General features: G+C 52.2%; 67 protein-coding genes, 2 tRNA genes, 1 rRNA gene and 3 other annotated features. Of the genes, 14 read left to right on the top strand and 56 right to left on the bottom strand.

Features of this window, described 5'->3' with window-relative positions:
* Positions 1-77: 77 nt before the first annotated feature.
* Positions 78-449 (bottom strand) — a sequence feature (23S ribosomal RNA rRNA prediction is too short).
* A 14-nt stretch (positions 450-463) separates the two neighbouring features.
* Positions 464-1,190 (bottom strand) — a sequence feature (23S ribosomal RNA rRNA prediction is too short).
* A gap of 7 nt (positions 1,191-1,197) precedes the next feature.
* Positions 1,198-1,708 (bottom strand) — a sequence feature (23S ribosomal RNA rRNA prediction is too short).
* Between the two features lie 195 nt (positions 1,709-1,903).
* From JTI98_RS02825 to JTI98_RS02835, 3 genes are all read right to left on the bottom strand, one after another.
* Positions 1,904-1,979, bottom strand: a tRNA-Ala gene (locus tag JTI98_RS02825).
* A gap of 114 nt (positions 1,980-2,093) precedes the next feature.
* Positions 2,094-2,170, bottom strand: a tRNA-Ile gene (locus JTI98_RS02830).
* A 69-nt stretch (positions 2,171-2,239) separates the two neighbouring features.
* Positions 2,240-3,781 (bottom strand): 16S ribosomal RNA (locus tag JTI98_RS02835).
* Positions 3,782-4,252: 471 nt separating this feature from the next.
* Between JTI98_RS02835 and JTI98_RS02840 the strand changes: the two genes are divergently transcribed.
* Positions 4,253-4,807: a gamma carbonic anhydrase family protein gene (locus JTI98_RS02840; RefSeq protein ID WP_042998365.1), complete on the top strand. Its 555-nt coding sequence runs from the start codon at positions 4,253-4,255 to the stop codon at positions 4,805-4,807.
* Here JTI98_RS02840 and JTI98_RS02845 read toward each other — a convergent pair.
* The 6 genes from JTI98_RS02845 to dprA are packed head-to-tail and all read right to left on the bottom strand — an operon-like array spanning position 4,783 to position 8,575.
* Positions 4,783-5,040, bottom strand: a complete 258-nt coding sequence (locus tag JTI98_RS02845) for a DUF1488 domain-containing protein (protein WP_042998366.1) — start codon at positions 5,038-5,040, stop codon at positions 4,783-4,785. The two genes, JTI98_RS02840 and JTI98_RS02845, sit on opposite strands and share 25 nt — an antisense overlap.
* Positions 5,037-5,855 (bottom strand): shikimate dehydrogenase, encoded by an 819-nt coding sequence (gene aroE, locus JTI98_RS02850; protein ID WP_080343322.1) that lies wholly within the window; start codon positions 5,853-5,855, stop codon positions 5,037-5,039. The genes JTI98_RS02845 and aroE overlap by 4 nt, the downstream gene beginning before the upstream one ends.
* Before the next feature lie 4 nt (positions 5,856-5,859).
* Entirely contained in the window at positions 5,860-6,432 is a 573-nt protein-coding gene (gene tsaC, locus JTI98_RS02855) for an L-threonylcarbamoyladenylate synthase type 1 TsaC (RefSeq protein ID WP_044265313.1), read from the bottom strand.
* Positions 6,425-6,979, bottom strand: a complete 555-nt coding sequence (locus JTI98_RS02860; RefSeq protein WP_042998369.1) for a type I DNA topoisomerase — start codon at positions 6,977-6,979, stop codon at positions 6,425-6,427. Before JTI98_RS02860 ends, tsaC begins: the two co-directional genes overlap by 8 nt.
* A gap of 26 nt (positions 6,980-7,005) precedes the next feature.
* Positions 7,006-7,479 (bottom strand): DUF494 family protein Smg, encoded by a 474-nt coding sequence (gene smg, locus JTI98_RS02865; protein WP_012908442.1) that lies wholly within the window; start codon positions 7,477-7,479, stop codon positions 7,006-7,008.
* Positions 7,451-8,575, bottom strand: coding sequence for a DNA-protecting protein DprA (dprA, locus tag JTI98_RS02870; protein WP_216081901.1), 1,125 nt, complete (start codon positions 8,573-8,575; stop codon positions 7,451-7,453). Before dprA ends, smg begins: the two co-directional genes overlap by 29 nt.
* Positions 8,576-8,704: 129 nt before the next feature.
* On the opposite strand from dprA, the gene def reads away from it, so the two are divergent.
* The 5 genes from def (at position 8,705) to mscL (ending at position 13,468) form a co-directional block, all read left to right on the top strand.
* Entirely contained in the window at positions 8,705-9,214 is a 510-nt protein-coding gene (gene def / locus JTI98_RS02875; protein ID WP_044257544.1) for a peptide deformylase, read from the top strand.
* A 14-nt stretch (positions 9,215-9,228) separates the two neighbouring features.
* The gene (gene fmt, locus JTI98_RS02880; RefSeq protein WP_216081902.1) at positions 9,229-10,176 is read left to right on the top strand and encodes a methionyl-tRNA formyltransferase; all 948 of its coding nucleotides are present in this window, start codon (positions 9,229-9,231) and stop codon (positions 10,174-10,176) included.
* 52 nt (positions 10,177-10,228) lie between these two features.
* On the top strand, positions 10,229-11,518 hold the full coding sequence (rsmB, locus tag JTI98_RS02885) for a 16S rRNA (cytosine(967)-C(5))-methyltransferase RsmB (RefSeq protein ID WP_216081903.1): 1,290 nt from the start codon (positions 10,229-10,231) through the stop codon (positions 11,516-11,518).
* A gap of 21 nt (positions 11,519-11,539) precedes the next feature.
* Positions 11,540-12,916 (top strand): Trk system potassium transporter TrkA, encoded by a 1,377-nt coding sequence (gene trkA / locus JTI98_RS02890; protein WP_042998372.1) that lies wholly within the window; start codon positions 11,540-11,542, stop codon positions 12,914-12,916.
* A gap of 141 nt (positions 12,917-13,057) precedes the next feature.
* Entirely contained in the window at positions 13,058-13,468 is a 411-nt protein-coding gene (mscL, locus tag JTI98_RS02895) for a large-conductance mechanosensitive channel protein MscL (protein WP_042326268.1), read from the top strand.
* Here mscL and arfA read toward each other — a convergent pair.
* From arfA to rpsJ, 31 genes are all read right to left on the bottom strand, one after another.
* Positions 13,465-13,683 carry an alternative ribosome-rescue factor ArfA gene (arfA, locus tag JTI98_RS02900; RefSeq protein ID WP_042998373.1) on the bottom strand — a complete coding sequence of 73 codons (219 nt, stop codon included), beginning with the start codon at positions 13,681-13,683 and terminating at the stop codon, positions 13,465-13,467. The genes mscL and arfA overlap by 4 nt on opposite strands.
* Positions 13,684-13,738: 55 nt before the next feature.
* On the bottom strand, positions 13,739-14,164 hold the full coding sequence (gene zntR / locus JTI98_RS02905) for a Zn(2+)-responsive transcriptional regulator (protein ID WP_044257546.1): 426 nt from the start codon (positions 14,162-14,164) through the stop codon (positions 13,739-13,741).
* A gap of 10 nt (positions 14,165-14,174) precedes the next feature.
* Positions 14,175-14,543 (bottom strand): DUF1992 domain-containing protein, encoded by a 369-nt coding sequence (locus JTI98_RS02910; RefSeq protein ID WP_044327744.1) that lies wholly within the window; start codon positions 14,541-14,543, stop codon positions 14,175-14,177.
* Positions 14,544-14,649: 106 nt separating this feature from the next.
* A complete protein-coding gene (gene rplQ / locus JTI98_RS02915; protein WP_001216372.1) occupies positions 14,650-15,036 on the bottom strand; it encodes a 50S ribosomal protein L17 in 387 nt (128 codons plus the stop codon).
* A 40-nt stretch (positions 15,037-15,076) separates the two neighbouring features.
* Complete coding sequence (gene rpoA / locus JTI98_RS02920; protein WP_001162094.1) at positions 15,077-16,066, bottom strand: DNA-directed RNA polymerase subunit alpha; 990 nt, start codon at positions 16,064-16,066, stop codon at positions 15,077-15,079.
* Positions 16,067-16,091: 25 nt separating this feature from the next.
* Complete coding sequence (rpsD, locus tag JTI98_RS02925; RefSeq protein WP_000135226.1) at positions 16,092-16,712, bottom strand: 30S ribosomal protein S4; 621 nt, start codon at positions 16,710-16,712, stop codon at positions 16,092-16,094.
* Positions 16,713-16,745: 33 nt separating this feature from the next.
* Entirely contained in the window at positions 16,746-17,135 is a 390-nt protein-coding gene (gene rpsK, locus JTI98_RS02930; RefSeq protein WP_001029684.1) for a 30S ribosomal protein S11, read from the bottom strand.
* A gap of 16 nt (positions 17,136-17,151) precedes the next feature.
* A complete protein-coding gene (rpsM, locus tag JTI98_RS02935; RefSeq protein ID WP_012908431.1) occupies positions 17,152-17,508 on the bottom strand; it encodes a 30S ribosomal protein S13 in 357 nt (118 codons plus the stop codon).
* Positions 17,509-17,654: 146 nt separating this feature from the next.
* The gene (rpmJ, locus tag JTI98_RS02940; RefSeq protein ID WP_000868187.1) at positions 17,655-17,771 is read right to left on the bottom strand and encodes a 50S ribosomal protein L36; all 117 of its coding nucleotides are present in this window, start codon (positions 17,769-17,771) and stop codon (positions 17,655-17,657) included.
* Between the two features lie 31 nt (positions 17,772-17,802).
* A complete protein-coding gene (gene secY / locus JTI98_RS02945; RefSeq protein WP_001118864.1) occupies positions 17,803-19,134 on the bottom strand; it encodes a preprotein translocase subunit SecY in 1,332 nt (443 codons plus the stop codon).
* 7 nt (positions 19,135-19,141) lie between these two features.
* On the bottom strand, positions 19,142-19,576 hold the full coding sequence (gene rplO, locus JTI98_RS02950) for a 50S ribosomal protein L15 (protein ID WP_001238917.1): 435 nt from the start codon (positions 19,574-19,576) through the stop codon (positions 19,142-19,144).
* A 3-nt stretch (positions 19,577-19,579) separates the two neighbouring features.
* A complete protein-coding gene (gene rpmD / locus JTI98_RS02955) occupies positions 19,580-19,759 on the bottom strand; it encodes a 50S ribosomal protein L30 (RefSeq protein WP_001140434.1) in 180 nt (59 codons plus the stop codon).
* A 3-nt stretch (positions 19,760-19,762) separates the two neighbouring features.
* On the bottom strand, positions 19,763-20,266 hold the full coding sequence (gene rpsE, locus JTI98_RS02960; RefSeq protein ID WP_000940121.1) for a 30S ribosomal protein S5: 504 nt from the start codon (positions 20,264-20,266) through the stop codon (positions 19,763-19,765).
* 14 nt (positions 20,267-20,280) lie between these two features.
* Positions 20,281-20,634: a 50S ribosomal protein L18 gene (gene rplR / locus JTI98_RS02965; RefSeq protein ID WP_000358956.1), complete on the bottom strand. Its 354-nt coding sequence runs from the start codon at positions 20,632-20,634 to the stop codon at positions 20,281-20,283.
* A 9-nt stretch (positions 20,635-20,643) separates the two neighbouring features.
* Positions 20,644-21,177, bottom strand: a complete 534-nt coding sequence (gene rplF, locus JTI98_RS02970) for a 50S ribosomal protein L6 (protein ID WP_012135817.1) — start codon at positions 21,175-21,177, stop codon at positions 20,644-20,646.
* A gap of 12 nt (positions 21,178-21,189) precedes the next feature.
* Positions 21,190-21,582, bottom strand: a complete 393-nt coding sequence (gene rpsH, locus JTI98_RS02975) for a 30S ribosomal protein S8 (RefSeq protein WP_000062611.1) — start codon at positions 21,580-21,582, stop codon at positions 21,190-21,192.
* A gap of 33 nt (positions 21,583-21,615) precedes the next feature.
* The gene (gene rpsN, locus JTI98_RS02980; RefSeq protein WP_001118929.1) at positions 21,616-21,921 is read right to left on the bottom strand and encodes a 30S ribosomal protein S14; all 306 of its coding nucleotides are present in this window, start codon (positions 21,919-21,921) and stop codon (positions 21,616-21,618) included.
* A 14-nt stretch (positions 21,922-21,935) separates the two neighbouring features.
* Positions 21,936-22,475, bottom strand: a complete 540-nt coding sequence (rplE, locus tag JTI98_RS02985) for a 50S ribosomal protein L5 (protein ID WP_001096206.1) — start codon at positions 22,473-22,475, stop codon at positions 21,936-21,938.
* A gap of 14 nt (positions 22,476-22,489) precedes the next feature.
* Positions 22,490-22,804, bottom strand: coding sequence for a 50S ribosomal protein L24 (rplX, locus tag JTI98_RS02990; protein ID WP_015962742.1), 315 nt, complete (start codon positions 22,802-22,804; stop codon positions 22,490-22,492).
* Positions 22,805-22,814: 10 nt separating this feature from the next.
* The gene (gene rplN, locus JTI98_RS02995; RefSeq protein WP_000613954.1) at positions 22,815-23,186 is read right to left on the bottom strand and encodes a 50S ribosomal protein L14; all 372 of its coding nucleotides are present in this window, start codon (positions 23,184-23,186) and stop codon (positions 22,815-22,817) included.
* 162 nt (positions 23,187-23,348) lie between these two features.
* Positions 23,349-23,603 carry a 30S ribosomal protein S17 gene (gene rpsQ, locus JTI98_RS03000; RefSeq protein WP_002438707.1) on the bottom strand — a complete coding sequence of 85 codons (255 nt, stop codon included), beginning with the start codon at positions 23,601-23,603 and terminating at the stop codon, positions 23,349-23,351.
* The gene (rpmC, locus tag JTI98_RS03005) at positions 23,603-23,794 is read right to left on the bottom strand and encodes a 50S ribosomal protein L29 (protein WP_000644742.1); all 192 of its coding nucleotides are present in this window, start codon (positions 23,792-23,794) and stop codon (positions 23,603-23,605) included. Before rpmC ends, rpsQ begins: the two co-directional genes overlap by 1 nt.
* Positions 23,794-24,204, bottom strand: a complete 411-nt coding sequence (gene rplP / locus JTI98_RS03010) for a 50S ribosomal protein L16 (protein WP_000941208.1) — start codon at positions 24,202-24,204, stop codon at positions 23,794-23,796. The genes rpmC and rplP overlap by 1 nt, the downstream gene beginning before the upstream one ends.
* A gap of 12 nt (positions 24,205-24,216) precedes the next feature.
* Positions 24,217-24,918, bottom strand: coding sequence for a 30S ribosomal protein S3 (rpsC, locus tag JTI98_RS03015; protein ID WP_000529945.1), 702 nt, complete (start codon positions 24,916-24,918; stop codon positions 24,217-24,219).
* 17 nt (positions 24,919-24,935) lie between these two features.
* Entirely contained in the window at positions 24,936-25,268 is a 333-nt protein-coding gene (gene rplV / locus JTI98_RS03020; protein ID WP_000447529.1) for a 50S ribosomal protein L22, read from the bottom strand.
* A 14-nt stretch (positions 25,269-25,282) separates the two neighbouring features.
* Positions 25,283-25,561, bottom strand: coding sequence for a 30S ribosomal protein S19 (gene rpsS / locus JTI98_RS03025; RefSeq protein ID WP_001138117.1), 279 nt, complete (start codon positions 25,559-25,561; stop codon positions 25,283-25,285).
* Between the two features lie 16 nt (positions 25,562-25,577).
* A complete protein-coding gene (gene rplB / locus JTI98_RS03030) occupies positions 25,578-26,399 on the bottom strand; it encodes a 50S ribosomal protein L2 (protein WP_000301864.1) in 822 nt (273 codons plus the stop codon).
* A gap of 17 nt (positions 26,400-26,416) precedes the next feature.
* Positions 26,417-26,719, bottom strand: a complete 303-nt coding sequence (gene rplW, locus JTI98_RS03035) for a 50S ribosomal protein L23 (RefSeq protein ID WP_000617546.1) — start codon at positions 26,717-26,719, stop codon at positions 26,417-26,419.
* A complete protein-coding gene (gene rplD / locus JTI98_RS03040) occupies positions 26,716-27,321 on the bottom strand; it encodes a 50S ribosomal protein L4 (RefSeq protein WP_000424395.1) in 606 nt (201 codons plus the stop codon). Before rplD ends, rplW begins: the two co-directional genes overlap by 4 nt.
* A gap of 10 nt (positions 27,322-27,331) precedes the next feature.
* A complete protein-coding gene (gene rplC, locus JTI98_RS03045; RefSeq protein WP_042998378.1) occupies positions 27,332-27,961 on the bottom strand; it encodes a 50S ribosomal protein L3 in 630 nt (209 codons plus the stop codon).
* Positions 27,962-27,993: 32 nt separating this feature from the next.
* Complete coding sequence (gene rpsJ / locus JTI98_RS03050; protein ID WP_001181005.1) at positions 27,994-28,305, bottom strand: 30S ribosomal protein S10; 312 nt, start codon at positions 28,303-28,305, stop codon at positions 27,994-27,996.
* Between the two features lie 378 nt (positions 28,306-28,683).
* Between rpsJ and JTI98_RS03055 the strand changes: the two genes are divergently transcribed.
* Positions 28,684-29,166 carry an A24 family peptidase gene (locus JTI98_RS03055; protein ID WP_042998379.1) on the top strand — a complete coding sequence of 161 codons (483 nt, stop codon included), beginning with the start codon at positions 28,684-28,686 and terminating at the stop codon, positions 29,164-29,166.
* Here the strand turns inward: JTI98_RS03055 and bfr are convergent.
* The 11 genes from bfr to fkpA all read right to left on the bottom strand — a co-directional run bounded on the left by bfr (position 29,150) and on the right by fkpA (position 37,364).
* Positions 29,150-29,626 (bottom strand): bacterioferritin, encoded by a 477-nt coding sequence (bfr, locus tag JTI98_RS03060; RefSeq protein WP_042998380.1) that lies wholly within the window; start codon positions 29,624-29,626, stop codon positions 29,150-29,152. The two genes, JTI98_RS03055 and bfr, sit on opposite strands and share 17 nt — an antisense overlap.
* Positions 29,627-29,698: 72 nt before the next feature.
* On the bottom strand, positions 29,699-29,893 hold the full coding sequence (gene bfd / locus JTI98_RS03065) for a bacterioferritin-associated ferredoxin (protein WP_012135433.1): 195 nt from the start codon (positions 29,891-29,893) through the stop codon (positions 29,699-29,701).
* A gap of 181 nt (positions 29,894-30,074) precedes the next feature.
* Positions 30,075-31,259, bottom strand: a complete 1,185-nt coding sequence (gene tuf, locus JTI98_RS03070) for an elongation factor Tu (RefSeq protein WP_042998381.1) — start codon at positions 31,257-31,259, stop codon at positions 30,075-30,077.
* Between the two features lie 70 nt (positions 31,260-31,329).
* The gene (gene fusA / locus JTI98_RS03075; RefSeq protein ID WP_042322790.1) at positions 31,330-33,444 is read right to left on the bottom strand and encodes an elongation factor G; all 2,115 of its coding nucleotides are present in this window, start codon (positions 33,442-33,444) and stop codon (positions 31,330-31,332) included.
* A 96-nt stretch (positions 33,445-33,540) separates the two neighbouring features.
* The gene (gene rpsG, locus JTI98_RS03080; protein WP_042998382.1) at positions 33,541-34,011 is read right to left on the bottom strand and encodes a 30S ribosomal protein S7; all 471 of its coding nucleotides are present in this window, start codon (positions 34,009-34,011) and stop codon (positions 33,541-33,543) included.
* Between the two features lie 96 nt (positions 34,012-34,107).
* Positions 34,108-34,482, bottom strand: coding sequence for a 30S ribosomal protein S12 (rpsL, locus tag JTI98_RS03085; protein WP_000246815.1), 375 nt, complete (start codon positions 34,480-34,482; stop codon positions 34,108-34,110).
* Between the two features lie 125 nt (positions 34,483-34,607).
* On the bottom strand, positions 34,608-34,895 hold the full coding sequence (tusB, locus tag JTI98_RS03090) for a sulfurtransferase complex subunit TusB (protein ID WP_216081904.1): 288 nt from the start codon (positions 34,893-34,895) through the stop codon (positions 34,608-34,610).
* A gap of 7 nt (positions 34,896-34,902) precedes the next feature.
* Entirely contained in the window at positions 34,903-35,262 is a 360-nt protein-coding gene (gene tusC / locus JTI98_RS03095; protein WP_216081905.1) for a sulfurtransferase complex subunit TusC, read from the bottom strand.
* A complete protein-coding gene (gene tusD / locus JTI98_RS03100) occupies positions 35,262-35,648 on the bottom strand; it encodes a sulfurtransferase complex subunit TusD (RefSeq protein WP_216081906.1) in 387 nt (128 codons plus the stop codon). The genes tusC and tusD overlap by 1 nt, the downstream gene beginning before the upstream one ends.
* Positions 35,648-36,370 carry a transcriptional regulator gene (locus JTI98_RS03105; protein WP_042286247.1) on the bottom strand — a complete coding sequence of 241 codons (723 nt, stop codon included), beginning with the start codon at positions 36,368-36,370 and terminating at the stop codon, positions 35,648-35,650. Before JTI98_RS03105 ends, tusD begins: the two co-directional genes overlap by 1 nt.
* Before the next feature lie 166 nt (positions 36,371-36,536).
* Positions 36,537-37,364, bottom strand: coding sequence for an FKBP-type peptidyl-prolyl cis-trans isomerase (gene fkpA, locus JTI98_RS03110; protein WP_044263781.1), 828 nt, complete (start codon positions 37,362-37,364; stop codon positions 36,537-36,539).
* 223 nt (positions 37,365-37,587) lie between these two features.
* Between fkpA and JTI98_RS03115 the strand changes: the two genes are divergently transcribed.
* Complete coding sequence (locus tag JTI98_RS03115; RefSeq protein WP_042998387.1) at positions 37,588-37,806, top strand: protein SlyX; 219 nt, start codon at positions 37,588-37,590, stop codon at positions 37,804-37,806.
* A gap of 197 nt (positions 37,807-38,003) precedes the next feature.
* On the opposite strand, the gene slyD is transcribed toward JTI98_RS03115, so the two are convergent.
* The 4 genes from slyD to kefG form a co-directional block, all read right to left on the bottom strand.
* On the bottom strand, positions 38,004-38,600 hold the full coding sequence (gene slyD / locus JTI98_RS03120; protein WP_042322804.1) for a peptidylprolyl isomerase: 597 nt from the start codon (positions 38,598-38,600) through the stop codon (positions 38,004-38,006).
* 94 nt (positions 38,601-38,694) lie between these two features.
* The gene (locus JTI98_RS03125; RefSeq protein WP_042998388.1) at positions 38,695-38,895 is read right to left on the bottom strand and encodes a YheV family putative zinc ribbon protein; all 201 of its coding nucleotides are present in this window, start codon (positions 38,893-38,895) and stop codon (positions 38,695-38,697) included.
* 9 nt (positions 38,896-38,904) lie between these two features.
* On the bottom strand, positions 38,905-40,710 hold the full coding sequence (kefB, locus tag JTI98_RS03130; protein ID WP_042998389.1) for a glutathione-regulated potassium-efflux system protein KefB: 1,806 nt from the start codon (positions 40,708-40,710) through the stop codon (positions 38,905-38,907).
* Entirely contained in the window at positions 40,710-41,261 is a 552-nt protein-coding gene (kefG, locus tag JTI98_RS03135; protein WP_042322810.1) for a glutathione-regulated potassium-efflux system ancillary protein KefG, read from the bottom strand. The genes kefB and kefG overlap by 1 nt, the downstream gene beginning before the upstream one ends.
* Positions 41,262-41,397: 136 nt before the next feature.
* On the opposite strand from kefG, the gene JTI98_RS03140 reads away from it, so the two are divergent.
* From JTI98_RS03140 to JTI98_RS03155, 4 genes are read left to right on the top strand one after another with little or no spacing between them, the layout of a single operon-like run.
* Entirely contained in the window at positions 41,398-43,299 is a 1,902-nt protein-coding gene (locus JTI98_RS03140; protein ID WP_058587485.1) for an ABC transporter ATP-binding protein, read from the top strand.
* Between the two features lie 5 nt (positions 43,300-43,304).
* Positions 43,305-44,321 (top strand): hydrolase, encoded by a 1,017-nt coding sequence (locus JTI98_RS03145; protein ID WP_252869612.1) that lies wholly within the window; start codon positions 43,305-43,307, stop codon positions 44,319-44,321.
* A 2-nt stretch (positions 44,322-44,323) separates the two neighbouring features.
* Positions 44,324-44,542, top strand: coding sequence for a YheU family protein (locus JTI98_RS03150; RefSeq protein ID WP_042998391.1), 219 nt, complete (start codon positions 44,324-44,326; stop codon positions 44,540-44,542).
* Positions 44,543-44,596: 54 nt separating this feature from the next.
* On the top strand, positions 44,597-45,466 hold the full coding sequence (locus JTI98_RS03155; protein WP_042998392.1) for a phosphoribulokinase: 870 nt from the start codon (positions 44,597-44,599) through the stop codon (positions 45,464-45,466).
* 99 nt (positions 45,467-45,565) lie between these two features.
* Here JTI98_RS03155 and JTI98_RS03160 read toward each other — a convergent pair whose 3' ends face one another.
* A complete protein-coding gene (locus JTI98_RS03160) occupies positions 45,566-45,970 on the bottom strand; it encodes an OsmC family protein (protein WP_042998393.1) in 405 nt (134 codons plus the stop codon).
* Positions 45,971-46,277: 307 nt separating this feature from the next.
* Between JTI98_RS03160 and crp the strand changes: the two genes are divergently transcribed.
* Positions 46,278-46,910 carry a cAMP-activated global transcriptional regulator CRP gene (gene crp / locus JTI98_RS03165; RefSeq protein ID WP_000242758.1) on the top strand — a complete coding sequence of 211 codons (633 nt, stop codon included), beginning with the start codon at positions 46,278-46,280 and terminating at the stop codon, positions 46,908-46,910.
* Positions 46,911-46,961: 51 nt separating this feature from the next.
* The coding region (locus tag JTI98_RS03170; RefSeq protein WP_216081907.1) for a YccS/YhfK family putative transporter at positions 46,962-49,038 on the top strand (2,077 nt) is incomplete at its 3' end.

Below are 49,038 nucleotides of genomic sequence, written 5' to 3' on the forward strand. Positions count from 1 at the left end.
TCACCTACATATCAGCGTGCCTTCTCCCGAAGTTACGGCACCATTTTGCCTAGTTCCTTCACCCGAGTTCTCTCAAGCGCCTTGGTATTCTCTACCTGACCACCTGTGTCGGTTTGGGGTACGATCTGATGTTACCTGATGCTTAGAGGCTTTTCCTGGAAGCAGGGCATTTGTCACTTCAGCACCGTAGTGCCTCGTCATCACGCCTCAGTGTTAAAGTGAACCGGATTTACCTGGAACACACACCTACACGCTTAAACCGGGACAACCGTCGCCCGGCCAACATAGCCTTCTCCGTCCCCCCTTCGCAGTAACACCTGGTACAGGAATATTAACCTGTTTCCCATCGACTACGCCTTTCGGCCTCGCCTTAGGGGTCGACTCACCCTGCCCCGATTAACGTTGGACAGGAACCCTTGGTCTTCCGGCGAGCGGGCTTTTCACCCGCTTTATCGTTACTTATGTCAGCATTCGCACTTCTGATACCTCCAGCATGCCTCACAGCACACCTTCACAGGCTTACAGAACGCTCCCCTACCCAACAACACTTAGTGTCGCTGCCGCAGCTTCGGTGCATGGTTTAGCCCCGTTACATCTTCCGCGCAGGCCGACTCGACCAGTGAGCTATTACGCTTTCTTTAAATGATGGCTGCTTCTAAGCCAACATCCTGGCTGTCTGAGCCTTCCCACATCGTTTCCCACTTAACCATGACTTTGGGACCTTAGCTGGCGGTCTGGGTTGTTTCCCTCTTCACGACGGACGTTAGCACCCGCCGTGTGTCTCCCGTGATAACATTCTCCGGTATTCGCAGTTTGCATCGGGTTGGTAAGCCGGGATGGCCCCCTAGCCGAAACAGTGCTCTACCCCCGGAGATGAATTCACGAGGCGCTACCTAAATAGCTTTCGGGGAGAACCAGCTATCTCCCGGTTTGATTGGCCTTTCACCCCCAGCCACAAGTCATCCGCTAATTTTTCAACATTAGTCGGTTCGGTCCTCCAGTTAGTGTTACCCAACCTTCAACCTGCCCATGGCTAGATCACCGGGTTTCGGGTCTATACCCTGCAACTTAACGCCCAGTTAAGACTCGGTTTCCCTTCGGCTCCCCTATTCGGTTAACCTTGCTACAGAATATAAGTCGCTGACCCATTATACAAAAGGTACGCAGTCACCCCATAAAGAGGCTCCCACTGCTTGTACGTACACGGTTTCAGGTTCTTTTTCACTCCCCTCGCCGGGGTTCTTTTCGCCTTTCCCTCACGGTACTGGTTCACTATCGGTCAGTCAGGAGTATTTAGCCTTGGAGGATGGTCCCCCCATATTCAGACAGGATACCACGTGTCCCGCCCTACTCATCGAGCTCACAGCACATGCAATTTTGTGTACGGGGCTGTCACCCTGTATCGCCGGCCTTTCCAGACCGTTCCACTACCACACATGCTGATTCAGGCTCTGGGCTGCTCCCCGTTCGCTCGCCGCTACTGGGGGAATCTCGGTTGATTTCTTTTCCTCGGGGTACTTAGATGTTTCAGTTCCCCCGGTTCGCCTCGTTAACCTATGGATTCAGTTAACGATAGTGCAACGAATTGCACTGGGTTTCCCCATTCGGACATCGCCGGTTATAACGGTTCATATCACCTTACCGACGCTTTTCGCAGATTAGCACGTCCTTCATCGCCTCTGACTGCCAGGGCATCCACCGTGTACGCTTAGTCGCTTAACCTCACAACCCGAAGATGTTTCTTTCGATTCATCATCGTGTTGCGAAAATTTGAGAGACTCGAACACACCATTAACAGTGTGTCGTTTCAATTTTCAGCTTGATCCAGATTTTTAAAGAGCAAAACTTCGCAGCGCACCCTTTCAGGTACACTCTGAAGTTTTCTTGATTACGTTCTACAGTATGGTGGAGCTATGCGGGATCGAACCGCAGACCTCCTGCGTGCAAAGCAGGCGCTCTCCCAGCTGAGCTATAGCCCCATACAGTGTAGTCAGAACCTCTGTACCGATAATTTTTCCTGAGACAAGGCGTGGAATGACGAAGCATACTTAAAGTATGCGAGTCGTTTCACAACGCAGTATTCAGGGAAAATTTGGTAGGCCTGAGTGGACTTGAACCACCGACCTCACCCTTATCAGGGGTGCGCTCTAACCACCTGAGCTACAAGCCTGTAGAGGTTTTACTGCTCGTTTTTCATCAGACAATCTGTGTGGGCACTACAAAGGCAGGTTCTTTAAGGTAAGGAGGTGATCCAACCGCAGGTTCCCCTACGGTTACCTTGTTACGACTTCACCCCAGTCATGAATCACAAAGTGGTAAGCGCCCTCCCGAAGGTTAAGCTACCTACTTCTTTTGCAACCCACTCCCATGGTGTGACGGGCGGTGTGTACAAGGCCCGGGAACGTATTCACCGTGGCATTCTGATCCACGATTACTAGCGATTCCGACTTCATGGAGTCGAGTTGCAGACTCCAATCCGGACTACGACATACTTTATGAGGTCCGCTTGCTCTCGCGAGGTCGCTTCTCTTTGTATATGCCATTGTAGCACGTGTGTAGCCCTGGTCGTAAGGGCCATGATGACTTGACGTCATCCCCACCTTCCTCCAGTTTATCACTGGCAGTCTCCTTTGAGTTCCCGGCCGGACCGCTGGCAACAAAGGATAAGGGTTGCGCTCGTTGCGGGACTTAACCCAACATTTCACAACACGAGCTGACGACAGCCATGCAGCACCTGTCTCACAGTTCCCGAAGGCACCAAGGCATCTCTGCCAAGTTCTGTGGATGTCAAGACCAGGTAAGGTTCTTCGCGTTGCATCGAATTAAACCACATGCTCCACCGCTTGTGCGGGCCCCCGTCAATTCATTTGAGTTTTAACCTTGCGGCCGTACTCCCCAGGCGGTCTATTTAACGCGTTAGCTCCGGAAGCCACGCCTCAAGGGCACAACCTCCAAATAGACATCGTTTACGGCGTGGACTACCAGGGTATCTAATCCTGTTTGCTCCCCACGCTTTCGCACCTGAGCGTCAGTCTTCGTCCAGGGGGCCGCCTTCGCCACCGGTATTCCTCCAGATCTCTACGCATTTCACCGCTACACCTGGAATTCTACCCCCCTCTACGAGACTCAAGCCTGCCAGTTTCGAATGCAGTTCCCAGGTTGAGCCCGGGGATTTCACATCCGACTTGACAGACCGCCTGCGTGCGCTTTACGCCCAGTAATTCCGATTAACGCTTGCACCCTCCGTATTACCGCGGCTGCTGGCACGGAGTTAGCCGGTGCTTCTTCTGCGGGTAACGTCAATGGCTAAGGTTATTAACCTTAACCCCTTCCTCCCCGCTGAAAGTACTTTACAACCCGAAGGCCTTCTTCATACACGCGGCATGGCTGCATCAGGCTTGCGCCCATTGTGCAATATTCCCCACTGCTGCCTCCCGTAGGAGTCTGGACCGTGTCTCAGTTCCAGTGTGGCTGGTCATCCTCTCAGACCAGCTAGGGATCGTCGCCTTGGTGAGCCGTTACCTCACCAACAAGCTAATCCCATCTGGGCACATCCGATGGCAAGAGGCCCGAAGGTCCCCCTCTTTGGTCTTGCGACATTATGCGGTATTAGCTACCGTTTCCAGTAGTTATCCCCCTCCATCGGGCAGTTTCCCAGACATTACTCACCCGTCCGCCACTCGTCAGCAAAGCAGCAAGCTGCTTCCTGTTACCGTTCGACTTGCATGTGTTAGGCCTGCCGCCAGCGTTCAATCTGAGCCATGATCAAACTCTTCAATTTAAGTTTGATGCTCCTAGAATTAAACGTCGTAATGAATTACGTGTTCACTCTTTGAGACTTGGTATTCATTTTTCGTCTTGCGACGTTAAGAATCCATGTCACTCTGAGTGCCCACACAGATTGTCTGATAAATTGTTAAAGAGCAGTTGCGACGCGCTTTAGCGTTCTGTCGCGAGGTGGCGTATATTACGCTTTCCTCTTTCAGAGTCAACCCTGATTTTCAGGATTTTTCTCTTCGCTGTGACGACCATCTTGTGAAGCGTTTCACTTTGTCGTCTCAACGGAGGCGCATTATAGGGATCCCATTTTTTTGCACAAGCCTTTTTTGGATCTTTTTTTCCGTTCGCTGCTTTTTCATCCCTTTCGCTCCATTCATGCGCAATTTGGTGGATTTTTGATAGTTAAAGCACTTGCGCAAGGGCAGAAATGCAACCAAAGTCATCATTACTGTTCTCTTACCTTGAGGTAAACATGTCTGACGTATTACGTCCTTATAAGGATCTTTTTCCACAGATTGGCCAACGGGTGATGCTCGACAGCAGCAGTGTGATCATTGGTGACGTTCGCCTGGCGGACGATGTGGGGATCTGGCCGCTTGTTGCGATCCGTGGCGATGTAAATTACGTTGCGATCGGGGCGCGTACGAATATTCAGGATGGCAGCGTGTTGCATGTCACGCACAAATCCGCCTCCAACCCGGATGGCAACCCGCTCATTGTAGGAGAAGATGTGACGGTCGGGCATAAAGTGATGTTGCACGGCTGCATCATTGGCAACCGGGTCCTGGTCGGTATGGGATCGATTCTGCTGGATGGCGCGGTGATTGAAGACGACGTAATGATTGGGGCGGGAAGCCTGGTACCGCAAAACAAACGCCTGGAGAGCGGCTATCTCTATTTGGGGAGCCCGGTCAAACAGATCCGGCCGCTAACAGAGGAGGAGAAAGCGGGTCTGCAATACTCCGCCAGAAATTATGTGAAATGGAAAGACGAGTATCTCGCTCAGGGTAACCAAACCCAGCCATGATCGTCTTCTTGCTGGGACTGGATCAGTGCTTCCGCTTCTTCTTCCAGATCCCAGCGATGTTCGCAAAAGTGAGCTAACCATTGTTCCGTCGTTTCACCACCAAAGCGATTCGCCAGCGTTTCTCCCTTAATAGCGCACATTAACTGCATGCCATTAACCAGCGCGGGAAAGCAAACCGCTTTTTTCTGCGCGTCCCACTCTTCCCGGTCTGGAAACTGGATGGCCTGATTCATGCGGATAACTCCTGCTTGAGACGCGCAATCACTGGCTCAATTTCCGGCAACACGCCGTGCCAGAGCAGAACGGCATGAGCTGCTTGTCCCACCAGCATCCCCAGGCCATCGGCATAACGTTTCGCGCCCTGGCGTTCACACCAGGAGAGAAACGGCGTATTGCCCTTTTGGTAGAACATGTCATAACAACATACGGACGAACGAATGAGCGATGCCGGGATCGCCGGGATCTCACCGCTGATGCCGCTGGAGGTGGCATTAATGATCAGATCAAACTCATGTCCTTCCAGCTCATCCATACCCAGCGCCTGCACGCTACCTGTATGTGCAAAAACCTGTGCCAGTTCTTCCGCACGGGATGCCGTCCGGTTAACAATCGTCACCCCGCAATCCAGAGAAAGCAGCGGTAACAATACACCACGCGAAGCGCCACCCGCGCCAATCAGCAGGATACGTTGCCCCGGCTGGATAAATGACAGACGTTCGAGGTCACTTAGCAGACCGATGCCGTCGGTGTTGTCACCCAGCAACCGACCGTCTTCGAGCCGCTTGATCGTATTCACCGCACCGGCCAGGGCTGCACGCTCGGTGAGTTCATCGGCGCGGGCAAATGCTTCTTCTTTAAATGGCACCGTAACGTTCACTCCTTTACCGCCGTCGGCAAAGAACGCGTTCAGTGTGTTGATGAAATCATTAACAGGCGCCAGCACACGGCCATACGGATGCGCAATCTGCAACTGCTGCGCAAATTGCTGATGAATAAACGGCGATTTGCTGTGCGCGATTGGATTACCAAAAACAGCATAGGTTTCCATCATCTTACCCCTGTCGAAACAGCTCGCCCGTCAGAGCATCACGGATTTCAGAAGGATTCAAGCGACCGCCGGTTTCTCCTGACACCACGGGGAAGTCTGTACCAAACTGTGTGCGAACTTCCTCAACCGTACGGCAAGGGGGTAATCCACTCAGGTTGGCGCTGGTTGAAACCAACGGTTTGCCATAAGCCTGGCACAGGGCGACCACCAGCGGATGATCCGTCACGCGCACCGCCAATGAATCAAAGCGTCCCGTCAACCAACGAGGCGTCGTCGCTGGCGCAGGGAAAACAAAGGTCACCGGACCAGGCCAACGAGCAAACACGGCATCACGCTGGGCATCGGTCAACATACTGTCGTCAATATACGGCTTGAGCTGCTCAAAACTGGCGGCGATCAAAATTAACCCTTTATCCACCGGACGCTGTTTCAAGGCCAACAGACGATTTACGGCCACTTCGCTATCGGGATCGCACCCGACGCCAAAGACGGCTTCTGTTGGATAGGCGATGACATTCTCTTTATTCAGTACCTCTATTGCGTCAGCGATAGGGTCTGTTGGCAGGTTATTATTCACTTGTTTGTTCCGCCGAAACCGGCTTTCCACATTGTTTACTGGCGCAAAAGTGCTTCACACCCTGCGCGGTTTTCTTTTCGATGAGTAGCGGATAGTGGCACTCAGGACACTCTCCGGCTATCGGTTTGAAGTTAATGACAAACTGGCACTCCGGATAGCGATCGCAGGAGTGGAAAGTTTTGCCATAACGGGAACGCCGCTGGACCAGATGGCCCGTCTGGCATTGAGGGCAGGTAATAGCGGTTTCATCGGGTTTATCAATGAGCTCAGTATGCTCACATTCTGGATAGTTGCTGCAGCCGATAAACATACCAAAACGCCCCTGGCGCAACACCAGTTCGCCGCCGCAGTCAGGGCAATGTTTCCCCTCCAGAACTTTGACGATATGTCCGTCCGCTGAGGATTTCAACGGACGGATATAGTCACATTCCGGATAGTGCGAGCAACCAAGAAACGGACCGTGTTTCCCGGAGCGAATCACCAGTTCAGCCCCGCACTGCGGACAGGGCTCATTTTTACGCACCGAAAACAGTGCTGATTTAGCCATAACAACTCATGCTGAATTAAGGTTGATTAATGCAGCATACCTTCATTCACTTCAAAGAGTAATTCTTCCATTTGCTGATATGCATTTTCACAACCTGGAATATTGAACAAAACCATCAGGATGACCCACTTCAGGTCTTCCAGGTCGAATTCTGCGGTATCCAGCGCGAGCACACGTTCAATCACCATTTCTCGCGTTTCGAGGTTTAGCACCTGAATCTGCTCAAGGAATAACAGGAATCCGCGGCAACTGGCATCCAGTCGGTCACACTCTTCTGGGGTATAAATACGCACAGAGAGAGGATCGGAGGCGAGCTGCATCGGCTCGGCAAGACCTTCCTGGTAGTCAGCAAGCTTTTCCAGCCACAGGAGCGCGTTGTAGATGTCTTCACGATCAAAACCAGCGTCGGTAAGATCCCGTTCAAGTTTGTCCTGATCCACACGTAATTCAGCTTCATTGTGGATATATGTCTCAAACAAATACATTAGTACGTCGAACATGGCATGCCCTCCTCAATCGGACATAGCCGCCGGGTACAACTGCGATCCATCCTGCTAACTCCAGTTCGAGTAGCTGAGCCACTACCTCTGGCACAGGTTGGCCGGCACGTTCAGCGACGACGTCAACAGGTGTTACCTCATCTCCTACGTTAGCCAGGAGCTCGGGAAATGGCAATGCTGCGCCTTCCTGATCTGATGAATAAAGTGATTTTTCAGGCTCATCTGGCAGCCAATGCAAGCCGTACTGCAAATTTTCCATGATTTCCTCTGGGGCCGTCACAAGGGTGGCACCCTGCTTCACCAGCCAGTGTGGCCCTTCGCTTCCGGGGCTGCCGAGGGGGCCAGGGATAGCGAACACCTCTCGTCCTTGCTCTAACGCACAGCGCGCGGTGACCAACGAGCCACTGCGTAATGCCGCCTCAACCACCAGAACCCCTTTACTCAGACCGCTAATGATACGGTTCCGGCGGGGAAAGTTGCGCGGTAAAGGGGCCATCATTAACGGAAATTCGGACACCAGCGCGCCTCCCGTTTCCAGCAACGCATCGGCCATCCCGGCATGTCGGCGGGGATAGACGGATTGCAGGCCGTTGCCTAATACGGCAATGCTTTTCCCCTTTGCCTGGATCGCCGCCCGATGGGCGATGCCATCAACACCTCGCGCCAGACCGCTGGTAATGGTGATATCCCAACTGGCCAGTTTCTCACAAAACATCTGCCCCCATCGTTCGCCATACCAGGACGGCGTTCGGCTTCCCACGACGGCGAGTTGAAAATCATGGAGACATCGCGGGGAGCCAACGACAAAAACCGCACCGGGATAATCTTCAATGGCGCGAAGCTGTGCAGGATAATCTTCACTGTCTGCCAGTAATAAGTCATGGTGCGGCAACTCAAGCCAGCGAAGGGTTCTTTCCAGTTCTTTTTCCGGAAAGGTCAAAAAGCGCGTTGCCTGGGAAGGGGAAAGGCCGGCACGCCGCAATGCGGCGATATCAATATCCGGCTGTGATATCAGTCCGTGAGCGACGCGCACCATCTCATCGCCGAACAACTCATTCACAGCCATTAAACGTAGCCAAATTTCGGTACGGGTCATCCTTATCCCCCTGCCACAAGCAGTCTTAGCAATCTTTGCGATTGGTCACTGATGCTGTCAATCAGAGGGGGATTTGTCTAGAATAGAGGTAATAATCTTTCCAACTCCTGAACACAACTCTGGATAACTATGTCAGTTTTGCAAGTGTTACATATTCCGGACGAGCGCCTTCGCAAAGTCGCAAAGCCGGTAGAAGAAGTGAATGCAGAAATTCAGCGTATCGTTGATGATATGTTCGAGACGATGTACGCGGAAGAAGGTATTGGCCTCGCAGCAACGCAGGTTGATATTCATCAGCGGATTATCGTCATTGACGTGTCGGAAAATCGTGACGAACGCCTGGTGTTAATTAACCCGGAACTGCTGGAAAAAGAAGGCGAGACCGGTATTGAAGAAGGTTGTCTGTCTATTCCGGAACAGCGTGCTTTAGTGCCGCGTGCTGAGAAAGTGAAAGTTCGCGCGCTCAATCGCGAGGGTAAACCGTTTGAACTGGAAGCCGACGGCCTGCTGGCTATCTGTATTCAGCACGAGATGGATCACCTGGTCGGTAAACTGTTTATCGATTATTTGTCACCGCTGAAGCAGCAACGTATTCGTCAGAAAGTTGAGAAACTCGACCGCCTGAACGCACGAGCTTAAGGACAAGAATCACCGTGTCAGACTCACTACGTATTATTTTTGCGGGTACACCTGACTTTGCAGCGCGTCATCTTGACGCGCTGTTGTCTTCTGAACATCACGTCGTCGGGGTATTTACCCAGCCCGATCGCCCGGCAGGTCGGGGAAAAAAACTGATGCCGAGCCCGGTAAAAGTGCTGGCAGAAGAAAAAGGCATTCCGGTTTTCCAACCCGTTTCCTTGCGCCCGCAGGAAAACCAGCACCTGGTTTCTGACCTGAATGCAGATGTTATGGTCGTCGTCGCGTATGGTCTGATTCTGCCGAAAGCCGTGCTGGATATGCCGCGCCTCGGCTGCATTAACGTCCACGGTTCGCTGCTGCCGCGCTGGCGCGGCGCGGCGCCCATTCAACGTTCTCTTTGGGCTGGAGACGCCGAAACGGGCGTGACCATTATGCAAATGGACGTGGGTCTCGATACGGGCGATATGCTCTATAAGCTCGCCTGCCCCATCACCGCGCAAGACACCAGCGGCACGCTGTACGACAAGCTGGCGGATCTTGGTCCGCAGGGGCTGATCGAAACGCTGAAGCAGTTAGCTGAGGGCCGTGCAAATCCGCAAGTGCAAGATGAATCGCTAGTCACTCACGCAGAAAAGCTCAGTAAAGAAGAAGCGCGCATCGACTGGTCGCTTTCTGCGGCACAACTGGAACGTTGCATTCGCGCATTCAATCCCTGGCCAATGAGCTGGCTGGAAATTGACGGCCAGCCGGTAAAAGTCTGGCAGGCATCCGTAATAGCGACGCCGACGCTGGCAGAACCGGGAACCATCCTTGACGCCACGAAACAAGGCATTCAGGTCGCGACCGGCAATGGAGTCCTGAACCTGCTCTCATTGCAACCCGCCGGGAAAAAAGCGATGAGCGCCCAGGATCTTCTGAATTCACGTCGGGAATGGTTCATTCCTGGCAACCGTCTGGTCTGACGGTCACTTCTGATAACGCCCGGTGTTACCGGGCCTTTTTATTTTTGCGGTTATGAATAAGAAACTTAACTTACGCAGTATGGCGGCGCAGGCCGTTGAACAGGTCGTCGAGCAAGGGCATTCACTGAGCAATGTCCTGCCGCCGCTACAACAAAAAGTCTCCGATAAAGACAAAGCGCTGCTACAGGAACTCTGTTTTGGGGTTCTGCGTACGCTGTCGCAACTCGACTGGTTGATCAACAAACTGATGTCCCGCCCAATGACGGGAAAACAGCGCACCGTGCACTACCTGATCATGGTGGGATTCTATCAATTACTGCATACCCGAATTCCTCCACATGCAGCGCTGGCGGAAACGGTCGAAGGCGCCGTAGCGATAAAGCGCCCGCAGCTTAAAGGGCTAATAAACGGTGTTCTGCGTCAGTTCCAGCGTCAACAAGAAGAACTGCTCGCGGAATTCGCCAGCAGCGACGCGTGTTTTCTGCACCCTGGATGGCTACTTAAACGCTTGCAAAAGGCGTACCCCACCCAATGGGAAGCGATTATTGATGCCAACAATCAGCGCCCCCCGATGTGGCTACGTGTGAATCGCATACACCATACGCGCGAGAGCTGGCTGGCATTGCTCGAAAACGCCGGGATGAAAGGTTTCATTCATCCCGACTATCCTGATGCCATCCGTCTGGAAACACCCGCACCGGTCCATACACTTCCGGGGTTCGATGAAGGATGGGTCACCGTTCAGGACGCCTCTGCTCAGGGGTGCGTGGCCTTCCTTGCTCCGCAAAACGGCGAACACATTTTAGATCTGTGTGCAGCACCAGGCGGTAAAACCACCCACATCCTCGAAGCGGCTCCCGAAGCAAACGTGCTGGCAGTTGATGTGGATGAACAACGACTCTCCCGCGTTTATGACAACCTGAAACGTCTTGGGATGAAAGCGACGGTTAAGCAGGGTGATGGGCGTTTTCCTGCACAATGGTGCGGCGAGCAGCAGTTTGATCGTATCCTGTTAGATGCCCCCTGCTCTGCAACCGGAGTTATCCGACGTCACCCGGATATCAAATGGCTCCGCCGCGATCGGGATATTACCGAACTGGCAAAGCTACAGGCTGAAATTCTTGATGCCGTCTGGCCGCATCTGAAATCCGGCGGCACGCTGGTCTATGCCACCTGTTCCGTTTTGCCGGAAGAGAACAGTCAGCAGGTTCACGCCTTCTTACAGCGTACGACGGATGCCATGCTGAGCGAGACAGGCACACCCGAAATGCCGGGTCTTCAAAATCTGCCGGGTGCAGAAGACGGTGATGGCTTCTTTTACGCTAAGCTAATCAAAAAGTGATGGGATAACGGGTCACGACTGATGAAAATAATCATTCTGGGCGCAGGACAGGTGGGTGGAACGCTGGCAGAGAACCTGGTCGGCGAGAACAACGACATCACCGTGGTGGATACCAACGGTGAACGCCTGCGCAGCCTGCAGGATAAGTTCGATCTGCGTGTCGTTCAGGGACACGGCTCGCACCCACGCGTGCTGCGTGAAGCCGGGGCGGATGATGCGGATATGCTGGTTGCCGTGACCAGTTCTGATGAAACGAACATGGTTGCCTGCCAGGTGGCTTATTCGCTGTTTAATACGCCGAACCGAATCGCCCGTATCCGCTCTCCCGATTATGTCCGTGATGCGGACAAGCTGTTCCACTCAGAAGCCGTACCTATCGATCACCTGATCGCGCCCGAACAACTGGTCATCGACAGCATTTACCGCCTGATCGAATATCCAGGCGCATTACAGGTCGTCAATTTCGCAGAAGGCAAAGTGAGCCTTGCCGTCGTAAAAGCCTATTACGGTGGCCCACTGATCGGGAACGCGCTCTCAACGATGCGGGAACATATGCCGCATATCGATACCCGCGTTGCGGCGATTTTCCGTCACGACAGACCGATCCGCCCACAGGGCTCCACCATTGTGGAAGCGGGCGACGAAGTCTTCTTTATTGCCGCTTCCCAGCACATTCGTGCGGTGATGAGCGAACTGCAACGCCTCGAAAAGCCTTACAAGCGCATCATGCTGGTTGGCGGCGGTAACATCGGTGCAGGTCTGGCGCATCGTCTGGAAAAAGATTACAGCGTGAAATTGATCGAACGCGATCAACAGCGCGCTGCCGAGCTGGCCGAAAAACTTCAGAATACGATCGTCTTTTTTGGCGACGCCTCGGATCAAGAATTGCTGGCCGAAGAGCATATCGATCAGGTCGATCTGTTTATTGCCGTTACCAACGACGATGAAGCTAACATCATGTCAGCGATGTTGGCTAAGCGCATGGGGGCGAAAAAGGTGATGGTGTTGATTCAACGCCGCGCTTATGTCGATCTTGTTCAGGGTAGTGTGATCGATATCGCGATCTCTCCCCAGCAAGCAACCATCTCGGCTCTCCTTAGCCATGTGCGAAAAGCGGACATCGTTGGCGTCTCTTCATTACGCCGTGGCGTCGCGGAAGCGATTGAAGCTGTCGCTCACGGCGATGAAAGTACCTCACGCGTTGTCGGCCGAGTCATCGACGAGATCAAACTGCCGCCAGGCACGATTATTGGTGCTGTCGTGCGTGGTAACGATGTGATGATTGCCAATGACAACTTACGCATCGAACAAGGCGATCACGTCATTATGTTCCTGACGGATAAAAAGTTTATTACCGACGTCGAACGCTTGTTCCAGCCAAGTCCTTTCTTCCTTTAACTTTGAAGGGTGTATTATTTACACCCTTTTTAATCCCCTGATTTATCAAGGATTAATTCATAATCTTAATCTCAATACTTAAATGGCAAATGCCTTAACATTTGTTAAACTTATTAACGTCAGCTGCATAGGGAGAATATAATGAGCATTATTAAAGAGTTTCGCGAATTCGCGATGCGCGGGAATGTTGTCGATTTGGCAGTGGGTGTCATTATCGGTGCGGCGTTCGGTAAAATTGTATCGTCACTGGTTGCCGATATCATTATGCCGCCGCTGGGTTTGTTAATTGGTGGGATCGATTTTAAACAGTTTGCTGTGACGTTGCGTGATGCGCAGGGAGATATCCCGGCCGTTGTGATGCATTATGGCGTGTTTATTCAGAATATCTTCGACTTTGTGATTGTCGCCTTTGCTATTTTCATGGCAATTAAGCTCATTAACAAACTCAATCGTAAGAAAGAAGAGCCGGCGGCTGCACCTGCACCGACGAAAGAAGAAGTCTTGCTTACTGAGATCCGCGACCTGCTGAAAGAACAGAATAATCGTTCTTAACAGACCGCAGAAAGCAGAAGGCCAGTGGTAAAAAAGTGATTCACTTTCTTGCCACTGGCCTCCCAGTTACCCCGGTTACCGTGTTTGCCTTTACGTAAATAACTCCCTTTCCCTTTCTTATTCTTTTCAACACGCTGTCTGAATAGAGGGTCATGTAATAATGCCTCAATGGCATTGTCCTTTATCTGCCCTTTTGTATGCTGATAACGACTCATAATAGCTCCAGTTTGTAGTTTAACGGCGGGAGTGTAGTCCCACCTGTCTGATAAATCAACAGCCCGACGCCACTCCACTGGCTCCTTGTTCAAGAGCTTCCAGAATTGAGCAGTACACACTGCTATGCGCAGTGCCACAGCAGGCATCGTTCAAACGCTGCAATGAACGCTGCATGCTTTGCAGTTCGGCAATACGAGCTTCAACTTCTTTCAGCCTGTCCTGCACGATCCCTTTGGATTCCTGACAGGTATGATGTTCAGGATCGATACGGATCGATAACAATTCACGGATCGACTCAAGGGTAAAGCCAAGCTGTCGGGCATAGCGGATGAATTTAAGCCGTTGAAGATCCTTTTCCGTATATAACCGGAAACCGCCTTCAGTGCGCACCTCATGCTCCATCATCTGCTGCTTTTCATAGTAGCGGATCGTATCAGGGGTAACTTCCGCCAGCTTTGCTAACTCACCAATGCGATACATGTCCACTCCATTAATTATCGTTAATTTTATGCAGTAACTTATCAGCATACTCACCGCGTAAAAATTCCGTGCTCAGACCGGACTGCCGCAGCTTCAGTTCCAGCAGTGACAAACGCCGACTCACTTCCTGATACTGCGGATCATCCTGCCGCAGGCCGCTCAGCAGATCCAACAACTGGATGGCTTCTTTCCGCTGCTCCAGTTCGGGTGGGAGACAGCCTGCGTTCTTCAGTAAGCGATAACCGGCACGTAGCTCATCAGGCACATGTGAATCATCATCCAGCACCAACGGTTGGCCAGCGCCGCGAAGATCTTCAAACTCACCTTTTCTTTGTGCATCGATGATATGACGCTCTGCCCACTGGTCCAGTAACCACATAATGACTCCAGGGGATGAACAAAAAGAGTACAGATATTGTAGATAAGTGGGGGTGCTGCGGATATAAAAAAACCCGCCGAGGCGGGTTTTTTTACGTTACTACAGATTACTCTGCAGCAGCTTCTGCTTTCGACTCAGAGCGATCAACCAGCTCGATGTATGCCATCGGCGCATTGTCGCCTGCACGGAAGCCACACTTCAGAATGCGAGTGTAACCACCGGCGCGGCTCGCGAAACGCGGGCCCAGCTCGTTAAACAGTTTTGCCACGATCTCGTTATCACGAGTGCGGGCGAATGCCAGACGACGATTAGCTACGCTATCAGTCTTGGCAAGAGTAATCAGCGGCTCAACTACGCGACGCAGCTCTTTCGCTTTAGGCAGGGTCGTCTTGATGATTTCATGACGAACCAGTGAACCTGCCATGTTGCGGAACATAGCCTGGCGATGGCTGCTGTTGCGGTTCAGTTGACGACCACTCTTACGATGGCGCATGACCTTATCCTTCTCAGTAAAACCTTAACCTGTGATCCGGTTACTCGTCAGCGATGCTTGCCGGTGGCCAGTTTTCCAGGCGCATGCCCAGAGACAGTCCACGGGAAGCCAGCACGTCTTTAATCTCAGTAAGAGATTTTTTACCAAGGTTAGGCGTCTTAAGAAGCTCAACCTCAGTACGCTGTACCAGATCACCGATATAGTGGATAGCTTCTGCTTTAAGGCAGTTAGCAGAGCGGACAGTCAATTCCAGATCGTCAACAGGGCGCAGCAGGATCGGATCGAATTCTGGTTTCTCTTCTTTCACTTCCGGCTGACGTACATCACGTAAATCAACGAAAGCTTCCAGTTGTTCTGCCAGAATGGTCGCCGCACGACGAATCGCCTCTTCAGGATCGATTGTGCCGTTGGTTTCCATTTCGATGACCAGCTTGTCCAGGTCGGTACGCTGTTCTACACGCGCTGCTTCAACATTGTAGGCAATACGCTCTACAGGGCTGTAGCATGCGTCAACCAGCAGACGGCCGATTGGGCGCTCATCTTCTTCCGAATGAATTCGGGTAGAAGCCGGCACATAACCACGACCGCGCTGAACTTTGATACGCATGCTAATAGACGCGTTCTCATCGGTCAGGTGGCAGATCACGTGCTGCGGCTTGACGATTTCGACATCCCCGTCATGGGTAATGTCGGCTGCAGTCACAGGGCCAATGCCAGATTTATTCAAGGTAAGAATAACTTCATCTTTACCCTGAACTCTCACCGCCAGCCCTTTCAGGTTGAGCAGGATTTCCAGGATATCTTCCTGAACGCCTTCTTTGGTGCTGTACTCATGTAGTACACCATCAATCTCAACCTCGGTCACCGCGCAACCCGGCATCGATGAGAGCAGAATACGGCGCAGTGCGTTACCCAGAGTATGGCCGAAGCCACGCTCTAAAGGCTCAAGGGTCACCTTGGCGTGCGTCGAACTCACTTGCTCGATATCTACCAGGCGCGGTTTTAGAAACTCTGTCACAGAACCCTGCATTGTGTCCTCTCTTTGGTACTAAGCTTTACTTGGAGTAAAGCTCGACGATCAGGTGTTCGTTAATGTCCGCAGACAGATCAGAACGCTCAGGCTTACGCTTGTACGTACCTTCCATCTTGCCAGCATCAACTTCCAGCCAGGTTGGCTTTTCACGCTGCTCAGCCAGCTCCAGAGCGGCTTTCACGCGAGACTGCTTCTTCGCTTTCTCACGAATGCTAACAACGTCATTCGGACTAACCTGATAAGAAGCGATGTTAACAACACGACCGTTTACCATAATCGCTTTATGGCTAACCAGCTGACGTGCTTCTGCACGAGTGGCGCCGAAGCCCATACGGTATACAACGTTGTCCAGACGACCTTCCAGCAGAGCCAACAGGTTTTCACCGGTGTTGCCTTTCAGACGTGCTGCTTCTTTGTAGTAGTTACGGAACTGACGCTCCAGCACACCGTAGATACGGCGAACTTTTTGCTTTTCACGCAACTGCACACCATAGTCAGACAGACGCGGTTTACGCGCACCGTGCTGGCCAGGAGCTTGTTCAATTTTACACTTGGTATCGATCGCGCGAACGCCAGACTTAAGGAATAAGTCGGTGCCCTCACGACGGCTCAGCTTGAGCTTAGGACCCAAATATCTTGCCATTTTCTATCTCCAACTAACCTGGAAAACGAAGCGTTATACGCGACGTTTTTTCGGCGGACGACAACCGTTATGAGGGATCGGAGTCACATCAGTAATATTAGTGATGCGGAAACCAGCGGCGTTCAGAGCACGAATAGTAGATTCGCGGCCTGGACCCGGACCTTTAACCATAACTTCCAGATTCTTGATGCCGTATTCTTTTACGGCGTCAGCGCAACGCTCTGCTGCAACCTGAGCTGCGAACGGAGTAGATTTGCGAGAACCACGGAAACCGGAACCACCGGCTGTTGCCCAACCCAGCGCGTTACCCTGACGATCAGTGATAGTCACGATGGTGTTGTTGAAAGAAGCATGGATATGAGCCACGCCGTCAGAGACTTGTTTTCTTACACGTTTACGTGCACGAATTGGTGCCTTTGCCATTATTCAATCACCCCGATTATTTCTTGATCGGTTTGCGCGGACCCTTACGGGTACGTGCGTTGGTCTTAGTACGCTGACCGCGCACTGGCAGACCACGACGATGACGCAAACCGCGATAGCAACCAAGATCCATCAGGCGCTTGATGCTCATGCTGATTTCACGGCGCAGATCACCTTCAACGACAAATTTGGCAACTTCGTCACGCAGCGTGTCGATTTGTCCTTCAGACAGCTCACTGATCTTAACATTTTCAGCGATACCCGCTGCAGCCAGGATGGCTTTAGAACGGGTCTTACCGATGCCGTAGATCGACGTTAACGCGATCACAGCATGTTTTTGATCAGGAATGTTAATGCCTGCTATACGGGCCACTATGCACTCCTACTATTTAATATGTACGCACCATGCTGAAAAGCCCGTTTTCAGGATACTCAAATGGAAACGTACAGACATACAAAAGATTGGCTGGCTAATCTAGCCAGCTCAACCCAACTTTGCAAGAAAAATATGCGAATAAATCAGCCTTGGCGCTGTTTATGCTTCGGCTCGGCACTGCAAATCACACGGATGACACCATCACGCTTAACGATTTTGCAGTTACGGCATAATTTCTTGACGGAAGCACGAACTTTCATTTTTACTCTCCGTAACTTCTCGGGCGACCAATTATCGGCCGTAGCCTTTCAGGTTCGCCTTCTTCAATGCAGACTCGTACTGACTAGACATCATCAGAGTTTGCACTTGAGCCATAAAGTCCATAATCACGACAACAACGATAAGCAGTGAGGTCCCACCGAAGTAGAACGGTACTTTCATTGCATCACGCATGAACTCCGGGATCAGGCAGATAAAGGTAATGTAGAGCGCACCGACCAAAGTCAGGCGGGTCATTACTTTATCAATATACTTCGCCGTTTGCTCTCCCGGACGAATTCCTGGTACAAATGCACCGGACTTCTTCAGGTTATCTGCTGTTTCACGCGGGTTGAAGACCAACGCCGTGTAGAAGAAACAGAAGAAGATGATTGCAGACGCATAGAGTAACACATAAAGCGGTTGCCCAGGCTGCAAATACAGCGAAATTGTTGTCAGCCAGTTCCAACCAGTACCGCCCCCGAACCATGACGCGATGGTTGCCGGGAACAGAATAATACTGGAAGCGAAGATTGCCGGGATTACCCCCGCCATATTCACTTTCAGCGGTAAATGTGTGCTCTGTGCAGCATAGACACGACGACCTTGCTGACGTTTAGCGTAGTTTACCACAATGCGGCGTTGACCACGCTCAACAAATACAACAAAGAACGTCACTGCAAATACTAATACTGCAACCAACAGCAACACGAGGAAGTGCAGGTCGCCTTGACGCGCTTGCTCGATAGTATGGGCAATGGCTGGCGGGAGGCCCGCGACAATACCGGCGAAGATAATGATCGAGATACCGTTACCGATACCACGTTCAGTAATCTGTTCGCCCAACCACATCAGGAACATCGTCCCTGTGACCAGACTGACAACAGCGGTGAAGTAGAATGCAAAGCCTGGATTCATTACCAGACCTTGCATACCAGGCATATTTGGCAGACCGGTAGCAATACCGATCGACTGGAATATGGCCAACACCAGAGTACCGTAGCGGGTGTACTGGCTGATCTTACGACGACCAGACTCCCCTTCTTTCTTGATTTCTGCCAGCGTTGGGTGAACCACCGTCAGCAGCTGGATAATAATTGATGCCGAAATATACGGCATAATACCCAGGGCAAAGATAGAAGCACGGCTGAGAGCACCACCAGAGAACATGTTAAACATTTCAATGATGGTGCCTCGCTGTTGCTCAAGCAGTTTGGCAAGTACAGCGGCATCAATACCAGGGATCGGAATGAAAGAGCCAATACGGAACACGATAAGCGCACCGATAACAAACAGCAGTCTGCGTTTCAGCTCGCCTAAGCCACCTTTGGCACTTTGAAAATCTAATCCCGGTTGTTTAGCCATCTGCTACTTATTCCTCGATTTTACCGCCAGCAGCTTCGATAGCAGCACGAGCGCCTTTAGTAACACGCAGACCACGAACAGTTACCGGAGTAGTGACTTCACCAGCCAGGATCACTTTCGCGAACTCGATCTGGATACCGATAATGTTAGCCGCTTTCAGCGTGTTCAGGTCTACAACACCGCCTTCCACTTTCGCCAGGTCAGACAGACGAACTTCGGCTGTAATCGCTGCTTTGCGAGAAGTGAAGCCGAATTTCGGCAGACGACGGTACAGAGGCATCTGACCACCCTCGAAACCGCGACGTACGCCACCGCCAGAACGAGACTTCTGACCTTTGTGACCACGACCACCGGTTTTACCGAGGCCAGAACCGATACCACGACCCAGGCGTTTACCCGCCTTTTTGGAGCCTTCGGCCGGAGACAGAGTATTTAAACGCATCTCTTACTCCTCAACTTTAACCATGAAGGAAACCGCGTTGACCATACCACGAACAGCAGGAGTATCCTCGCGCTCTACGGTGTGACCAATACGACGCAGACCCAGGCCAAGCAGCGTTGCCTTGTGTTTCGGCAGACGACCGATTGCACTGCGGGTTTGAGTAATTTTAATAGTCTTTGCCATGGTTTATTTCCCCAGAATTTCTTCAACGGATTTACCACGCTTGGCAGCGACCATTTCTGGAGAATTCATATTTTCCAGGCCATCAATAGTTGCACGAACCACGTTGATCGGGTTGGTGGAACCATATGCTTTAGCCAGAACGTTATGAACTCCAGCAACTTCCAGAACGGCGCGCATTGCACCACCGGCGATGATACCGGTACCTTCGGAAGCTGGCTGCATGAATACACGAGAACCCGTGTGAACACCTTTAACCGGGTGTTGCAGGGTGCCGTTGTTCAGCGCGACGTTAATCATATTGCGACGGGCTTTTTCCATCGCTTTCTGGATCGCTGCTGGAACTTCACGCGCTTTACCGTAACCAAAACCAACGCGACCGTTACCATCGCCTACTACAGTCAGAGCTGTGAAGGAGAAAATACGACCACCTTTTACGGTTTTAGATACGCGGTTTACCGCGATCAGCTTTTCCTGCAGTTCGCCAGCTTGTTTTTCGATGTGAGCCATCTTACACCTCTACCTTAGAACTGAAGGCCAGCTTCACGGGCAGCATCTGCCAGTGCCTGGACACGACCATGATATTGGAACCCGGAACGGTCAAAGGACACATCTTTGATGCCTTTTTCCAGAGCGCGTTCAGCGACAGCTTTACCCACAGCTGCAGCCGCGTCTTTGTTACCGGTGTACTTCAGTTGTTCAGCGATAGCTTTTTCTACAGTAGAAGCAGCTACCAGAACTTCAGAACCGTTCGGTGCAATTACCTGTGCGTAAATATGACGCGGGGTACGATGTACCACCAGGCGAGTTGCGCCCAGCTCTTTGAGCTTGCGGCGTGCGCGGGTCGCACGACGGATACGAGCAGATTTCTTATCCATAGTGTTACCTTACTTCTTCTTAGCCTCTTTGGTACGCACGACTTCGTCGGCGTAACGAACACCCTTGCCTTTGTAAGGCTCAGGACGACGGTAGGCACGCAGATCTGCTGCAACCTGGCCGATCACCTGCTTATCAGCGCCTTTCAGCACGATTTCAGTTTGAGTCGGACATTCTGCAGTAATCCCTGCCGGCAGCTGATGGTCAACCGGGTGTGAGAAACCTAATGACAGGTTTACTACGTTCCCTTTAACCGCTGCACGATAACCTACACCAACCAGCTGCAGCTTCTTAGTGAAGCCTTCGGTAACACCGATAACCATTGAGTTCAGCAGGGCACGCGCGGTACCAGCCTGAGCCCAACCGTCTACGTAACCATCACGCGGACCGAAGGTCAGTGCATTATCTGCATGTTTAACTTCAACAGCATCGTTGAGAGTACGAGTCAGCTCGCCGTTTTTACCTTTGATCGTAATAACCTGACCGTTGATTTTTACATCAACGCCGGCAGGAACAACGACCGGTGCTTTAGCAACACGAGACATTTTTTCCTCCGATTAGGCTACGTAGCAGATAATTTCGCCACCAAGACCAGCCTGGCGCGCTGCACGATCAGTCATAACACCTTTAGAGGTAGAAACAACCGCGATACCCAGACCCGCCATAACTTTCGGCAGCTCATCTTTACGTTTATAGATGCGCAGACCTGGGCGACTGACACGCTGAATGCTTTCTACAACAGCTTTACCCTGGAAATACTTAAGAGTCAGTTCCAGTTCCGGCTTGGTGTCGCCTTCAACTTTAAAATCTTCAATAAAACCTTCTTCCTTCAGCACGTTGGCAATTGCCACTTTCAGCTTGGAGGAAGGCATGGTGACCGCAGCTTTGTTCGCGGCCTGACCGTTACGGATACGGGTCAGCATATCCGCGATCGGATCTTGCATGCTCATCTGTCTTTACTCCCGTGATTCAATTGGTGACAATTACCAGCTAGCCTTTTTCAAGCCTGGTACTTCACCGCGCATAGCGGCTTCACGTAGCTTGATACGGCTCAACCCGAACTTGCCCACATAACCATGTGGACGACCTGTTTGACGGCAGCGGTTACGCTGACGAGACGGGCTGGAATCACGCGGCAGAGACTGCAGCTTAAGAACAGCGTTCCAACGATCTTCGTCGGAAGCGTTCACATCAGAGATGATCGCTTTCAGTTCAGCGCGTTTCGCGAAGTATTTATCAGCTAAAGCTACGCGTTTTACTTCGCGTGCTTTCATTGATTGCTTAGCCATTCAGTAACCCTACCTTACTTGCGGAACGGGAAGTCAAAGGCAGCCAGCAGAGCACGGCCTTCTTCGTCAGATTTCGCAGTAGTGGTAATGGTAATATCCAAACCACGAACGCGGTCGACTTTATCGTAGTCGATTTCTGGGAAGATGATCTGCTCACGGACACCCATGCTGTAGTTACCACGACCGTCGAATGACTTAGCGGACAAGCCACGGAAGTCACGGATACGCGGTACAGCAATAGTGATCAGGCGCTCAAAGAACTCCCACATGCGTTCGCCACGCAGAGTTACTTTACAGCCGATCGGATAGCCCTGACGGATTTTGAAGCCTGCAACAGATTTGCGTGCTTTGGTGATCAACGGCTTTTGACCGGAGATTGCTGTCAGATCAGCTGCTGCATTATCCAGCAGTTTCTTGTCAGCGATCGCTTCACCAACACCCATGTTCAGGGTAATCTTCTCGACCCGAGGGACTTGCATGACAGAATTGTAGTTAAACTCAGTCATGAGTTTATTAACTACTTCGTCTTTGTAGTAATCATGCAGTTTCGCCATCGTACTACTCCAAATTACTTGATAGTTTCGCTGTTAGACTTGAAGAAACGGACTTTTTTGCCGTCTTCGAATCTAAAGCCTACACGGTCAGCCTTGCCGGTTGCCGCATTGAAGATTGCAATGTTAGAGATCTGAATAGCTGCTTCTTTCTCTACAATGCCGCCTGGTTGGTTCAGAGCCGGAACCGGCTTCTGGTGTTTCTTAACCAGGTTGATACCTTCAACGATGACCTTGCCGGAAGACAGGACATTCTTAACTTTACCGCGTTTACCTTTATCTTTACCGGTTAACACGATAACTTCGTCATCACGACGGATTTTCGCTGCCATGATTCGCTCCTTAGAGTACTTCTGGTGCCAGAGAGATAATTTTCATGAACTTCTCGTTGCGAAGTTCACGAGTTACCGGCCCAAAAATACGCGTACCGATAGGCTGCTCGCTGTTATTGTTTAAAATAACGCATGCATTACCATCGAAGCGAATGACAGAACCGTCCGGGCGACGAACACCCTTCTTGGTGCGCACCACTACCGCCTTCAGCACATCACCTTTTTTGACCTTACCACGCGGAATTGCTTCTTTGATGGTGATCTTGATGATGTCGCCTACGCCTGCGTAGCGACGGTGCGAGCCACCCAGAACCTTGATACACATTACGCGACGTGCACCGGAGTTGTCGGCGACGTTCAGCATAGTCTGTTCTTGGATCATTTTAGTGCTCCGCTAATGTCAACTACTACTGAGACCCGAAATCAGGTCGTTAAAAAAGCCCCATATCGAGGGCGCGGCATTATAACACCGCTCTCAGGATATGGGTAGAAAAAATAAACGGCCCATCGCTGAGCCGTTTATTCGTTGAGAACGCGTACTGTATTACAGAACCGCTTTCTCTACAACGCGAACCAGCGTCCAGGACTTAGTCTTGGACAGCGGACGGCATTCACGGATTTCAACCTTGTCGCCGATACCGCATTCGTTGTTCTCGTCATGTACGTGCAGTTTGGTCGTACGCTTAATGAATTTACCGTAGATCGGGTGTTTCACAAAACGTTCGATAGCAACAACAATGGATTTCTCCATTTTGTCGCTAACAACGCGACCTTGCAGAGTACGGATTTTATCGGTCATTACGCACCCGCCTTCTCAGTCAGTAAAGTCTTAACGCGTGCGACATCACGACGCACTTGCTTCAACAGGTGAGACTGTTGCAGCTGGCCACTTGCAGCCTGCATACGCAGGTTGAACTGCTCACGCAGCAGGTTCAGCAGCTCGGTGTTCAGCTCTTCAACACTCTTCTCACGCAGCTCTTTTGCTTTCATTACATCACCGTCTTAGTTACAAAGGTGGTTTTAATCGGCAGTTTCGCTGCTGCCAGCTTGAATGCTTCACGGGCCAGCTCTTCCGGTACGCCGTCCATTTCATACAGGACTTTACCCGGCTGAATCAAGGCAACCCAATACTCCACGTTACCTTTACCTTTACCCATACGCACTGCCAGCGGCTTTTCAGTGATCGGTTTGTCCGGGAATACACGGATCCAGATCTTACCTTGACGCTTAACTGCACGGGTCATAGCACGACGTGCTGCTTCGATCTGACGGGCAGTCAGACGACCACGGCCAACAGCTTTCAGACCGAAGCTGCCGAAGCTAACATCCGCGCCAGCAGCCAGACCGCGGTTACGGCCTTTGTGCATTTTACGGAATTTTGTACGCTTTGGTTGTAACATCAGCGACGCTCCTTATTTACGGCCTTTACGCTGCTGCTTTTTAGGTTGAGCAGCCGGTTTTTCCGGTTGTTCAACAGCAGCCATACCACCCAGGATCTCGCCTTTGAAGATCCATACCTTAACGCCGATTACACCGTAAGTAGTGTGCGCTTCAGAGGTGTTGTAGTCGATGTCAGCACGCAGAGTGTGCAGCGGTACGCGACCTTCGCGGTACCATTCGGTACGTGCGATTTCCGCGCCGCCCAGACGGCCGCTAACTTCAACTTTGATCCCTTTAGCGCCCAGACGCATTGCGTTCTGTACAGCACGCTTCATCGCACGACGGAACATAACACGACGTTCCAGCTGAGAAGTGATGCTGTCAGCAACCAGTTTTGCGTCCAGTTCAGGTTTACGAACTTCGGCGATATTGATCTGTGCAGGAACGCCAGCGATATCCGCTACGACCTTACGCAGTTTTTCTACGTCTTCACCTTTCTTACCGATAACGATACCCGGGCGAGCAGTGTGAATAGTCACACGGATGCTCTTAGCCGGACGCTCGATAACGATACGAGATACGGACGCTTTAGCCAGTTCCTTAGTCAGGTACTGACGTACTTTAAAATCGCTGTCCAGGTTGTCAGCGAATTCTTTGGTGTTCGCAAACCAGGTAGAGTTCCATGGTTTTACAATACCCAGGCGAATACCATTAGGATGTACTTTCTGACCCATTGCTAGTCTCCAGAGTCTCAGCGATCGGACACAACCACAGTGATGTGGCTGGTGCGCTTCAGGATGCGATCTGCACGACCTTTTGCACGCGGCATAATGCGCTTCATGCTCGGGCCTTCGTCTACGAAAATTTTCGTAACTTTCAGATCGTCAATGTCAGCGCCATCGTTGTGTTCAGCGTTAGCAATGGCAGATTCCAGTACCTTCTTGACCAGTACAGCCGCTTTCTTGTTGGTGTAGGTCAGAATATCCAGAGCCTGCGACACTTTCTTACCGCGAATCAGGTCAGCAACAAGGCGAACCTTCTGAGCAGAAGAACGAGCATGGCGATGTTTAGCGATAGTTTCCATCTCTTCCTCCTACCTTATTTCTTCTTCGCTTTTTTATCAGCAGCATGGCCGCGATAAGTACGAGTCGGTGCGAATTCACCCAGTTTGTGACCGACCATTTCATCGGTTACAAATACTGGAACGTGCTGACGACCATTATGGACAGCGATGGTCAAACCGATCATGTTAGGAAAGATCGTTGAACGACGGGACCAAGTGCGCAGGGGCTTCTTGTCTCCGCTTTCCACCGCTTTCTCTACCTTCTTCAGCAAGTGCAGGTCAATAAAAGGACCTTTCTTGAGAGAACGTGGCATGGCTTATCCTCTAAAATTATTTGCTACGGCGACGTACGATGAATTTATCAGTACGCTTGTTGCTGCGGGTCTTCTTACCTTTGGTCTGAACGCCCCACGGGGTTACCGGGTGCTTACCAAAGTTACGACCTTCACCACCACCATGTGGGTGGTCGACTGGGTTCATCGCGGTACCGCGAACGGTCGGACGAACACCACGCCAGCGTGCAGCACCTGCTTTACCCAGAACGCGCAGCATATGCTCAGCATTGCCAACTTCGCCCAGAGTTGCACGGCAGTCTGCTTCGACTTTACGCATTTCACCAGAACGCAGACGCAGGGTGACATAAGCACCATCACGAGCAACGATCTGAACGTAAGTACCAGCGGAACGTGCCAGCTGACCGCCTTTACCTGGTTTCATTTCTACGTTATGAACGGTAGAACCAACCGGGATATTGCGCATCGGCAGGGTGTTGCCTGGTTTGATTGCAGCATCAACGCCAGATTGGATCTGGTCGCCCGCTTTCAGGCCTTTAGGGGCCAGGATGTAACGGCGCTCACCGTCTTTGTATAGAACCAGCGCGATGTTCGCGGAACGGTTCGGATCGTACTCAAGACGTTCAACAACTGCCGGAATACCATCTTTGTTGCGTTTGAAGTCAACAATACGGTATGCCTGCTTGTGGCCACCACCGATATGACGGGTGGTGATACGGCCATTGTTGTTACGACCACCGGATTTGCTGTTTTTTTCCAGCAACGGAGCAAAAGGTTTGCCCTTGTGCAGCTCAGGGTTAACCACTTTAACTACGTGGCGACGACCCGGAGATGTCGGTTTACATTTAACAACTGCCATTGTATTACTCCTCCGACTTACTCAGCGCCGCCAACGAAGTCCAGATTCTGGCCTTCCTTCAGGGTGACGTAAGCTTTTTTCCAGTCGCTACGACGACCGATACGCTGTCCGTGACGTTTAACTTTCCCTTTAACAACCAGGGTGTTAACGACTTCGACTTCGACTTCAAACAGTTTCTGCACAGCAGCTTTGATCTCTGCTTTGGTCGCGTCTTTAGCAACTTTGAGAACGATGGTGTTAGTTTTTTCCATCGCAGTAGACGCTTTTTCAGAAACGTGCGGTGCACGCAGCACCTTCAGCAGACGTTCTTCACGAATCATGCCAGCATCTCCTCAACTTGCTTAACAGCATCAGCAGTCATTACGACTTTGTCGAAGGCGATCAGGCTAACCGGGTCGATACCAGTTGCATCGCGTACGTCAACCTTGTGCAGGTTGCGCGCAGCCAGGAACAGGTTTTCGTCCAGCTCACCGGTGATGATCAGCACATCTTCCAGAGCCATGTCTTTCAGTTTCTGTGCCAGCAGCTTAGTTTTAGGCGCTTCAACAGAGAACTTCTCGACAACGATCAGACGATCCTGACGTACCAGTTCGGACAGAATGCTTTTCAGCGCGCCGCGGTACATCTTTTTGTTAACTTTTTGACTGTGGTCCTGCGGACGAGCAGCGAAGGTTACGCCACCGGAACGCCAGATCGGGCTCTTGATAGAACCTGAACGCGCACGGCCGGTACCTTTCTGACGCCACGGTTTTTTGCCTGAACCAGTTACTTCAGCACGAGTCTTCTGAGCACGAGTACCCTGACGAGCACCAGCTGCATAAGCAACAACAACCTGGTGAACCAGCGCTTCGTTGAAATCACGACCGAAGGTAGTTTCGGAAACAGTCAGCGCGCTCTGCGCGTCTTTCAATACTAATTCCATTGCTATCCCCTTACGCCTTCACAGCTGGTTTAACGATCAGGTCGCAACCGGTTGCACCCGGAACACCACCTTTAACCAGCAGCAGGTTGCGCTCAGCGTCAACGCGTACTACGTCAAGGCTCTGAACGGTTACACGCTCGTTACCCATCTGGCCTGCCATTTTCTTGCCTTTGAACACTTTGCCCGGAGTCTGGTTCTGACCGATAGAACCCGGAACGCGGTGAGACAAGGAGTTACCGTGAGTCGCGTCCTGGGTACGGAAGTTCCAGCGCTTAACGGTACCTGCGAAACCTTTACCTTTAGAGGTACCGGTTACGTCAACTTTTTTAACGTCAGCAAACAGTTCAACGCTAATGCTCTGACCAACAGTGAATTCTTCACCATCTGCCAGACGGAACTCCCACAGGCCGCGGCCAGCTTCTACGCCAGCTTTAGCAAAGTGACCAGCTTCCGGCTTGGTTACACGGTTAGCTTTTTTAGCACCCGTGGTAACCTGAATAGCACGATAGCCATCGCTAGCCAGATCTTTAACCTGAGTAACGCGGTTTGCTTCAACTTCGATTACGGTTACTGGGATAGATACGCCATCTTCAGTGAAGATGCGGGTCATACCCACTTTTTTACCGACTAAACCAATCATTGTATCAACCTCTCAATCGCTCGATGACCTGATTAACCCAGGCTGATCTGCACGTCTACACCGGCAGCCAGGTCCAGACGCATCAGAGCATCAACGGTTTTTTCAGTTGGCTCAACGATGTCAACCAGACGCTTGTGAGTACGAATCTCGTACTGATCACGCGCGTCTTTGTTGACGTGCGGAGAGATCAGAACGGTGAAACGCTCTTTGCGGGTCGGCAGCGGGATCGGACCACGGACTTGCGCACCAGTGCGCTTAGCAGTCTCGACGATTTCCGCGGTTGATTGATCGATCAGACGATGATCAAACGCTTTAAGGCGGATACGGATTCTTTGGTTCTGCATGAGACCAGAGCTCCAATTATTTTATAAACGAAAATGATTACTCCTCAGACCCATTACGATTGATGGGAGAGTGTAACCGTTCTTACGTAGCTCCCCGATTGGGAGCATTGTTAGACAGCCAAATCGGCTATCCAAGGTTCAGATCGAACCTGCCGTCAATTAAGACAAGCCCGCGCATTATACGCAAATATCAGTCTGAAGCAAGTGTCGCGTAGATATTAAACACTTCGCGCGTAATGCGAACAGGGTTCCGGGATTGTATGTTGTGAAAGAAACGCAGCGGGTTTACTGGAAAGCATCCCGCAATACCCATAATAGCGCCTTGCTCCTTTATCAACCTTCTTTAAAGTAACGCCATGGTTGATGGAGGATGACACGATGTCTGCTGCCCTACCCTTTCTGCTGCTGTATACCGCATTGTCTTTGACTCTGAGTTTCTGCGATATGCGCAGCAGACGACTGCCGGACCGGTTTACCTGCCCGTTGCTGTGGGGTGGATTCATCTTTCACCTGTGTATCATCCCGACACAACTTGCCGATGCCGTATGGGGCGCCGTCGCGGGTTACGCCAGCTTTGCCTTTATCTACTGGAGTTATTGGCTGCTTCGTAAGCGAGAAGGACTCGGCTATGGTGATGTGAAATTCCTTGCCGCACTAGGTGCCTGGCATGGGTGGATGTTTTTGCCTTCATTAGTCTTTTGGGCGGCACTACTGGGGTGTTTCGGTATCGTGGTTGTGGGGATAGTGCATGGAAAATCGGCATTAAAAAACCCGCTGCCTTTTGGGCCATTTCTGGCAGCTGCGGGTTTCATCACCGGATATTGTCGTCTCACCTCAGGGGCGATTAGCTGGTCACTTTGATTTGCGACTGCAGATAATTTTGCAGGCCAATTTTCGAGATGAGATCCAGTTCTGTCTCCAGCCAGTCGATATGTCCTTCTTCATCCGCAAGGATTTCGATCATCATATCCCGGCTGACATAATCATGAACGGTATCGGCATAGGCGATAGCTTCACGTAAGTTTTTCGCCCCTTCGAGCTCTAACCGAAGATCGGACTGCAGCATCTCTTCGACATCTTCGCCAATCCCCAATTTGCCGAGATCCTGTAGGTTCGGGATCCCTTCCAGAAACAAAATACGCTCAATATATTTATCCGCGTGTTTCATTTCATCGATGGATTCATGGTATTCGATCTCATTGAGGCGAGTCAGGCCCCAATTTTTGAACATACGTGCATGGAGAAAATACTGGTTGATCGCGACAAGCTCATTTCCCAATAGTTTATTGAGATAATTTATGATTTTAACATCACCTTTCATTTTATAGTCCCTCCGCTTCCACTCTCCAGAGCATAGATGGGGCTACAGGGATGTCAAAAAAAAGAGTGTGACTCAGGCGATCTCTTTAAATTCTGGCATTTGCATTAATTCATCCTGCATGACTTCGCGTGCCGCACGAACGCATTTACCGCATTGATTTCCCACAGGAATAAACTTGCGTAACTGCTGGAAGGATTGAGGATGAAACTGACGTACCGCCTGGCGAATTTTTTTATCACTTACACCATTACACAAACAAACGTACATGATCGCTCCCGTTCAATTTCTGCGCAAAGTGTAAATGAGAATAGTTATAATTACAATAGCACAATTATCTCTACGTAACGGGAGCGGAGTTAAAATTGCGAAGAAATGTGACAAGTCAAATAACGGGCAGCAAAAAGGGCGCCGAAGCGCCCTTTTTAAGTGCAGGACTAATGAGTAATTATTAGCTCATTACTTTAGCAACAACGCCCGCACCTACAGTACGGCCGCCTTCACGGATTGCGAAACGCAGACCGTCGTCCATCGCGATCGGGTGGATCAGGGTAACAACCATTTTGATGTTGTCGCCCGGCATTACCATCTCAACGCCTTCCGGCAGTTCGATGGTACCAGTCACGTCAGTTGTACGGAAGTAGAACTGCGGACGGTAGCCTTTGAAGAACGGAGTATGACGGCCGCCTTCGTCTTTGGACAGGATGTACACTTCAGATTCGAATTTGGTGTGCGGCTTGATGGAACCCGGCTTAGCCAGTACCTGACCACGTTCGATTTCTTCACGTTTGATACCACGCAGCAGAACACCAACGTTCTCACCCGCACGGCCTTCGTCCAGCAGTTTGCGGAACATTTCAACGCCAGTACAGGTAGACTTGGCAGTCTCTTTGATACCAACGATTTCAACTTCTTCGCCCACTTTGATGATACCGCGTTCTACACGACCGGTAACAACGGTACCACGACCGGAGATGGAGAATACGTCTTCGATCGGCAGCAGGAACGGCTTGTCAATCGCACGCTCTGGTTCCGGGATGTAAGAATCCAGGAAGCCAGCCAGTTCGATGATTTTCGCTTCCCACTCTGCGTCGCCTTCCAGCGCTTTCAGAGCAGAACCACGAACGATCGGGGTGTCGTCGCCCGGGAAATCGTACTGAGACAGAAGTTCACGAACTTCCATTTCTACCAGTTCCAGCAGCTCTTCGTCATCAACCATGTCGCATTTGTTCAGGAACACGATGATGTACGGAACGCCTACCTGACGACCCAGCAGGATGTGCTCACGAGTCTGCGGCATCGGGCCGTCAGTCGCAGCAACAACCAGGATCGCGCCGTCCATCTGCGCAGCACCGGTGATCATGTTTTTAACATAGTCGGCGTGGCCCGGGCAGTCTACGTGTGCGTAGTGGCGAGTCGGGGTGTCATATTCAACGTGAGAAGTGTTGATGGTGATACCACGAGCTTTTTCTTCCGGCGCGTTATCGATCTGGTCGAATGCACGAGCAGCACCGCCGTAGGTTTTAGCCAGTACGGTAGTGATTGCAGCAGTCAGGGTAGTTTTACCGTGGTCAACGTGGCCGATGGTGCCGACGTTAACGTGCGGTTTTGTACGTTCAAATTTTTCTTTAGACACGGCTATATTCCTTACTATAGCGCTCTCCCCTTGTGGAGAGAGCACGGGACTTAGGTTTTAATCCTGTGGATTATTTACCACGGGCTTCGATTACGGCCTGAGCAACGTTGTTCGGTGCATCATCATACTTCAGGAATTCCATAGTGTATGATGCGCGACCTTTGGTCAGAGAACGCAGCTGAGTTGCATATCCGAACATTTCAGACAGCGGAACTTCAGCGTGGATCTTAACGCCAGTGACTTCGGATTCCTGACCGCGCAGCATACCGCGACGACGGCTCAAGTCACCGATAACATCACCGGTGTTTTCTTCCGGCGTTTCTACCTCAACCTTCATGATTGGCTCAAGCAGAACTGGTTTAGCTTTCTTAAAGCCTTCTTTAAAGGCAATAGACGCAGCCAGTTTAAACGCCAGTTCAGAGGAGTCAACGTCATGGTAAGAACCGAAGTGCAGACGAACACCCATATCAACAACCGGGTAACCTGCCAGCGGACCGGCTTTCAGCTGCTCCTGGATACCTTTATCAACGGCAGGGATGTATTCGCCAGGGATTACACCACCTTTAATGTCGTTGATGAACTCGTAGCCTTTCGGGTTAGAACCCGGCTCCAGCGGGTACATGTCGATAACAACATGACCATACTGACCGCGACCACCAGACTGCTTGGCGTGTTTACCTTCGATATCGGTAACTTTCGCACGAATCGCTTCGCGGTAAGCAACCTGAGGTTTACCGACGTTCGCTTCAACGTTGAATTCACGCTTCATACGGTCAACGATGATGTCGAGGTGCAGTTCACCCATACCGGCGATAATGGTCTGGTTAGATTCTTCGTCAGTCCATACGCGGAATGACGGGTCTTCTTTAGCCAGACGGCCCAGAGCCAGACCCATTTTTTCCTGGTCAGCTTTGGTTTTCGGTTCTACGGCGATGGAGATTACCGGCTCAGGGAATTCCATACGCTCCAGAATGATCGGCGCATCCGGGTCACACAGGGTGTCACCAGTGGTTACGTCTTTCAGACCGATCGCAGCAGCGATGTCGCCCGCGCGAACTTCTTTGATCTCTTCACGTTTGTTAGCGTGCATCTGAACGATACGACCAAAACGCTCACGTGCAGCTTTCACGGAGTTCAGTACGGTATCACCAGAGTTAACCACACCGGAGTACACACGGAAGAAGGTCAGGTTACCCACGAACGGGTCAGTAGCGATTTTGAATGCCAGTGCAGAGAAAGGCTCTTCGTCGCTTGCGTGACGCTCAGCAGGCGTGTCTTTACCGTCGTCCAGGATACCGTTGATCGCAGGTACGTCAACCGGGGATGGCAGGTAATCAATTACCGCATCCAGCATCGCCTGAACACCTTTGTTCTTAAATGCAGAACCACAGGTTACCAGGATGATTTCGTTGTTCAGAACGCGCTGACGCAGAGCTTTTTTGATCTCTTCTTCAGTCAGTTCTTCACCACCCAGGTATTTCTCCATCAGCTCTTCAGAAGCTTCCGCTGCGGACTCGATCAGGTTCTGGTGCCATTCTTCAGCCAGTTCCTGCATGTCAGCCGGGATATCTTCGTAAGTGAAGGTAACGCCTGCATCTGCTTCGTTCCAGTTGATGGCTTTCATTTTCACCAGGTCAACAACACCGGTGAACGCTTCTTCAGCGCCAATCGCCAGCTGCAGCGGAACAGGGTTCGCGCCCAGACGGGTTTTGATCTGACCAACAACTTTCAGGAAGTTCGCACCCATACGGTCCATTTTGTTAACGAACGCAATGCGTGGAACTTTATATTTGTTTGCCTGACGCCATACGGTTTCAGACTGCGGCTGAACACCACCAACTGCGCAGTAAACCATTACCGCACCATCAAGAACACGCATGGAACGTTCTACTTCGATAGTGAAGTCAACGTGCCCCGGGGTGTCGATGATGTTTACGCGATGCGGTTCATACTGCTTAGCCATACCAGACCAGAATGCAGTAGTCGCTGCGGAAGTGATAGTAATACCACGTTCCTGCTCCTGCTCCATCCAGTCCATGGTGGCTGCGCCGTCATGAACTTCACCGATTTTATGGTTTACACCGGTGTAGAACAGAATACGTTCGGTAGTAGTGGTTTTACCGGCGTCGATGTGCGCACTGATACCGATGTTACGGTAGCGTGCGATGGGTGTTGTACGAGCCATTTGATTCCTCGTTTATCTTTTAGGCGTTCAATTTAAGTAGCCCAAAGCGGGCTGCTTACTGGAAGCGCCCGCCTGGTGACTAAAACTCCGAAGGGATTACCAACGGTAGTGTGCGAACGCCTTGTTGGCTTCGGCCATACGGTGAACGTCTTCACGTTTCTTAACTGCAGTACCTTTGTTTTCTGCAGCATCGGAAAGTTCGTTCGCCAGGCGCAGAGCCATGGATTTATCACCGCGTTTACGAGCAGCTTCAACGATCCAACGCATTGCCAGGGCATTACGACGAACCGGACGGACTTCAACTGGTACCTGATAAGTAGAACCACCAACGCGGCGAGACTTAACTTCGACAGTCGGGCGCACGTTTTCGAGAGCTACTTCGAAAGCTTCCAGTTCAGATTTACCAGAACGCTGAGCCAGGGTCTCCAGCGCGCTGTATACGATTGTTTCGGCAGTAGATTTTTTACCATCTACCATCAGGATATTTACAAATTTAGCCAGCAGTTCTGATCCGAACTTCGGATCCGGCAGAATTTTACGCTGACCAATGACGCGACGACGTGGCATGGAAATACTCCGTTGTTAATTCAGGATTGTCCAAAACTCTACGAGTTTAGTTTGACATTTAAGTTAAAACGTTTGGCCTTACTTAACGGAGAACCATTAAGCCTTAGGACGCTTCACGCCATACTTGGAGCGAGCTTGCTTACGGTCTTTAACGCCGGAGCAGTCAAGCGCACCGCGTACGGTGTGGTAACGAACACCCGGGAGGTCTTTAACACGACCGCCACGGATCAGGATCACGGAGTGCTCCTGCAGGTTGTGACCTTCACCACCGATGTAGGAAGTCACTTCGAAACCGTTAGTCAGACGAACACGGCATACTTTACGCAGTGCGGAGTTCGGTTTTTTAGGAGTGGTAGTATATACACGAGTACATACACCACGTTTTTGCGGGCATGCTTCCAGCGCAGGCACGTTGCTTTTTGCAACTTTGCGAGCGCGTGGTTTGCGTACCAGCTGGTTAACTGTTGCCATTAAATAGCTCCTGGTTTTAGCTTTTGCTTCGTAAACACGTAATAAAACGACCTCATACAATATGAGGACGCCGAATTTTAGGGCGGTGTCGAAAAGGTGTCAAGAAATATACAACGATCACACAATCACCAGGCCATCTGGCTGGCGTGCTTAACCGTAAGTCTGACGAAGTCAGTATAGTCAACCCTGACGACACTGTCTGAAATTTGACCACCCAAACCCCGAGCGTCAATGTCTTCTTTCAGTGCATATACCGTTATGGGGGTGTTTTGCAGGCTTTCAAGGAAGCGACAGCCTTCGACTGCGGTGGTAACGCCATCCTGGAGCAACAAAAGTTCATCCCCTTCTACAAGCAAGCGCAGGATTGCAGAGAAATCAGAGTGCCACGCGGAGCGGTGTAAAGTATGCAGCATGAAAACCTCAGAATCTCAGGATGACATCGTAGTTGCCCAGTTCACGACGCAACGCGTCTGGTTCCAGCGGCGTCGTCTCAACGACAAAACTGGCCCCGTCTTCGAGTCCACGCTCGCGCAGCGAGGCGGCGCATAACCAGCACTGTTCGATATCGTACAATCCCAGCAGTTTGAAGGTCGCAATATAGTCGCGGGCCAGAATCACATCCGGCTTTTGTCCCTGCAGGATTTGAAAGACGCCATCACCTATAAAGAAGACGCCGATCTCTTCAGTTAACGCCGACGTCGCCAACAGCGCGTCCAGCCCTTCACGGCCAGAAGCACTACCGTGCGGCACGGTGGAAAAGACAAAGGCAATACGTTTCATCAAAACTGTACCATGCGATCGCAGGTCAATGAGGCTTGTGCCAACGCGCCCAGTCCGCTGAGGGTAAAACCCGGCTGCAGATTGGCGGACGCCAGTCCCAGTCGGCCCGCTTCTGTTTCATCTACCACACCGCGGCGCAGCGCCGCCGCCACACAAATGTTCAGCTCAACGCCATGCTGTGTATTCATTTGTTGCCAGGCCCGGACCAGATCAAATTCATCACTGGCCGGAGAGGTCAACTGGTTGGCGTTATACACCCCTTCCCGATAGAAAAAGACGCTGCTTAACGTATGGCCTTCTTCAAGCAAAGCCTGAGCAAACTGCAATGCGCTGCTCGCCTGCTGGGTACCATACGCTGGACCGGTAACCACAATGGCAAAACGCATTACTTATCTTGCCCCTGAAAGTCGCCGCTCTTGAACTGGCGAATATAGAGGTACACGGTGTGCTTGGAGATGTTCAGACGATCGGCGACCTGATTGATGGCGTCCTTAATATCGAAGATACCCTTCTCATACAGATTCAGGACGATCTGGCGGTTCTTGGCATTATTGGAGACATTACGATCGGCGTTCACCTCTTCAATGGTGAACTCCAGCGTCTGCGTCACCAGATCTTCCACGGAAGAGGCGAAGTTAACAGACGATCCCACTTCCGGGGTCTCCGGGGGAATAAAGGTATTCATGATCTGCGAAAACGGGACATCAAGGTTCATGTTGATGCACAGCAGACCAATCACACGATGCTCGCGATTGCGAATGGCAATCGTCACTGACTTCATCAGAACGCCGCTTTTCGCACGGGTAAAGTAGCATTTGGAGACGCTGCTATCTGCACCGGTCATATCGTGCAGCATCCGCAACGCAAGGTCAGTAATCGGCGAACCGATTTTTCGTCCCGTATGTTCGCCGTTGGCAATGCGAATGGCGGAACATTTCAAATCCTGCAAAGAGTGCAATACGATTTCACAGTGGGAACCAATGAGCATCGCTAACCCGTCCACCACCGCTTCGTAGGATTTCAGAATATCAAAGTCGGTTTGATCGAAAGGACGTTGATCCAGTAAATCAAGCTCACTGGTTTCGTTGGTTAAAAGCGACCTGGACATGAAAAAAAACACTCCTTTTCAGGAGCCTGTCGTTATGTTTTCAGGGCAGGCTCATTAATTTTGTGGATGATTAAATTAATACAGTGGTGGTTCCACTTTCCACTATTAATTATATCCGGCCTGCACAAAAAAAACCGCCGCTCTGTTCGGCGGCGGTTCTCAGTTTTTATTTTTTAGCGGCATCTGCTGCTTTTGCATCAGCTTCAGCTGCTGCTTCTGGCTTGGCATCCGCCTTCGGTGCTGGCTTGATATCCAACAGTTCTACGTCGAATACCAGCGTGGAGTTAGCCGGGATCCCCGGAACGCCGGTTTTACCGTAAGCCAGTTCTGGTGGGATGACCATCTTAATCTTCCCACCTTTCTTAATGTTCTTCAGACCTTCAGTCCAGCCAGGGATCACACCGTCCAGACGGAAAGAGAGCGGTTCGCCACGGGTGTAGGAGTTATCAAACTCTTTACCGTCGATCAGCGTACCTTTGTAATTCACCACCACCGTGTCGCTGTCTTTCGGCGCTTCGCCTGTACCGGCTTTCTCAACTTTGTAGAGCAGGCCAGTCGAAGAGGTCTTCACATCTTTCTCTTTCGCAAACTTGGTGCGGAACTCTTTACCTTTGGCTTCGTTGTCAGCTGCGTCTTTTTCCATCTTCGCCTGGGCGGAAGCTTTCACGCGTGCTTCAAAAGCCTGCAGAGTCTGCTCGATTTCCTGGTCAGACAGTTTGCTCTTATTAGCAAACGCATCCTGCACACCGGCGATCAGCTGGTCTTTGTCCAGTTTGATGCCCAGTTTTTCCTGTTCTTTCAGGGAGTTTTCCATATAGCGACCCAGCGATGCACCCAGTGCGTAAGCCGATTTCTGGTCGTCATTTTTGAACGCAGCTTTGCTGTCAGCAGCGGCGGCGGCCGGTTTTGCGGCGTCCGCTGCGAAGGTGATCGGGGCGTGCAGAGCAACGGCCATCGTGGTCGCCAGCAAAGTGACTTTAAACAGTGATTTCATCCATATCTCCAGGGCCGGGGCATCTCACCCCATGGTTAACTTTACTATGAGAAGCGTACTATAAAGCGTTGTTGAACAAATCAACATACGGACATGCCTGATTCTCGCTACTTTTGAGACTCTTTTTGTTTAAATTAGTTTCGACAAGACTGAATCAGGGCTGTGTATTCAGACAAAGTTAAGTAGAATCCGCCGCGACCAGAGACAATCGATGAGGTGAATCATGCAGGACACAACGATGGAAACCCGGCTGGCCGAGCTGGAAAGTCGGCTGGCTTTTCAGGAAATCACCATTGAAGAGCTCAACGTAACGGTAACCGCTCACGAGATGGAAATGGCCAAATTGCGCGATCATCTGCGACTGCTGACGGAAAAGCTCAAAGCGAGCCAGCCTTCCCACATCGCCTCCCAGGCCGAAGAGACGCCACCGCCTCATTATTGAGACGTAAAAAAAGCGGGTTAAACCCGCTTTCTTGTATCCGATGGCACCAACACTTATCGGACGGTCTCATAAATACCCAAAGGATTTCGAGTCACCGCAAGGCGGCAAGCTTGAGCAAGCCCCGGGAGCATAGAAAACTATGTGACCGGGGTTCGAAAGCGCAGCCAACGCTGCGGTGGTTTGAAAGACGACGGGTATTAGTGGCAACCGCAGCCGCCGTTGCCTTTACCGCCGCCACCGCAGCAGCCTTCGCCGCCGTGCTCGTGACCGTGATCATGGCCGTGACCGCCGCAGCAGCCGTCGTGATCGTGGTCATGGTCGTGACCGTGCGCACCGTGAACGTGGCCGTGAGCCAGTTCTTCTTCGGTCGCTTCGCGGATCGCCACAACTTCAACGTTGAATTTCAGATTCTGACCCGCCAGCATGTGGTTGCCGTCAACCACAACGTGGTCGTCTTCCACTTCGGTAATTTCTACCGGTACCGGACCCTGGTCAGTTTCCGCCAGGAAACGCATGCCAACCTGCAGCTCATCAACGCCCATGAAGACGTCTTTTGGAACGCGCTGCACCAGGTTTTCATCATACTGACCGTAAGCGTCGTTCGCGCCTACCGCAACATCGAATTTGTCGCCAACATCGTGACCTTCCAGCGCTGTTTCCAGGCCAGAGATCAGGGAACCGTGACCATGCAGGTAGTCCAGCGGCGCACTCACCGGAGACTCATCAACCAACACACCGTCTTCTGTACGTACCTGATAGGCCAGGCTGACCACCAGGTCTTTTGCTACTTTCATGATATCTCCTGAGCGTGGGAAAATTGCTGGCGCAGATTGTAGCGGAAATCTGCACCTGTGTACCCTTTAGCTTAAAAAATCTCGGGCCATATCGCTAGTCTGGATGAAAGATCCCAATCACTTGCTCTTCTTTGCGAACGTGATCGCGGACTTCTTTATCCGCTTCCCGCATCTGATGTCCGCACTTAACGCATTCAACAATATCGATATTATTCTCGCGCCACATCGCCAGAGAATCCTGCGCCTGGCAGGAAGGGCATTTCGCCCCTGCAATAAAACGTTTACGAATTGCCATACTTATCCTCTATTCGAATTCATCCCAGCCATCCAGTTGGCGTCGTTCTTGTTGCATCTCGCGCTGGAAAATCTCCTCCAGCTCGCGTCTGGCTTCTCTGGCGCGAGAGATTTGTACCGTATCAGCATGCATCGGGATGAGCTCCCTCAGCATCCGCATATCCAGCCGGCGGAAATGCAGTTGCGCCCGCTGCGCCTGATGGGGATGCATCCCCAACGACACCAGCGTTTTGCGTCCCAGTTCCAGCGCACTGGAAAAGGTCTCACGGGAAAACTGCGTTACCCCTGCCTGTAATAACTCATGCGCTTCAACGCGTCCGCGCGCTCGCGCAAGAATATGCAAATGCGGGAAATGTTGCTGACAGATCGCCACCAGCTTCATCGTATCTTCCGGTTCATTACAGGTAATGACGATAGATTCCGCCGCCTCTGCGCCCGCGGAACGCAGCAGATCCACCTGCGTCGCATCGCCGTAATAGACCTTATAGCCATATTTACGCATCAGGTTCACCGCGCTGATGTCCCGCTCCAGCACGGTAATGCGCATCTTATTCGCCATCAGCAAACGGCCGATAACCTGACCAAAACGGCCAAAGCCCACTACGATGACCTGCGGCTTATCATCCTCAACCCACGGCATTTCATCTTCTTCATCCGGGCCGTTAAGCTGACGGGACAGCCATTTATCGATAAGCTTCATCAGCATCGGCGTGGTCATCATCGACAACGTGACGGTCACCAACAAAAGCGCCATCTGATCGCCCTGAAACAACCGCTGCGACGACGCGGTTGAGAACAGCACAAAAGCGAACTCTCCGCCCTGGCTCAACACGCCCGCAAACTGCATTCTTTCAGAACTGCGCAGGCCGTACAGTCGCGCCAGCAGATAAAGCACCAACGTTTTGACCGCCACCAGCACCACCACGCTTGCCACAACCCACAGCAGATGGGTATACAGCACGCCCAGATTGAGTGACATCCCGACAGAAATAAAGAAGAGACCCAGCAGCAGTCCTTTAAACGGATCGATCGCGGTTTCCAGCTCATGCCGATATTCGCTTTCCGCTAACAGTACCCCGGCGATAAACGTGCCGAGCGCCATCGACAGCCCCAGCGCATCCATAAACAATGCCGATCCCAGCACCAGCAGCAGCGTGGCGGCGGTAAACACTTCACGCACGCCGGAGGCGGCAATAAACCGGAACACCGGACGCAGCAGATAGCGTCCACCAATCAGCATGCCAGCAAACGCCAGCACCTTCATACCGATCTTCATCCAGTCAAAGTCTTCATCGGCCGAACCGGCTAACAGCGGTACCAGCGCGAGCGCCGGGATCACCGCCAGATCCTGGAACAGCAAAACCGAAAAGCCCAACTGCCCGGATTCGCTGCGATTCATCCCTTTTTCGCGCATCAGTTGTAGTGCCATCGCAGTGGAAGACATTGCCAGGCCTATCCCGCCGACGACCGCCGCAGGCCACGAGAAATCGGTCAATATTAGCAGTCCGGCCAACAGCGCCGCACTCAGCAGAACCTGCGCCGCACCCACGCCAAAGATAGAACGCCGGAGCTGCCAGAGCTTCGACGGGTTCAGCTCCAGCCCAATGATAAACATCAGAAACACGACGCCGAGTTCAGAGAAGTGGAGAATCTCATCCACGTCGCTGATGAACCCCAGCCCCCACGGACCAATAGCAATCCCCGCAAGCAAATAGCCCAATACCGCGCCAATCCCCAACCGTGATGCCAAAGGCACCGCAGCCACCGCCGCGAAGAGAAACAGCACTCCCGCCAGCATTAAATCGGAACCTTCCATCAGCGGCCTCCCACAGGAACGGGATGAGCAAGCCAGTCGCCATACGCTTTTGCATGGCTTTCCAGCTCCTGTGCGCTTTGTCGTCTGGCCCAGTAGATAATAATGGGACTCAACCAGTGCATCCGGCACATCCCTGCCGTCAGTTCGAATGGCCGCAGTACATCGCTCATCGGATAGCGATTCAGCGCGTCATAGCGATAGGCGCTCTCCGGTTCCCCGGTTGTTATCACGCTCCGCCAGTACTTTCCCGCTAACTGATTTCCCCCGGGGCCGCTGGCAAAGCCACGGCTCAAGACGCGATCCAGCCACTCTTTCAGCAACGCCGGACAGCTATAGGTGTACAGCGGATGCTGAAACACGATCACGTCATGCTCACGCAGTAGCGCCTGCTCATGCGGGATATCGATAAAAAAATCAGGATAGTGCGCGTAGAGATCGTGCACCGTAACGTTGCTGAGCTGCGTGGCCGGCTTAAGCAGTACCCGGTTAGCCACCGAGTCCTGAGATTCCGGATGGGCATACAGCAGCAAGACCTTTGCTGGCTGAGACATCATCCCCCTCCCGGTTTATTTCTGTTTTTGTGTATCGTCGTCGTTTTGGGCTACCATTGCGGCCCGGTGCGGAAAATGGCCCACACCTTACATTATCATAATGATAAATTAACATAGTCTGAACATACGGCGCCTTATGATTGTTTTCTCCTCGTTACAAATTCGTCGCGGCGTGCGCGTCTTACTGGACAATGCCACTGCCACCATCAATCCGGGCCAGAAAGTGGGCCTGGTGGGTAAGAACGGCTGCGGGAAATCTACCCTGCTGGCATTGCTGAAAAATGAAATCAGCGCAGATGCCGGCGGTTTTACCTTTCCCGGTAGCTGGCAGCTGGCGTGGGTGAATCAGGAAACACCAGCCCTGCCCCAGCCCGCGCTGGAATATGTCATTGACGGCGACCGCGAATATCGTCAACTGGAAGCCCAGTTGCATGACGCTAACGAACGTAACGACGGACACGCCATTGCCACCGTCCACGGCAAGCTGGATGCCATCGACGCCTGGACCGTACGCTCCCGCGCAGCCAGCCTGTTGCATGGTCTCGGTTTCTCTAATGAACAACTGGAACGTCCAGTCAGCGACTTTTCCGGCGGCTGGCGTATGCGTCTCAACCTGGCTCAGGCGCTGATTTGTCGCTCCGATCTCCTCCTGCTCGATGAACCAACCAACCACCTCGATCTGGATGCGGTTATCTGGCTGGAAAAATGGCTAAAGAGCTATCAGGGCACTCTGATTCTGATCTCTCACGACCGTGATTTCCTCGATCCGGTAGTGGATAAAATCATTCATATCGAACAGCAAACGATGTTCGAGTACACCGGCAACTACAGCGCGTTTGAGATTCAGCGCGCCACGCGTCTGGCCCAGCAACAGGCGATGTATGAAAGCCAGCAGGAGCGCGTGGCGCATCTGCAAAGCTATATCGATCGCTTCCGCGCCAAAGCCACGAAAGCAAAACAGGCACAGAGCCGTATTAAGATGCTGGAACGCATGGAGCTGATTGCCCCGGCGCATGTCGATAACCCGTTCCATTTCAGCTTCCGCGCGCCGGAAAGCCTGCCGAATCCGCTCTTGAAGATGGAGAAAGTGAGCGCCGGTTACGGCGAACGCATCATCCTGGACTCCATTAAACTGAACCTGGTGCCAGGATCGCGTATTGGTTTGCTGGGACGTAACGGTGCGGGTAAATCCACGCTCATCAAACTGTTGGCGGGTGAACTCGCGCCGGTGAACGGTGAAATTGGCCTGGCGAAAGGCATTAAGCTCGGGTATTTTGCCCAGCATCAACTTGAGTATTTGCGCGCGGATGAGTCGCCGTTGCAGCATCTGGTGCGGCTGGCGCCACAAGAACTGGAACAGAAACTACGCGATTACCTGGGCGGCTTCGGCTTCCAGGGCGATAAAGTCAGCGAAGAGACGCGTCGTTTCTCCGGCGGTGAAAAAGCGCGACTGGTGCTGGCGCTGATCGTCTGGCAGCGTCCGAACCTGCTGCTGCTCGATGAACCGACTAACCACCTTGATCTCGACATGCGCCAGGCATTAACTGAAGCGCTGATTGAATTTGAAGGCGCGCTGGTGGTCGTATCGCACGACCGCCATTTGCTGCGCTCCACAACCGACGACCTGTATCTGGTGCATGACCGCAAGGTCGAGCCGTTCGATGGCGATCTGGAAGATTATCAGCAGTGGCTGAGCGATGTGCAGAAGCAGGAAAGCCAGTCCGACGAGACGCCAAAAGAGAACATCAACAGCGCGCAAGCGCGTAAAGATCAGAAGCGTCGGGAAGCTGAACTGCGGACGCAAACTCAGCCGCTGCGTAAAGAGATCGCCCGTCTGGAAAAAGAGATGGAGAAGCTGAACGCACAGCTGGCGCAGGCAGAAGAGAAGCTGGGTGACAGCGAACTTTACGACCAGAGCCGCAAAGCCGAGCTGACGGAATGTCTGCAACAGCAGGCCAGCGCCAAAGCCGGGCTGGAAGCGTGCGAACTGGCCTGGCTGGACGCCCAGGAACAGCTTGAGCAGATGCTGAGCGAGTAACGGTGATGACACACGTAATCCTTCACGACCCAGAGATGCCAAATGGCAGCAGTGACGAATTTCGCCCGATGCGCGGTATCAGTAACTGCCATCTACAGACCATGTTGCCGCGTTTGATCCGCCGAAAGGTGAATTTCGACGCCCACTGGCAGCGTCTGGAATTGCCCGACGGCGACTTTGTCGATCTGGCATGGAGTGAAGATCCGCATCAGGCGAAGCACAAGCCGCGCCTGGTGGTCTTTCATGGTCTGGAAGGCAGCCTGAACAGTCCGTACGCACATGGCCTGATTGAAGCGGCAAAGAATCGTGGCTGGCTTGGCGTGGTGATGCACTTTCGCGGTTGCAGCGGCGAACCGAATCGCCTGAACCGTATTTATCACTCCGGTGAAACCGAAGACGGAACCTGGTTCTTAGGCTGGTTGCTGCGGGAATTTGGCCACGCGCCGACGGCCGCCGTAGGCTATTCGCTCGGCGGAAATATGTTGGCATGCCTGCTGGCTAAAGAAGGGAAAAACATCCCGCTTGATGCGGCGGTCATTGTCTCGGCTCCCTTTGTACTGGAAGCCTGCAGCTATCATATGGATAAAGGCTTTTCCCGTATTTATCAGCGCTATCTGCTCAACCTGCTGAAAGCTAACGCATCGCGCAAGCTGGCGGCTTATCCGGGCTCGCTGCCGGTGAGCCTGGCGCAGTTGAAGTCCCTGCGCCGGATCCGCGAGTTTGACGATTTGATCACTGCCAAAATTCACGGCTTCGCCGATGCTATCGACTACTATCGTCAGTGCAGTGCCATGCCCTTGCTCAGCGACATCGCCATTCCGACGCTGATCATTCACGCGAAAGACGACCCGTTTATGGATCATCACGTGATCCCCAAAGCAGAAGATTTACCGCCGCAGGTGGAATATCAGTTAACCGAACATGGCGGGCACGTTGGATTTATCGGCGGGACGCTACGTCGGCCAGAAATGTGGCTGGAATCGCGCATCCCTGACTGGCTGACACCGTATCTGGAGGCCTAATCATGCAAATCCCCTGGCAGGACCTTTCCCCCGAGACGCTGGACAATCTGATCGAAAGCTTTGTGTTGCGCGAAGGTACCGATTATGGTGAACATGAACGTACCCTTGAACAAAAAGTCGCCGACGTCAAACGCCAGTTACAGTGTGGCGAAGCGGTGCTGGTGTGGTCTGAGTTGCACGAAACCGTCAATATCATGCCGCGCAAGCAATTTCGCGAATAACCCGCACGCTATCGGCCGACTATAATAAAAAATCAATTTATTGATGGAGTTAACATGTCTGCCAAACATCCGGTGATTGCGGTAACAGGATCCAGCGGCGCGGGGACCACCACCACCAGCCTCGCGTTCCGTAAAATTTTTGCGCAGCTCAACCTGCGCGCAGCCGAGGTGGAAGGCGACAGTTTTCACCGCTATACCCGTCCGGAAATGGATATGGCGATCCGCAAAGCACGCGACGCCGGACGCCACATCAGCTATTTTGGCCCCGACGCCAATGACTTCGGTCTACTGGAGCAGACGTTTATCGAGTACGGTCAGACGGGCAAAGGCCAGTCGCGTAAATATCTGCATACCTATGATGAAGCCGTGCCATGGAATCAGGTACCGGGGACGTTTACCCCGTGGCAACCCCTGCCGGAACCCACTGACGTATTGTTCTATGAAGGCCTGCACGGCGGCGTCGTCACGCCCCAGCATGAGGTCGCAAGACATGTTGATCTCTTGGTCGGCGTGGTCCCCATCGTTAACCTGGAGTGGATCCAGAAGCTTATCCGCGACACCAGCGAACGAGGCCATTCTCGTGAGGCGGTGATGGATTCGGTGGTGCGTTCGATGGACGACTATATCAACTACATCACGCCGCAGTTCTCCCGTACCCACATTAACTTCCAGCGCGTTCCCACCGTGGACACCTCGAACCCATTCGCGGCCAAAGGCATTCCGTCACTGGATGAGAGCTTTGTCGTGATTCATTTCCGTAATCTGGAAGGAATCGATTTCCCCTGGTTGCTGGCGATGCTGCAGGGGTCATTCATTTCCCACATCAATACATTGGTGGTACCTGGCGGCAAAATGGGGCTGGCAATGGAACTCATCATGTTGCCGCTGGTGCAGCGACTGATGGAAGGCAAGAAGATCGAATAAACGATGGGAAGTGCGCGATGGCGCTACGCTTATCGGGCCTACAAATCAGGGATCTGTAGGCCGGACCAGGTGCTAGCCGCCATCCGGCGACAGGAAAAATTACGCCGCAATCACTTCATACGAATGGGTAATGTTGACCGCTTTTCCCAGCATCAGCGCCACAGAGCAGTACTTCTCCGCTGACAGGTCGACCGCACGCGAAACGGCGGCATCTTTCAGATCGTTACCGGTGACAATAAAGTGCAGATTGATGTGGGTGAACAGGCGTGGCGCCTCTTCGCGACGTTCTGACGTCAGTTTCACTTCGCAGTTCGTCACATCCTGACGGCCTTTTTGCAGGATAGAAACCACGTCAATGGCGCTGCAACCGCCCGCTGCCATCAACACCATTTCCATCGGGCTCGGCGCTTTATCACCAGAGTTACCGTCCATCAAAATCTGGTGTCCGGAAGCCGACTCACCAAGGAAGGTTAACCCCTCAACCCATTTAACACGCGCTTGCATATTTTTTAACTCCAGTGCGTCAATTTTCCTGACAGATTACGCGTACATAACAATTCTCGCAACGGAAGGCGACCTCCGTCATGCTGAAGCGAGACACCAGGAGACACACGGCTAAAGCTATGCTAAAACAGTCAGGATGCTACAGTAATACATTGATGTACTGCATGTATGCAGAGGACTTCACATTAAAGGCTGCAGTGAGTTTTTGACAGCCTCTTCCCAGGACGCGGGAAGCACATTTTTGCAACCCCAGAGACAGCGGCATTTTTTGGCTCTGGAGACAGCTTATAACAGAGGATAATCGCGCATGGTGCTTGGCAAACCGCAAACAGACCCGACACTTGAATGGTTCTTGTCTCATTGCCACATTCATAAGTACCCGTCCAAGAGCACGCTGATTCACCAGGGTGAAAAAGCAGAAACGTTGTACTACATCGTTAAGGGCTCAGTGGCAGTGTTGATTAAGGATGAGGAAGGGAAAGAAATGATCCTTTCTTATCTGAATCAGGGTGATTTTATTGGCGAACTGGGCCTGTTTGAAGAAGGCCAGGAACGTAGCGCATGGGTTCGGGCGAAAACAGCGTGTGAAGTGGCTGAAATTTCTTACAAGAAATTCCGTCAGTTGATCCAGGTGAACCCGGATATTCTGATGCGCCTCTCTTCCCAAATGGCTCGCCGTCTGCAAGTCACTTCAGAGAAAGTCGGTAACCTGGCTTTCCTCGACGTGACCGGTCGTATCGCCCAGACTCTGCTGAATCTGGCGAAACAACCTGATGCGATGACTCACCCGGACGGCATGCAGATCAAAATCACTCGCCAGGAGATTGGCCAGATCGTTGGCTGCTCTCGCGAAACCGTTGGTCGTATTCTGAAGATGCTGGAAGATCAGAACCTGATCTCCGCTCACGGTAAAACGATCGTCGTTTACGGCACTCGTTAATCTCATCGGAAATGACGCGCTACCCGCTAGCGCGTCATTTTTGTTTTGCCAATGTGGCGCAGACTGATTTATCACCCAGAAATCAATTATGCACTACGTCAAACGCTGGTGCTCTGTTTGCCCGTGGCCGTCGGCCTGATCATCGGGCAGTTACATCTGGGCCTGCTCTTCTCTCTCGTTCCCGCCTGCTGCAACATTGCCGGGCTTGATACTCCGCACAAACGCTTTTTCAAACGTCTGATCATCGGTGCGTCGCTGTTTGCCGGCTGTAGCCTGATCATGCAGTTGCTGCTGGCGCAGGCGGTGCCGTTACCCCTGATCCTGACCGGCCTGACGCTCACGCTCGGCGTCACCGCTGAATTGAGCTCCCTTCACGCGCGTTTGCTTCCGGCCTCGCTAATCGCGGCGATTTTCACACTGAGCCTCGCGGGAAATATGCCGGTCTGGGAGCCGCTGCTGATCTACGCGCTGGGCACGCTGTGGTATGGCTTGTTTAACTGGTTCTGGTTTTGGCTCTGGCGCGAACAGCCGCTGCGCGAGTCGCTGAGCCTGCTGTACCGGGAACTGGCGGATTACTGCGAAGCGAAATACAGCATGCTGACCCAGCATACCGACCCGGAAAAAGCCCTGCCGCCGCTGCTGGTGCGCCAGCAGAAAGCCGTCGACCTCATCACCCAGTGCTATCAGCAGATGCACATGCTGTCGGCGCATCACAATAATGACTATAAGCGGATGCTGCGCGCCTTTCAGGAAGCGCTGGATCTGCAGGAACATATCTCCGTCAGTTTGCATCAGCCGGAAGAAGTGCAAAAGCTGGTCGAGCGCAGTCACGCGGAACAGGTGATACGCTGGACGGCGCAAACGGTCGCCGCTCGCCTGCGCGTACTGGCGGATGACATTCTGTATCACCGGCTGCCGACGCGGTTCACCATGCAAAAGCAGATTGGCGCGCTGGAAAAAATTGCTCATCAGCATCCGGATAACCCCGTCGGGCAGTTCTGTTACTGGCACTTCAGCCGTATCGCCCGCGTACTGCGCACCCAGCGCCCATTGTACGCCCGCGATCTGATGGCCGATAAGCAGCGTCGGCTACCGCTGCTGCCGGCGTTGAAAAACTACCTCTCGCTGAAATCTCCGGCGCTCCGCAGCGCCGGGCGGATCAGCGTCATGCTCAGCATCGCCAGTCTGATGGGAACCGCGCTGCATCTGCCGAAGCCTTACTGGATCCTGATGACGGTGCTGTTTGTGACGCAAAACGGTTACGGCGCCACCCGCGTGCGTATTCTGCACCGTTCGGCGGGAACGCTGGTGGGGCTGATTATCGCAGGCGTAACACTGCACTTTCATATTCCTGAAGGATATACGCTGGCGCTGATGCTGGTGATCACCCTGGTCAGCTATCTGACCATCCGCAAAAACTACGGCTGGGCGACCGTGGGATTTACCGTCACGGCGGTGTACACCCTGCAACTCCTGACGCTGGACGGCGAACAGTTCATCATTCCGCGATTTGTCGACACGGTGATAGGCTGCCTGATTGCGTTTGGCGGCACCGTTTGGTTATGGCCACAATGGCAGAGCGGACTGTTGCGTAAAAACGCCCATGATGCGCTGGAGGCCGATCAGGAAGCTATTCGTCTGATTCTGAGTGACGATCCGCAGGCCACACCGCTGGCTTATCAGCGTATGCGCGTCAATCAGGCGCACAACACGCTGTTTAACTCACTGAATCAGGCGATGCAGGAGCCAGGCTTTAACACGCACTACCTGGCGGACATGAAGCTGTGGGTGACGCACAGTCAGTTTATCGTCGAACATATCAATGCCATGACCACGCTGGCGCGTGAGCATACGATGCTGACGCCGGAACTGGCGCAGCGATATCTGCAATCGTGCGAAATTGCCATCCAACGCTGTCAGCAGCGGCTGGAGTACGACGGGCCGGGCAGTTCGGGGGATGTGAATATTCTGGAAGCGCCTGAAGCGCTCACCCACGGCCCCTTAAGCACGCTGGAACAGCATCTGCAACGCGTGCTGGGGCACCTGAACACAATGCACACTATCTCGTCTGTCGCATGGCGTCAGCGGCCGCACCATGGGATCTGGCTCAGCCGCCGGTTACGGGATA

The organism is Citrobacter sp. MGH 55 (assembly GCF_016906145.1).
GTDB classification, from domain to species: Bacteria; Pseudomonadota; Gammaproteobacteria; order Enterobacterales; family Enterobacteriaceae; genus Citrobacter_A; species Citrobacter_A amalonaticus.

Excerpts from the sequence above, each read along its gene's own strand:
- JTI98_RS03150 (WP_042998391.1), top strand. The coding sequence starts at position 44,324 with ATGCAAATCCCCTGGCAGGACCTTTCCCCCGAGACGCTGGACAATCTG.
- rpoA (WP_001162094.1), bottom strand. The coding sequence starts at position 16,066 with ATGCAGGGTTCTGTGACAGAGTTTCTAAAACCGCGCCTGGTAGATATC.
- rplR (WP_000358956.1), bottom strand. The coding sequence starts at position 20,634 with ATGGATAAGAAATCTGCTCGTATCCGTCGTGCGACCCGCGCACGCCGC.
- rpsQ (WP_002438707.1), bottom strand. The coding sequence starts at position 23,603 with ATGACCGATAAAATCCGTACTCTGCAAGGTCGCGTTGTTAGCGACAAA.
- rpmD (WP_001140434.1), bottom strand. The coding sequence starts at position 19,759 with ATGGCAAAGACTATTAAAATTACTCAAACCCGCAGTGCAATCGGTCGT.
- rplF (WP_012135817.1), bottom strand. The coding sequence starts at position 21,177 with ATGTCTCGTGTTGCTAAAGCACCGGTCGTTGTTCCTGCCGGCGTTGAT.
- secY (WP_001118864.1), bottom strand. The coding sequence starts at position 19,134 with ATGGCTAAACAACCGGGATTAGATTTTCAAAGTGCCAAAGGTGGCTTA.
- rplE (WP_001096206.1), bottom strand. The coding sequence starts at position 22,475 with ATGGCGAAACTGCATGATTACTACAAAGACGAAGTAGTTAATAAACTC.
- rpsN (WP_001118929.1), bottom strand. The coding sequence starts at position 21,921 with ATGGCTAAGCAATCAATGAAAGCACGCGAAGTAAAACGCGTAGCTTTA.
- JTI98_RS03160 (WP_042998393.1), bottom strand. The coding sequence starts at position 45,970 with ATGCAAGCGCGTGTTAAATGGGTTGAGGGGTTAACCTTCCTTGGTGAG.
- JTI98_RS03115 (WP_042998387.1), top strand. The coding sequence starts at position 37,588 with ATGCAGGACACAACGATGGAAACCCGGCTGGCCGAGCTGGAAAGTCGG.
- bfd (WP_012135433.1), bottom strand. The coding sequence starts at position 29,893 with ATGTACGTTTGTTTGTGTAATGGTGTAAGTGATAAAAAAATTCGCCAG.
- rplQ (WP_001216372.1), bottom strand. The coding sequence starts at position 15,036 with ATGCGCCATCGTAAGAGTGGTCGTCAACTGAACCGCAACAGCAGCCAT.
- rpmC (WP_000644742.1), bottom strand. The coding sequence starts at position 23,794 with ATGAAAGCAAAAGAGCTGCGTGAGAAGAGTGTTGAAGAGCTGAACACC.
- dprA (WP_216081901.1), bottom strand. The coding sequence starts at position 8,575 with ATGACCCGTACCGAAATTTGGCTACGTTTAATGGCTGTGAATGAGTTG.
- crp (WP_000242758.1), top strand. The coding sequence starts at position 46,278 with ATGGTGCTTGGCAAACCGCAAACAGACCCGACACTTGAATGGTTCTTG.
- bfr (WP_042998380.1), bottom strand. The coding sequence starts at position 29,626 with ATGAAAGGTGATGTTAAAATCATAAATTATCTCAATAAACTATTGGGA.
- rplN (WP_000613954.1), bottom strand. The coding sequence starts at position 23,186 with ATGATCCAAGAACAGACTATGCTGAACGTCGCCGACAACTCCGGTGCA.
- fkpA (WP_044263781.1), bottom strand. The coding sequence starts at position 37,364 with ATGAAATCACTGTTTAAAGTCACTTTGCTGGCGACCACGATGGCCGTT.
- JTI98_RS03125 (WP_042998388.1), bottom strand. The coding sequence starts at position 38,895 with ATGGCAATTCGTAAACGTTTTATTGCAGGGGCGAAATGCCCTTCCTGC.
- rplC (WP_042998378.1), bottom strand. The coding sequence starts at position 27,961 with ATGATTGGTTTAGTCGGTAAAAAAGTGGGTATGACCCGCATCTTCACT.
- rplD (WP_000424395.1), bottom strand. The coding sequence starts at position 27,321 with ATGGAATTAGTATTGAAAGACGCGCAGAGCGCGCTGACTGTTTCCGAA.
- rsmB (WP_216081903.1), top strand. The coding sequence starts at position 10,229 with ATGAATAAGAAACTTAACTTACGCAGTATGGCGGCGCAGGCCGTTGAA.
- rplV (WP_000447529.1), bottom strand. The coding sequence starts at position 25,268 with ATGGAAACTATCGCTAAACATCGCCATGCTCGTTCTTCTGCTCAGAAG.
- JTI98_RS03055 (WP_042998379.1), top strand. The coding sequence starts at position 28,684 with ATGTCTGCTGCCCTACCCTTTCTGCTGCTGTATACCGCATTGTCTTTG.
- kefB (WP_042998389.1), bottom strand. The coding sequence starts at position 40,710 with ATGGAAGGTTCCGATTTAATGCTGGCGGGAGTGCTGTTTCTCTTCGCG.
- rplW (WP_000617546.1), bottom strand. The coding sequence starts at position 26,719 with ATGATTCGTGAAGAACGTCTGCTGAAGGTGCTGCGTGCACCGCACGTT.
- tusB (WP_216081904.1), bottom strand. The coding sequence starts at position 34,895 with ATGCTGCATACTTTACACCGCTCCGCGTGGCACTCTGATTTCTCTGCA.
- tusD (WP_216081906.1), bottom strand. The coding sequence starts at position 35,648 with ATGCGTTTTGCCATTGTGGTTACCGGTCCAGCGTATGGTACCCAGCAG.
- trkA (WP_042998372.1), top strand. The coding sequence starts at position 11,540 with ATGAAAATAATCATTCTGGGCGCAGGACAGGTGGGTGGAACGCTGGCA.
- rpsH (WP_000062611.1), bottom strand. The coding sequence starts at position 21,582 with ATGAGCATGCAAGATCCGATCGCGGATATGCTGACCCGTATCCGTAAC.
- rplB (WP_000301864.1), bottom strand. The coding sequence starts at position 26,399 with ATGGCAGTTGTTAAATGTAAACCGACATCTCCGGGTCGTCGCCACGTA.
- rpsG (WP_042998382.1), bottom strand. The coding sequence starts at position 34,011 with ATGCCACGTCGTCGCGTCATTGGTCAGCGTAAAATTCTGCCGGATCCG.
- JTI98_RS03155 (WP_042998392.1), top strand. The coding sequence starts at position 44,597 with ATGTCTGCCAAACATCCGGTGATTGCGGTAACAGGATCCAGCGGCGCG.
- aroE (WP_080343322.1), bottom strand. The coding sequence starts at position 5,855 with ATGGAAACCTATGCTGTTTTTGGTAATCCAATCGCGCACAGCAAATCG.
- rplX (WP_015962742.1), bottom strand. The coding sequence starts at position 22,804 with ATGGCAGCGAAAATCCGTCGTGATGACGAAGTTATCGTGTTAACCGGT.
- rpsK (WP_001029684.1), bottom strand. The coding sequence starts at position 17,135 with ATGGCAAAGGCACCAATTCGTGCACGTAAACGTGTAAGAAAACAAGTC.
- rpmJ (WP_000868187.1), bottom strand. The coding sequence starts at position 17,771 with ATGAAAGTTCGTGCTTCCGTCAAGAAATTATGCCGTAACTGCAAAATC.
- mscL (WP_042326268.1), top strand. The coding sequence starts at position 13,058 with ATGAGCATTATTAAAGAGTTTCGCGAATTCGCGATGCGCGGGAATGTT.
- def (WP_044257544.1), top strand. The coding sequence starts at position 8,705 with ATGTCAGTTTTGCAAGTGTTACATATTCCGGACGAGCGCCTTCGCAAA.
- zntR (WP_044257546.1), bottom strand. The coding sequence starts at position 14,164 with ATGTATCGCATTGGTGAGTTAGCAAAGCTGGCGGAAGTTACCCCTGAT.
- slyD (WP_042322804.1), bottom strand. The coding sequence starts at position 38,600 with ATGAAAGTAGCAAAAGACCTGGTGGTCAGCCTGGCCTATCAGGTACGT.
- rpsE (WP_000940121.1), bottom strand. The coding sequence starts at position 20,266 with ATGGCTCACATCGAAAAACAAGCTGGCGAACTGCAGGAAAAGCTGATC.
- JTI98_RS02910 (WP_044327744.1), bottom strand. The coding sequence starts at position 14,543 with ATGTGGTTACTGGACCAGTGGGCAGAGCGTCATATCATCGATGCACAA.
- JTI98_RS03105 (WP_042286247.1), bottom strand. The coding sequence starts at position 36,370 with ATGTCCAGGTCGCTTTTAACCAACGAAACCAGTGAGCTTGATTTACTG.
- JTI98_RS03145 (WP_252869612.1), top strand. The coding sequence starts at position 43,305 with ATGACACACGTAATCCTTCACGACCCAGAGATGCCAAATGGCAGCAGT.
- tusC (WP_216081905.1), bottom strand. The coding sequence starts at position 35,262 with ATGAAACGTATTGCCTTTGTCTTTTCCACCGTGCCGCACGGTAGTGCT.
- rpsD (WP_000135226.1), bottom strand. The coding sequence starts at position 16,712 with ATGGCAAGATATTTGGGTCCTAAGCTCAAGCTGAGCCGTCGTGAGGGC.
- rplO (WP_001238917.1), bottom strand. The coding sequence starts at position 19,576 with ATGCGTTTAAATACTCTGTCTCCGGCCGAAGGCTCCAAAAAGGCGGGT.
- JTI98_RS02840 (WP_042998365.1), top strand. The coding sequence starts at position 4,253 with ATGTCTGACGTATTACGTCCTTATAAGGATCTTTTTCCACAGATTGGC.
- rpsC (WP_000529945.1), bottom strand. The coding sequence starts at position 24,918 with ATGGGTCAGAAAGTACATCCTAATGGTATTCGCCTGGGTATTGTAAAA.
- fusA (WP_042322790.1), bottom strand. The coding sequence starts at position 33,444 with ATGGCTCGTACAACACCCATCGCACGCTACCGTAACATCGGTATCAGT.
- JTI98_RS02845 (WP_042998366.1), bottom strand. The coding sequence starts at position 5,040 with ATGAATCAGGCCATCCAGTTTCCAGACCGGGAAGAGTGGGACGCGCAG.
- rpsJ (WP_001181005.1), bottom strand. The coding sequence starts at position 28,305 with ATGCAGAACCAAAGAATCCGTATCCGCCTTAAAGCGTTTGATCATCGT.
- JTI98_RS02860 (WP_042998369.1), bottom strand. The coding sequence starts at position 6,979 with ATGGCTAAATCAGCACTGTTTTCGGTGCGTAAAAATGAGCCCTGTCCG.
- arfA (WP_042998373.1), bottom strand. The coding sequence starts at position 13,683 with ATGAGTCGTTATCAGCATACAAAAGGGCAGATAAAGGACAATGCCATT.
- smg (WP_012908442.1), bottom strand. The coding sequence starts at position 7,479 with ATGTTCGACGTACTAATGTATTTGTTTGAGACATATATCCACAATGAA.
- rplP (WP_000941208.1), bottom strand. The coding sequence starts at position 24,204 with ATGTTACAACCAAAGCGTACAAAATTCCGTAAAATGCACAAAGGCCGT.
- rpsL (WP_000246815.1), bottom strand. The coding sequence starts at position 34,482 with ATGGCAACAGTTAACCAGCTGGTACGCAAACCACGCGCTCGCAAAGTT.
- kefG (WP_042322810.1), bottom strand. The coding sequence starts at position 41,261 with ATGTCTCAGCCAGCAAAGGTCTTGCTGCTGTATGCCCATCCGGAATCT.
- rpsS (WP_001138117.1), bottom strand. The coding sequence starts at position 25,561 with ATGCCACGTTCTCTCAAGAAAGGTCCTTTTATTGACCTGCACTTGCTG.
- JTI98_RS03140 (WP_058587485.1), top strand. The coding sequence starts at position 41,398 with ATGATTGTTTTCTCCTCGTTACAAATTCGTCGCGGCGTGCGCGTCTTA.